The sequence below is a fragment of the Pseudomonas kilonensis genome, assembly GCF_001269885.1.
Classification (GTDB): Bacteria; Pseudomonadota; Gammaproteobacteria; order Pseudomonadales; family Pseudomonadaceae; genus Aquipseudomonas; species Aquipseudomonas kilonensis.
Genome location: NZ_LHVH01000006.1, coordinates 57,672 through 115,342 on the forward strand (window position 1 = coordinate 57,672; position 57,671 = coordinate 115,342).

At 62.0% G+C, this 57,671-nt stretch carries 49 protein-coding genes and 2 pseudogenes; 33 read left to right on the forward strand and 18 right to left on the reverse strand.

The genetic code is table 11. The annotated features are described in order from the left end of the window. Window positions 1-19 precede the first annotated feature (19 nt). The 5 genes and pseudogenes from AD662_RS02070 to ubiE form a co-directional block, all read right to left on the reverse strand. Window positions 20-352, reverse strand: a complete 333-nt coding sequence (locus AD662_RS02070) for a phosphoribosyl-ATP diphosphatase (RefSeq protein ID WP_003186671.1) — start codon at window positions 350-352, stop codon at window positions 20-22. Continuing rightward, window positions 345-743, reverse strand: coding sequence for a phosphoribosyl-AMP cyclohydrolase (hisI, locus tag AD662_RS02075; protein WP_003196931.1), 399 nt, complete (start codon window positions 741-743; stop codon window positions 345-347). The genes AD662_RS02070 and hisI overlap by 8 nt, the downstream gene beginning before the upstream one ends. A gap of 81 nt (window positions 744-824) precedes the next feature. Further along, on the reverse strand, window positions 825-2,429 hold the full coding sequence (gene ubiB, locus AD662_RS02080) for a ubiquinone biosynthesis regulatory protein kinase UbiB (RefSeq protein WP_014336148.1): 1,605 nt from the start codon (window positions 2,427-2,429) through the stop codon (window positions 825-827). Then, window positions 2,426-3,050 (reverse strand): annotated as a pseudogene (locus AD662_RS02085) (ubiquinone biosynthesis accessory factor UbiJ). The gene ubiB and the pseudogene AD662_RS02085 overlap by 4 nt, the downstream one beginning before the upstream one ends. Then, the gene (ubiE, locus tag AD662_RS02090) at window positions 3,050-3,820 is read right to left on the reverse strand and encodes a bifunctional demethylmenaquinone methyltransferase/2-methoxy-6-polyprenyl-1,4-benzoquinol methylase UbiE (RefSeq protein WP_003196937.1); all 771 of its coding nucleotides are present in this window, start codon (window positions 3,818-3,820) and stop codon (window positions 3,050-3,052) included. The pseudogene AD662_RS02085 and the gene ubiE overlap by 1 nt, the downstream one beginning before the upstream one ends. Before the next feature lie 155 nt (window positions 3,821-3,975). Here ubiE and AD662_RS02095 point away from each other — a divergent pair, with 155 nt between their 5' ends. From AD662_RS02095 to AD662_RS02105, 4 genes and pseudogenes are all read left to right on the forward strand, one after another. Further along, window positions 3,976-4,251, forward strand: a complete 276-nt coding sequence (locus AD662_RS02095) for a polyhydroxyalkanoic acid system family protein (RefSeq protein ID WP_018611231.1) — start codon at window positions 3,976-3,978, stop codon at window positions 4,249-4,251. Between the two features lie 49 nt (window positions 4,252-4,300). Then, window positions 4,301-4,387: pseudogene (locus AD662_RS29985) on the forward strand (metal ABC transporter ATP-binding protein); the annotation flags it as partial. A 129-nt stretch (window positions 4,388-4,516) separates the two neighbouring features. Beyond that, entirely contained in the window at window positions 4,517-4,939 is a 423-nt protein-coding gene (locus AD662_RS02100) for a phasin family protein (protein WP_046064121.1), read from the forward strand. Window positions 4,940-4,949: 10 nt separating this feature from the next. Further along, entirely contained in the window at window positions 4,950-5,858 is a 909-nt protein-coding gene (locus tag AD662_RS02105; protein WP_053185218.1) for a phasin family protein, read from the forward strand. 207 nt (window positions 5,859-6,065) lie between these two features. Here AD662_RS02105 and AD662_RS02110 read toward each other — a convergent pair whose 3' ends face one another. The 10 genes from AD662_RS02110 to AD662_RS02155 form a co-directional block, all read right to left on the reverse strand. Continuing rightward, window positions 6,066-6,686, reverse strand: coding sequence for a TetR/AcrR family transcriptional regulator (locus AD662_RS02110; RefSeq protein WP_018606676.1), 621 nt, complete (start codon window positions 6,684-6,686; stop codon window positions 6,066-6,068). Window positions 6,687-6,746: 60 nt separating this feature from the next. Further along, window positions 6,747-8,429 (reverse strand): class II poly(R)-hydroxyalkanoic acid synthase, encoded by a 1,683-nt coding sequence (gene phaC, locus AD662_RS02115; protein WP_053177802.1) that lies wholly within the window; start codon window positions 8,427-8,429, stop codon window positions 6,747-6,749. A gap of 112 nt (window positions 8,430-8,541) precedes the next feature. Beyond that, window positions 8,542-9,399 carry a poly(3-hydroxyalkanoate) depolymerase gene (gene phaZ / locus AD662_RS02120; protein ID WP_053177804.1) on the reverse strand — a complete coding sequence of 286 codons (858 nt, stop codon included), beginning with the start codon at window positions 9,397-9,399 and terminating at the stop codon, window positions 8,542-8,544. 243 nt (window positions 9,400-9,642) lie between these two features. Next, window positions 9,643-11,322, reverse strand: coding sequence for a class II poly(R)-hydroxyalkanoic acid synthase (phaC, locus tag AD662_RS02125; protein WP_024619669.1), 1,680 nt, complete (start codon window positions 11,320-11,322; stop codon window positions 9,643-9,645). Window positions 11,323-11,600: 278 nt separating this feature from the next. Next, window positions 11,601-11,978: a gamma-butyrobetaine hydroxylase family protein gene (locus AD662_RS02130; protein ID WP_018606686.1), complete on the reverse strand. Its 378-nt coding sequence runs from the start codon at window positions 11,976-11,978 to the stop codon at window positions 11,601-11,603. 187 nt (window positions 11,979-12,165) lie between these two features. After that, complete coding sequence (gene hslU / locus AD662_RS02135; RefSeq protein WP_003196955.1) at window positions 12,166-13,503, reverse strand: ATP-dependent protease ATPase subunit HslU; 1,338 nt, start codon at window positions 13,501-13,503, stop codon at window positions 12,166-12,168. A gap of 56 nt (window positions 13,504-13,559) precedes the next feature. After that, window positions 13,560-14,090, reverse strand: a complete 531-nt coding sequence (gene hslV, locus AD662_RS02140; RefSeq protein ID WP_003196958.1) for an ATP-dependent protease subunit HslV — start codon at window positions 14,088-14,090, stop codon at window positions 13,560-13,562. Window positions 14,091-14,353: 263 nt separating this feature from the next. Then, the gene (locus AD662_RS02145; RefSeq protein WP_053177806.1) at window positions 14,354-15,049 is read right to left on the reverse strand and encodes an SPOR domain-containing protein; all 696 of its coding nucleotides are present in this window, start codon (window positions 15,047-15,049) and stop codon (window positions 14,354-14,356) included. A 1-nt stretch (window position 15,050) separates the two neighbouring features. Next, window positions 15,051-16,787: an arginine--tRNA ligase gene (argS, locus tag AD662_RS02150; protein WP_053177808.1), complete on the reverse strand. Its 1,737-nt coding sequence runs from the start codon at window positions 16,785-16,787 to the stop codon at window positions 15,051-15,053. Window positions 16,788-17,029: 242 nt separating this feature from the next. Then, entirely contained in the window at window positions 17,030-19,249 is a 2,220-nt protein-coding gene (locus AD662_RS02155; RefSeq protein WP_053185221.1) for a primosomal protein N', read from the reverse strand. A 291-nt stretch (window positions 19,250-19,540) separates the two neighbouring features. On the opposite strand from AD662_RS02155, the gene rpmE reads away from it, so the two are divergent. Both rpmE and AD662_RS02165 read left to right on the forward strand, forming a co-directional pair. After that, on the forward strand, window positions 19,541-19,765 hold the full coding sequence (gene rpmE, locus AD662_RS02160; protein ID WP_014336159.1) for a 50S ribosomal protein L31: 225 nt from the start codon (window positions 19,541-19,543) through the stop codon (window positions 19,763-19,765). Between the two features lie 322 nt (window positions 19,766-20,087). Next, the gene (locus AD662_RS02165; protein WP_014336160.1) at window positions 20,088-21,356 is read left to right on the forward strand and encodes a malic enzyme-like NAD(P)-binding protein; all 1,269 of its coding nucleotides are present in this window, start codon (window positions 20,088-20,090) and stop codon (window positions 21,354-21,356) included. Window positions 21,357-21,952: 596 nt separating this feature from the next. Here the strand turns inward: AD662_RS02165 and AD662_RS02170 are convergent. After that, complete coding sequence (locus tag AD662_RS02170) at window positions 21,953-24,397, reverse strand: penicillin-binding protein 1A (protein WP_371915897.1); 2,445 nt, start codon at window positions 24,395-24,397, stop codon at window positions 21,953-21,955. 208 nt (window positions 24,398-24,605) lie between these two features. Here AD662_RS02170 and AD662_RS02175 point away from each other — a divergent pair, with 208 nt between their 5' ends. The 24 genes from AD662_RS02175 (at window position 24,606) to gspM (ending at window position 52,196) form a co-directional block, all read left to right on the forward strand. Beyond that, entirely contained in the window at window positions 24,606-25,670 is a 1,065-nt protein-coding gene (locus tag AD662_RS02175; RefSeq protein ID WP_053177813.1) for a pilus assembly protein PilM, read from the forward strand. Continuing rightward, complete coding sequence (locus AD662_RS02180) at window positions 25,670-26,236, forward strand: PilN domain-containing protein (RefSeq protein ID WP_053177815.1); 567 nt, start codon at window positions 25,670-25,672, stop codon at window positions 26,234-26,236. Before AD662_RS02175 ends, AD662_RS02180 begins: the two co-directional genes overlap by 1 nt. Continuing rightward, window positions 26,233-26,856, forward strand: a complete 624-nt coding sequence (gene pilO, locus AD662_RS02185) for a type 4a pilus biogenesis protein PilO (protein WP_003196977.1) — start codon at window positions 26,233-26,235, stop codon at window positions 26,854-26,856. The genes AD662_RS02180 and pilO overlap by 4 nt, the downstream gene beginning before the upstream one ends. After that, on the forward strand, window positions 26,853-27,380 hold the full coding sequence (locus tag AD662_RS02190; RefSeq protein WP_024616290.1) for a pilus assembly protein PilP: 528 nt from the start codon (window positions 26,853-26,855) through the stop codon (window positions 27,378-27,380). Before pilO ends, AD662_RS02190 begins: the two co-directional genes overlap by 4 nt. Window positions 27,381-27,393: 13 nt before the next feature. Continuing rightward, window positions 27,394-29,460, forward strand: coding sequence for a type IV pilus secretin PilQ (locus AD662_RS02195; RefSeq protein ID WP_053185224.1), 2,067 nt, complete (start codon window positions 27,394-27,396; stop codon window positions 29,458-29,460). A gap of 4 nt (window positions 29,461-29,464) precedes the next feature. Then, a complete protein-coding gene (gene aroK / locus AD662_RS02200; protein ID WP_024616288.1) occupies window positions 29,465-29,983 on the forward strand; it encodes a shikimate kinase AroK in 519 nt (172 codons plus the stop codon). Between the two features lie 148 nt (window positions 29,984-30,131). Then, window positions 30,132-31,232, forward strand: a complete 1,101-nt coding sequence (gene aroB, locus AD662_RS02205; protein ID WP_024616287.1) for a 3-dehydroquinate synthase — start codon at window positions 30,132-30,134, stop codon at window positions 31,230-31,232. Window positions 31,233-31,242: 10 nt separating this feature from the next. Further along, window positions 31,243-32,826 carry an AAA family ATPase gene (locus AD662_RS02210; protein ID WP_053185227.1) on the forward strand — a complete coding sequence of 528 codons (1,584 nt, stop codon included), beginning with the start codon at window positions 31,243-31,245 and terminating at the stop codon, window positions 32,824-32,826. 350 nt (window positions 32,827-33,176) lie between these two features. Further along, on the forward strand, window positions 33,177-37,625 hold the full coding sequence (gltB, locus tag AD662_RS02215) for a glutamate synthase large subunit (protein WP_014336171.1): 4,449 nt from the start codon (window positions 33,177-33,179) through the stop codon (window positions 37,623-37,625). A gap of 33 nt (window positions 37,626-37,658) precedes the next feature. After that, window positions 37,659-39,077: an FAD-dependent oxidoreductase gene (locus tag AD662_RS02220; RefSeq protein ID WP_003196992.1), complete on the forward strand. Its 1,419-nt coding sequence runs from the start codon at window positions 37,659-37,661 to the stop codon at window positions 39,075-39,077. A 265-nt stretch (window positions 39,078-39,342) separates the two neighbouring features. After that, on the forward strand, window positions 39,343-40,410 hold the full coding sequence (gene hemE, locus AD662_RS02225) for a uroporphyrinogen decarboxylase (protein WP_018603491.1): 1,068 nt from the start codon (window positions 39,343-39,345) through the stop codon (window positions 40,408-40,410). Between the two features lie 341 nt (window positions 40,411-40,751). Then, window positions 40,752-42,218, forward strand: coding sequence for an N-acetylglucosamine-binding protein GbpA (gene gbpA, locus AD662_RS02230; RefSeq protein ID WP_053177823.1), 1,467 nt, complete (start codon window positions 40,752-40,754; stop codon window positions 42,216-42,218). Between the two features lie 67 nt (window positions 42,219-42,285). Continuing rightward, window positions 42,286-42,828 (forward strand): cytochrome b, encoded by a 543-nt coding sequence (locus tag AD662_RS02235; RefSeq protein ID WP_018603486.1) that lies wholly within the window; start codon window positions 42,286-42,288, stop codon window positions 42,826-42,828. Continuing rightward, entirely contained in the window at window positions 42,825-43,352 is a 528-nt protein-coding gene (locus AD662_RS02240) for a type II secretion system protein N (RefSeq protein ID WP_053177825.1), read from the forward strand. Before AD662_RS02235 ends, AD662_RS02240 begins: the two co-directional genes overlap by 4 nt. An 8-nt stretch (window positions 43,353-43,360) precedes the next feature. Further along, a complete protein-coding gene (gspD, locus tag AD662_RS02245; RefSeq protein WP_053185252.1) occupies window positions 43,361-45,289 on the forward strand; it encodes a type II secretion system secretin GspD in 1,929 nt (642 codons plus the stop codon). Next, the gene (gene gspE / locus AD662_RS02250; RefSeq protein ID WP_053185229.1) at window positions 45,286-46,749 is read left to right on the forward strand and encodes a type II secretion system ATPase GspE; all 1,464 of its coding nucleotides are present in this window, start codon (window positions 45,286-45,288) and stop codon (window positions 46,747-46,749) included. Before gspD ends, gspE begins: the two co-directional genes overlap by 4 nt. Window positions 46,750-46,753: 4 nt before the next feature. Then, window positions 46,754-47,962, forward strand: a complete 1,209-nt coding sequence (gene gspF, locus AD662_RS02255; protein ID WP_053185232.1) for a type II secretion system inner membrane protein GspF — start codon at window positions 46,754-46,756, stop codon at window positions 47,960-47,962. Window positions 47,963-47,965: 3 nt separating this feature from the next. After that, window positions 47,966-48,421: a type II secretion system major pseudopilin GspG gene (gene gspG / locus AD662_RS02260; protein ID WP_053185235.1), complete on the forward strand. Its 456-nt coding sequence runs from the start codon at window positions 47,966-47,968 to the stop codon at window positions 48,419-48,421. A gap of 2 nt (window positions 48,422-48,423) precedes the next feature. Next, window positions 48,424-48,891 carry a type II secretion system minor pseudopilin GspH gene (gene gspH, locus AD662_RS02265; protein ID WP_018603475.1) on the forward strand — a complete coding sequence of 156 codons (468 nt, stop codon included), beginning with the start codon at window positions 48,424-48,426 and terminating at the stop codon, window positions 48,889-48,891. Beyond that, window positions 48,884-49,270 carry a type II secretion system minor pseudopilin GspI gene (gspI, locus tag AD662_RS02270; protein ID WP_053185236.1) on the forward strand — a complete coding sequence of 129 codons (387 nt, stop codon included), beginning with the start codon at window positions 48,884-48,886 and terminating at the stop codon, window positions 49,268-49,270. The genes gspH and gspI overlap by 8 nt, the downstream gene beginning before the upstream one ends. Continuing rightward, complete coding sequence (locus AD662_RS02275; RefSeq protein WP_053185239.1) at window positions 49,263-49,796, forward strand: type II secretion system protein GspJ; 534 nt, start codon at window positions 49,263-49,265, stop codon at window positions 49,794-49,796. Before gspI ends, AD662_RS02275 begins: the two co-directional genes overlap by 8 nt. Beyond that, on the forward strand, window positions 49,793-50,638 hold the full coding sequence (locus AD662_RS02280) for a type II secretion system protein GspK (RefSeq protein ID WP_053185242.1): 846 nt from the start codon (window positions 49,793-49,795) through the stop codon (window positions 50,636-50,638). Before AD662_RS02275 ends, AD662_RS02280 begins: the two co-directional genes overlap by 4 nt. Then, window positions 50,638-51,741, forward strand: coding sequence for a type II secretion system protein GspL (gene gspL, locus AD662_RS02285; protein WP_053185245.1), 1,104 nt, complete (start codon window positions 50,638-50,640; stop codon window positions 51,739-51,741). The genes AD662_RS02280 and gspL overlap by 1 nt, the downstream gene beginning before the upstream one ends. Next, the gene (gene gspM, locus AD662_RS02290; RefSeq protein ID WP_053185247.1) at window positions 51,741-52,196 is read left to right on the forward strand and encodes a type II secretion system protein GspM; all 456 of its coding nucleotides are present in this window, start codon (window positions 51,741-51,743) and stop codon (window positions 52,194-52,196) included. The genes gspL and gspM overlap by 1 nt, the downstream gene beginning before the upstream one ends. Before the next feature lie 214 nt (window positions 52,197-52,410). On the opposite strand, the gene AD662_RS02295 is transcribed toward gspM, so the two are convergent. Then, window positions 52,411-53,667, reverse strand: coding sequence for an MFS transporter (locus tag AD662_RS02295; protein WP_235862362.1), 1,257 nt, complete (start codon window positions 53,665-53,667; stop codon window positions 52,411-52,413). 140 nt (window positions 53,668-53,807) lie between these two features. Between AD662_RS02295 and AD662_RS02300 the strand changes: the two genes are divergently transcribed. Continuing rightward, window positions 53,808-54,707, forward strand: a complete 900-nt coding sequence (locus AD662_RS02300) for a LysR family transcriptional regulator (RefSeq protein ID WP_018603460.1) — start codon at window positions 53,808-53,810, stop codon at window positions 54,705-54,707. 287 nt (window positions 54,708-54,994) lie between these two features. Here AD662_RS02300 and AD662_RS02305 read toward each other — a convergent pair whose 3' ends face one another. Further along, window positions 54,995-55,981 (reverse strand): alpha/beta fold hydrolase, encoded by a 987-nt coding sequence (locus AD662_RS02305; protein WP_235862359.1) that lies wholly within the window; start codon window positions 55,979-55,981, stop codon window positions 54,995-54,997. A gap of 393 nt (window positions 55,982-56,374) precedes the next feature. Here AD662_RS02305 and AD662_RS02310 point away from each other — a divergent pair, with 393 nt between their 5' ends. Together AD662_RS02310 and AD662_RS02315 are read left to right on the forward strand one after the other, a co-directional pair. Next, window positions 56,375-56,911 carry a PAAR domain-containing protein gene (locus AD662_RS02310; protein ID WP_018603457.1) on the forward strand — a complete coding sequence of 179 codons (537 nt, stop codon included), beginning with the start codon at window positions 56,375-56,377 and terminating at the stop codon, window positions 56,909-56,911. Next, window positions 56,908-57,228 (forward strand): PAAR domain-containing protein, encoded by a 321-nt coding sequence (locus AD662_RS02315; protein WP_053177839.1) that lies wholly within the window; start codon window positions 56,908-56,910, stop codon window positions 57,226-57,228. The genes AD662_RS02310 and AD662_RS02315 overlap by 4 nt, the downstream gene beginning before the upstream one ends. Window positions 57,229-57,671 lie beyond the last annotated feature (443 nt).

Here is a 57,671-nt window from a genome sequence, read left to right on the forward strand (position 1 = left end):
TATTCCTCTCAAAAGTTGATCAGGCGGACGGGCGCGAGGCTTTCTCGACGTGCCCGGACAGACCGAAGCGACGGTCCAGTTCATCCAGTACGGCCTGCGGATGCTGCCCCAGTTGGGCCAGCATGACCAGGCTGTGGAACCACAGGTCGGCGGTCTCGTAGATCACGTCGCTGCAATCGCCACTGATGGCGGCGTCCTTGGCGGCGATGATGGTCTCGACCGACTCTTCGCCGACTTTCTCCAGAATCTTGTTCAAGCCCTTGTGGTACAGGCTGGCGACATAGGAGCTGTCGGCCGCGGCGCCCTTGCGCTCTTCCAGCACCTGGGCCAGGCGGGTCAGGGTGTCACTCATGGGTATGTCCTGAATAAATGGCGTGCGGGTCCTTGAGCACCGGGTCGACGGTTTTCCAGTCGCCGTTCTCGAAGACGCGATAGAAGCAGCTTTGACGGCCGGTGTGGCAGGCAATCTCACCGACTTGCTCGACCATCAGGATGATGACGTCGCCGTCGCAGTCCAGGCGCATCTCATGCAGGTGCTGCACGTGCCCGGACTCTTCACCTTTGCGCCACAGCTTGCCACGGGAACGTGACCAATAGATGGCGCGGTTCTCGGCGGCGGTCAAGGCCAGCGCTTCGCGGTTCATCCAGGCCATCATCAATACGCGCCCGGTCTTGTGGTCCTGGGCGATGGCCGGCACCAGGCCGTCAGCGTCCCATTTGATCTCGTCCTGCCAGTTTTTCATCTTTGACTCCGACCATGGGCCGCGCACCTGACGTCGGCGGGCCCAGCGTTGAAACAGTGTGCCAGCGCGAACCGGTGCTGGCTATCGGCGAACGACCAGATACAAACCAACGATCACCATGATTCCGGCGGGCCAATGGCCCAATTCGCTCAACGGTCCACCAGCCGCCAGCATTGCGCCACCTCCCAGGTGAGCCGCGCCAAGCAGCCGCAGAAACCAGTCATCCTTGCGTCGGTGCCACGGCGGCGCCGGGTCGTGTGCGTGGGGTTGGGACATGCGTTCGAGCAGGTCGCGGGTCATGTTGGCCAGGTGCGGGAGCTGCTCGAACTGGCTTTGCACGTTGCCCAGCAAGGTCTTGGGGCTGACGCGCTCGCGCATCCAGCGTTCGAGGAACGGCTGGGCGGTGTTCCACAGGTCGAGGTCCGGGTACAACTGACGGCCGAGGCCTTCGATGTTCAGCAGGGTTTTCTGCAACAGCACCAACTGTGGCTGGACTTCCATGTTGAAGCGTCGCGCGGTCTGGAACAGGCGCATCAGCACCTGGCCGAAGGAAATATCTTTTAACGGTTTTTCGAAGATCGGTTCGCACACGGTACGGATCGCCGCTTCGAATTCGTTGAGCTTGGTCTCGGCCGGCACCCAGCCCGAATCGATGTGCAACTGGGCGACGCGACGGTAGTCACGCTTGAAGAAGGCGAACAGGTTGCGCGCCAGATAGTCCTGGTCTTCGGGGGTCAGGCTGCCGACGATGCCGCAGTCGATGGCAATGTATTGCGGGCTCCACGGCTGCACCGTGCTGACGAAGATGTTGCCCGGGTGCATGTCGGCGTGGAAGAAGCTGTCGCGAAACACCTGGGTGAAGAAGATTTCCACGCCGCGTTCGGCGAGCATCTTCATGTCGGTGCGCTGGTCGGCCAGGGTCGCCAGGTCAGTCACCTGGATGCCGTAGATGCGCTCCATCACCAGTACTTTCGGCCGGCACCAGTCCCAATAGACTTGCGGCACATAGAGCAGCGGCGAGCCTTCGAAGTTGCGACGCAGTTGGCTGGCGTTGGCCGCCTCGCGCAGCAGGTCGAGTTCGTCGTAGATGGTTTTTTCGTAGTCCTGGACCACGTCCACCGGGTGCAGCAGGCGGGCATCGGCCGACAACCGTTCGGCGGCGCGAGCGAGGATGAACAGCCACGCCAGATCCTGGGCGATGATCGGCTTGAGGCCCGGGCGAATGACCTTGACCACCACTTCTTCGCCGCTCTTGAGCTGGGCGGCGTGAACCTGGGCGACGGAGGCCGAGGCCAGGGGCTCGACGTCGAAGCGGCTGAAGACTTCGCTGATCTTCTTGCCCAGTTGTTCCTCGATCAGCGCCACCGACACCTTGGAATCGAACGGCGGCACGCGGTCTTGCAGGCGCATCAGTTCATCGGCGATGTCTTCGGGCAACAGGTCGCGCCGGGTCGAAAGGATCTGCCCGAACTTGATGAAAATCGGCCCCAGGTCCTGCAAGGCCAGGCGCAAGCGCGCACCGCGACTCAGGTCCAGCGTTCGCCGGGGAAACCAGCGCCACGGCAGCACGAAGCGCAGGGCCAGGAGAAACCAGGGCAGCGGCAGGGCGAACAGCAGGTCATCGAGGCGGTAGCGGATCACGACGCGCTGGATGCGCAACAAACGGCGGACGGCAAGCAGCTTCATGCGTTATCGCTTGGTTTCAAGGGATCGGGAAAGGCGCTCGAAACGCGCCTCGAGACGTTCCAGGTCAAGTTTGATCTGGTCCAGTTCATTAAAACGGGCTTGTGCTTCGCGTTGGCCTACGAGGGTACGCGATTCTTCGGCCAGGTATTCACTCAGATTCTGTCCCAGGCTGGCGAAGCCCTGGCGATACCAGCGGCTGCGGCTGCGCAAATGGCCGCTGAGCAATTGGGTCGCCACCGGGCCGATCCAGCGGGACACTTCGTATTCCCAGTCCAGCTCCAGGTCCTGGAGAATCCCTGCCAGCTCCAGCAGTACGCCGCTGTCGCCGTCGAGCTCCACGTCGGGGCTGTGCAGCACCGCGGTCTTGTCCTTGCCCAGGGCCAGGTTCAGCAGGCTCGACGCCGGGGCGCGCAGCGTGCAATCCGCTTCGGCCTCCCAGTGCGCGGCGAGCAGCAGGCCTTCGTCGCTGGGCAGGATGAACAACCGCAACGCCGGGCTGCGGCAGTCCACCGCAATCACCTTGCCGCTCAAGTGTGCCAGGCGCGCGAGCGCCGTGCTGTCCAGGCGCAGCACCCGGTTGAGGCCCAGTTCGACGCTGGCGAGCAGGCCGGTGAGCAGCATCAGGGTTTGATGCCGCGATGCAGGGCAACGATGCCTGCGGTCATGTTGTGGTAGGTCACGCGGTCGAAACCGGCCTCGACCATCATCGACTTCAGGGTTTCCTGGTTCGGGTGCATGCGGATCGATTCGGCCAGGTAGCGATAGCTTTCCGAGTCGTTGGTGATCAGCTTGCCCATCAGCGGCATGAAGGCGAACGAGTAGGCGTCATAGGCCTTGGACATCAGCGCGTTGGTCGGCTTGGAGAACTCCAGCACCAGCAGGCGGCCACCGGGCTTGAGCACGCGCAGCATCGAACGCAGGGCATCTTCCTTGTGGGTGACGTTGCGCAGGCCGAAGGCGATGGTCACGCAGTCGAAATGGTTGTCGGGGAACGGCAGCTTTTCAGCGTCGGCCTGGACGAACTCGACATTGCCGGCCACACCCAGGTCCAGCAGGCGGTCGCGACCGACCTTGAGCATGGATTCGTTGATGTCGGCCAGGACCACCTGGCCGGTCGGCCCGACAATGTGGGAAAACTTCTTCGTCAGGTCACCCGTGCCACCGGCGATGTCCAGCACGCGATTGCCGCTGCGCACGCCCGACAGCTCGATCGCGAAACGCTTCCACAGGCGGTGCATGCCGCCCGAGAGCAGGTCGTTCATCAAGTCATACTTGGCGGCTACGGAGTGGAACACCTCAGCGACTTTTTCCGCTTTCTGGCTTTCCGGCACGTTCTTGAAGCCGAAGTGAGTGGTGGGTTCGGCATCGCTGCCTTTGCGCTGATCAGTCATATCGCGGTCACCAAAAAAGAATGCGGGACATTCTAATCCCGGTAGAGGGCTTTGTCTTGGCAAGGCTGAAGGTAAGATGGGCTACCGCCGGGACGTTTTGACGCAGCCAGGGTTTGAAACGTTCAGGCAAGTCCCGATAAAACAGGAGTCACCCGATGGCCCGTATAACTGTTGAGCGTGCCCATGGCCTGGGCAAGGAAGCGGCGCGAGAGAAAGCCGACAAGCTGGCGCAGAAGTTGTCCGACAGCTATGGCCTGGAGCCGCAGTGGGTGGGCGACACCCTGAAACTCAAGCGTTCCGGGGTCAAGGGCGAAGTGCATGTGGGCGAGGACTCGATCCGCGTCGACGTGGAACTGGGCATGTTGATGTCGGCCATGAGCGGCACGATCAAGAGCGAAATCGAAAAAGCACTGGATAAGGCGTTGGCCTGATTGATCGAAAGGGGGGTGAACACAGAATCAAAGTTCACCACCAAACTCTGTGGGAGCGGGCTTGCTCGCGAAAGCGGTGGATCAGTCAACATCAATAGTGAATGACACACCGCATTCGCGAGCAAGCCCGCTCCCACATGAGGCCACTCACCGTCCAGTTTGTGTCAGTTGTTAGGGTGCCCTTTCTAATTATTGTCACTACTTTGTGCCTGAGCCCGACCGTGTGCGGGCAGTTCCTCAAACCTTTTTTCGAGTGAGGTGCACCATGGCCAAAGTTATTTTGAAGAAAAAAACCGACGTTGAATCTTCCACGCTCAGCGACGTGAAAACGTACGCGCGCAAGATCTGGCTGGCGGGCCTGGGCGCCTACACGAAGGTCGGCCAGGAAGGCAGCGAGTACTTTCAGGAGTTGGTAAAGGCTGGCGAAGTTATTGAAACCAAAGGCAAAAAGAAAATTGCCGGAAAACTTGAAGCGGCCAACAGTGAATTGATTGAAGCCAAGAGCGAGGTCAATACTTTCAAGGCCCGGGTTGAAGTACAACTCGATAAAGTCGAGAAGGTATTCGATGCCCGCGTTGCAAGTGCCTTGAATCGTATCGGCATTCCGTCTAAACATGACGTTGAGACACTCTCTGCTAAGCTCGATGAGCTGACAGCATTGCTCGAACGTGTCGCGCGTAAACATTAAGGAGAACGGGATGGCTGGCAAAAAAATCACAGAAAAAGAGGGCAGCTCGTGGGCCGGGAAGATTGAAAAGTATTCCCGCAAAATCTGGCTTGCTGGTTTAGGCGTGTACTCGAAGATCGACACTGACGGCAGCAAGCTCTTCGAGTCCCTGGTTAAGGACGGCGAAAAGGCCGAAAAACTCACCAAGACGGCAGTCGGCAAACAAGTCGATGCAGCCAAAGACTCTGCCGAGTCCGCCAAGTCGCGAATCGGCGGCGTGAAGGATCGTGCACTGGGCAAATGGGACGAACTGGAAGGGGCTTTCGACAAGCGCCTGAACAGTGCGATCTCGCGTCTGGGGGTGCCGAGCCGTAATGAAGTCAAGGCACTGCACAGCAAGGTCGACACCTTGACCAAGCAGATCGAAAAACTCACCGGCGCCAAAGTCGCACCTGTGGCGACCAAGACTGCGGCGGCCAAGCCGGCCGCTAAAACGGCGGCCAAGCCACTGGTCAAGGCTGCGGCAAAACCCGCCGCCAAACCTGCGGCGAAAGCAGCGGCCAAGCCCGCGGCTAAAACTGCTGCGGCCAAGCCCGCGGCTAAAACTGCTGCGGCCAAACCTGCTGCCAAGGCGGCGGCCAAACCGGTAGCGGCCAAACCTGCGACCAAAGCGGCAGCCAAGCCTGCGGCCAAACCCGCGGCTAAAACGGCAGCGGCCAAACCGGCAGCGAAACCCGCCGCCAAGCCTGCGGCAAAAGCGGCGGCCAAACCTGCTGCGGCGAAAAAACCGGCCGCGCCGAAAGCCGCTGCACCGAAGGCGCCGACTGCGGTCGCCAAACCGGCAACCCCGACGAGCCCGGCGAACTCCGCCGCCGCTCCAACCCCGGTCGCCACTCCAGCATCGGCGCCGGCTCCAACGACGCCTTCCACCCAGTCCTGATTCTGCAGGACATGCAAAAACGCCCGGCCTGTGAAGGTCGGGCGTTTTTGTTTGTACGCAGGTCAACCTGTGGGAGCGAGCTTTGTGGGAGCAAGGCTTGCCCGCGATGAAAACGCCGCGGTCTCTTGAGGACCGCAGCGCCTGGATCGCGAGCAAGCTTTGCTCCCACAAAGCTCGCTCCCACAATGGATCTGTCACAGCCGGTGGTTAGTCGTGTTCTTCCAGGTAACGCAACGCCAGTTGCTCGGTCGCCACCTTGGTCGCGGGCGGCAGGTGCGGGGCCACCAGCATCATGATCTGGTAGACCACCAGTCGCACCTCGCCCTCGCGGTCCAGGATCCGCTGGTAGTCCAGGGAGAACAGCAAGGTCATGGTGATCTGCTCCACCAACTGCCCCAGGGCCTGGGTATCGCTGACCAGCAATCCCTGGGCCTTGAGTTGCGCCAGCAATGAGGCGAGGGTGCGCTTCAAGGCATTGAGCAACTGGCGGATGCCCTTGGCCAGCTTCGGCAGGCGTCCGGCCAGGTTCGACAGGTCCTGGAACAGAAACCGGTACTGAGCCAGGCGCTCGACGATCAAGTGCAGGAACAGCCAGTAATCTTCCGGCGCCAACTGCACGTCCGCCGGCGGGTCCAGCAGCGGTGCCAGTTCGCCCTGGAATCGCTCGAACAGCCCGAGGATCAGCGGTTCCTTGCCATGGAAGTGGTAGTAGAGGTTGCCCGGGCTGATGCCCATTTCGTTGGCAACTTCCAGGGTGGAGACGTTCGGTTCGCCCTTTTCGTTGAACAATTGCAGGGCACATTCAAGGATGCGGTCGCGGGTTTTCATCCGGTCTTCTTAATGATCAAGTCATGCCACGGCCAATCGCCTGGCCGTGGGGTAAGGCCTTCAGCGCACGCGAACATAGGTGCCGGGAGCGGCGTCCAGAGGCGGGTAGTTCGCATTGCCCAAGGTCATCTGGGTTTCGTGTTGGGCACCGGAGCGTTCCTGGATCCAGCCCAGCCATGGGGTCCACCAACTGCCTTCGACGTGCTTGGCGTCGTAGTACCAGGCCCGTGGGTCGCTGCTCAATTTTGCGCTTTCGATGAAGTTGGCCTTGGGGTTGCCCGGCGGGTTGAGGATGCTCTGGACATGGCCGCTGTTGGAAAGCACGAAGCGTTTTTCGCCACCGAGCAACAGGGTCGAGCGATACACCGCGTCCCAGGGCGTGATGTGGTCATTGATGCCGCCTACACTGAAGCTGTCCACCGTCACTTTCTGCAGGTCGATGGGCGTGCCGCACACTTCCAGGCCGCCGGGATGGGTCAGTGGGTTGTGCTTGAAGAAGTCCAGCAGGTCGCCGTGGTAAGCCGCCGGCAGCCGGGTGCAGTCGTTGTTCCAATAGAGGATGTCGAAGGCCGGTGGCTCCTTGCCCAGCAGGTAGTTGTTGATGAAGTAGGTCCAGATCAGATCGTTGGGGCGCATCCAGGCAAACACCCGGGCCAGGTCGCGGCCATCGAGGATGCCTTTCTGGTAGGAACGGCGCTTGGCGGCTTCGAGAGTCTGCTCGTCGATGAACAACGTGGCCTGGCTGTCGATCTGGCTGTCCAGCAGGCTCACCAGGTAGGTGGCACTGGCGACCCGGCGCAACTGGCGCTTGGCTTGCAAGTGACCTTGCAGGGCCGCGATGGTCAGGCCCCCGGCGCAGGCGCCCATCAGGTTGACCTCGCGGGCACCGGTGATCGCCCGGCAGACGTTCATGGCCTCTTCCACGGCCTCGACGTAGCTGGACAGACCCCATTCGCGGTGGCGTACGTCAGGGTTGCGCCAACTGATGATGAAGACCTGCAAACCGTTTTTCAGGGCGTACTGGACGAAGCTGTTGGAAGGACTCAGGTCGAAAATGTAGAACTTGTTGATCTGCGGCGGCACGATCAGCAACGGTTTGGCGTATTGCTTTTCGCTCATGGACCGGTACTGGATCAGCTCGAGCAATTCGTTGCGAAACACCACCGCGCCAGGGGTGGTCGCCAGGGTCTTGCCGACTTCAAAGGCATGGGGCGTGACTTGTCGCGGCAACCCGTCGTTGTGCAGCAGGTCATCCACCAGGTGGCTGAGGCCTCGGACCAGGCTGGTACCGCCGGAGTTGAACAGTTCCTTGACCGCCAGTGGGTTGAGCAAGGTATTGGACGGCGATACGGCGTCGTTGAGCAGGGCGAAGGCGAAGTGGGCGCGGGCGCGGTCATCCTGGCTCATGGTGCTTTCGTCGATCCAGCTCGTGACCTGCTTCTGCCAGCTCAGGTAAGCCTGCAGGCTGCGGCGGTAGAACGGATTGAGCTGCCAGGTGGGATCGGCAAAACGCGGGTCGTTGGGGTTGGTGGGGTGCAGGGTCTCGCCCAGCAGCACGCGGCCCAGTTGGCCGCCCAGTTTCAACGCGTGCCGGGCACTGTGCACCGGGTTGCGCAAGCCGTGTGCGGCGACGCTGCGCAAGGTCGACAGCAAGTCCCTGCCACGCAGGCCGGTGACCGCACTTTGTGCGTTGATGAAGTTGGCAGGGGCGGGTATGGAACCCTTCGCCGGTTTGTCGCGCATGAGTCAACTCCTTCGTCATCAGGCTAAAAACAAACACACCGAACCAGACAACATAGTCGCTGTTTCGGGTCGCTGCGCGGTCCGGCGTCCTGCCAGGCGCTAATGGGCGGTTTTAGCCGCCGCCCAACGGCGAGGGATGCGGATGCATCACGGCACGCTGACGTTCTTCCTCGAGGAATTTCATGATGATCGGCGCCACCGCCTCGGCCCGGGTGATCAGGAACAGGTGGCCATCATCGATGATGTGCAATTGAGCGTTGGGAATGCGCCAGGCCAGCATGCGCATGTTGATCAGCGGGATCAGCGGATCGTCGTCGCCGGCCAGCACCAGGGTCGGCTGGTGGATCTTGTGCAGCCAGTGGATGCTGGTCCAGCCCAGGCCGGCGAACAGTTGCCAGTAATAACCGAGCTTGCCCGCCGAACGAACCTTGGCCGCATGGCTGGCCGCCAGGCTCGGGTCGCGACGGAACGAACCGCCGTAGATCAGTGGGGCGATACGCATCACATGGGACGGTTGAACGTAGCGCCGGGGGCTGGCCATCATCCACAGTACCTTCGGTTTGCCCGGTATCATCACCGCCCCGGCCGCCGTGGCCGCCAGGACCAGCTTCTTGCAGCGCTCGGGGTAGTCATAGGCGAACTGCTGGGCCAGGGCGCCCCCCCAGGACACGCCGATCACGTTGACCTGCCCGTAGTCGAGGTAATCGAGCATCCGCGCGGTGAGTTTGGCCAGGCCAGGAAAGCGATACGGCCGGTTGGGCGTCGATGAACCGCCGACACCGGGTACGTCAAAGGCGATGACTTCCAGGTCCGGGTCCAAGGCCTGGATGAACGGGAACACCAGCTCGAGGTTGGCGCCGATGCCGTTGAAAATCAGCAGGGGCGTCAAGTGAGGCTTGCCGGGACGTACCGCGGTGCGCAAGGTCTGGCCATCCAGATCGACGGTACGGAAGATGTACGGTTGCGGCATGCTTCAAGCCCTGTGGGTCATGTCTCGGTTTACCTGTGTTCGGTCTGTCAGACCGAGTCGCGGCCTTCGCGAGCAAGCCCGCTCCCACGTTGGGTTCTGCTGTGAACATGAGTTTCAGGTTCGCAACCGATCAAATGTGGGAGCGGGCTTGCTCGCGAAGACGGCCTTGTATTCACCAGTAATGTCGGCTGTCGAAGTGCATTCGTGAGCAAGCCCACTCCCGCAGCAGACGAGTTGCATCCATTACCGCTCATGCACATAGGTGCCGGGCGCCGCTTCACCGGCCGGGTAGGCCTTGTTACCCAGCACGGTCGGGGCTTTCTTCAGTTTGCCCGAGCGTTCGGCCTGCCAGGCCTGCCAGTGCAGCCACCAGGAATCGGTGTGCTTGGTGGAGTTTTCCTGCCAGTCCTCGGCCTTGGCCGGCATGTCCTCGCTGGTCATGTAGCGCGACTTGGGGTTGCCTGGCGGGTTGAGGATGCTCTGGATATGGCCACTGCTCGACAGCACGAACTCCACCTTGCCGCCAAACAACTGCGCCGATTTGTAGCAGGACTTCCACGGCGTGATGTGGTCGTTGGTGCCAGCCAGGGAGTAGATGTCGGCGGTGACCTGCTTGAGGTCGATGGGCGTGCCGCACACTTCCAGTGCATTGGGACGGATCAGTGGATTGTTCTTGAACATTTCGATGAGGTCGCCGTGGAACGCCGCCGGCAGCCGCGTGGTGTCGTTGTTCCAGAACAGGATGTCGAACACGGGCGGCTCGTTGCCCAACAGGTAGTTGTTGACCCAGTAGTTCCAGATCAGGTCGTTGGGGCGCATCCAGGCGAACACCTTGGCCATGTCGCGGCCTTCGAGTACACCGGCCTGGTAGGAGTGACGCTTGGCCGCCTCAAGGGTCTGTTCGTCGACGAATAGTGCCACGTCGGTGTCCAGGGTGGTGTCGAGCACACTCACCAGCAGGGTCAGCGCATTGACCTTTTTCTCGCCGAGGGCGGCGTAATGGCCCAGCAGCGCGGTGCAGGTGATGCCGCCCGAGCAGGCGCCGAGCATGTTTATGTCCTTGCTGCCGGTGATGGCCGTGACCACGTCCACCGCTTCCTTGAGCGCCTCGATGTAAGTCGACAGGCCCCACTCGCGCTGCTCCTTGGTGGGGTTGCGCCAACTGATGACGAAGGTCTGCACGTTGCTGCGCAGGCAGAAGCGCGCCAGGCTCTTGTCCGGGCTCAGGTCGAATACGTAGAACTTGTTGATCTGTGGCGGCACCACCAGCAGCGGTCGCTCGTGGACCTGCTCGGTGATGGGCCGGTAGTGGATCAGCTCCAGCACGTCGTTGCGAAACACCACGGCGCCTTCGGTCACGCCCAGGCTCTTGCCGACCTCGAACGCGCCCATGTTGACCTGGCTCGGCATCCCGCCGTTGTGCACCAGGTCCTTGGCCAGGTGGGACAGGCCGTCCAGCAGGCTCTTGCCGCCGGTTTCGAAGAAGCGCTTGACCGCCGCCGGGTTGGCCGCCGAGTTGGTCGGGGCCATGGCTTCGGTCATCAGGTTGATCACGAAATGCCCGCGGCTGATGTCCGCGGGCGAGAGGTTGCTGTCGTCGATCCAGGCGTGCAGCTCCTTGCGCCACGCCAGGTAGGTTTGCAGGTAGCGCTTGTAGAGCGGGTTCTGGCTCCACGCCGGGTCGGCGAAGCGGCGGTCGTCGCCGGCCGGTTGCAGTTCGGATTTGCCGAACAGGACATTCTTGAGTTCGACGCCGAAATGGGCGACGTGCTTGACGCTGTGCAGCGGTTGTTTGATGGCCTGGGTCAGCACCATGCGGGCAGAGGCCAGCAGATCTTTTCTGCGCAAGCCGACGACGGGATTCAACCCCAGGGTATTTTCCGAGGCTTGATACTTCAGGTCATCGTTGTTCTTGTTGCTCATCTACGACGCTCCATTGTCCTTCAGACGAGTACCCGGATCGTGCCATGAAGACACACAGCCGATACCAGGTACGCTGCTCGGGTGACCATTAATTCCGCATCGAGGTCCAATGAGGAAACGTATGCCAGGAACTCGCCGGTTCCTTTGCAGGTAACTTGCCAGCTCCATTGGTTACCCGAGTTTAATTTTTTTCGCAAGCAGGCCAGTCATTGACGTTGCCGCGCGGGCATTCAAGCAGATGAGTCTAGAAAATTCGCCCTAAAGCGCCAGCCCTTGAGTTAGAGCATCAGCTTGACGACGGACTCGTTCGGATCGCGGGTTTTCCCGGCAGCCTTGAGTTCGCCAAGATAATCGTTCCACAAGTCTTCCTGACGCACCGCCAACTGATAGAGATAGTCCCACGTGAACAGTCCGCTGTCGTGGCCGTCGTCGAAGGTCAGTTTCAGTGCGTATTGGCCGGCCGGTTCGACCTTGGTCAGGGCAACGTTGAGCTTGCCGTATTGCAGGATGGGTTTGCCGTGGCCCTGGACCTCGGCGGAAGGCGAGTGCACCCGCAGGAATTCGGCGGGCAGGTGATACTCCTCGTCCGGCGCGTATTTGAGCGTCAGGGTCCTGGAGGCTTTGTGCAGGTTAATGGCGGTGGGGAGTTTGGTCATGGCCTGTGATCCGTCTCTGAAGGATGCCTTGATCTGCAAAAACGACACGGTCCATGTGGGAGCGAGCTGTGTGGGAGCAAGGCTTGCCCGCGATGAAAACGCCGCGGTCTCCGCAGCGCCTGGATCGCGAGCAAGCTTTGCTCCCACACAGCTCGCTCCCACAGGTCCCGGGAAACCTGTCAGTGATTTACAGGATATACCGCGACAGGTCTTCGTTCTGCGCCAGCTCACCCAGGTGGCTGTTGACGTACTCGGCGTCGATGAGGATCGGCGCTTCGTTGTGGGCGCTCGCCAGGTCGCCGGCGCTGAACGAGACTTCCTCGAGCAAGCGTTCGAGCAGCGTGTGCAGGCGACGGGCACCGATGTTCTCGGTCTTCTCGTTGACCTGCCAGGCGATCTGGGCCAGGCGCTTGATGCCTTCTGGCGTGAACTCGATGTTCAGGCCTTCGGTCTTGAGCAGCGCGCAATACTGTTCGGTCAGGGACGCGTGGGGCTCGCTGAGGATGCGTTCGAAGTCTTCGGGCGTCAGCGCCTTGAGTTCGACACGGATCGGCAGGCGACCCTGCAGCTCCGGCACCAGGTCGCTCGGCTTGCTCAGGTGGAACGCGCCGGAAGCGATGAACAGGATGTGGTCGGTCTTGACCATGCCCAGCTTGGTGTTGACCGTGCAGCCTTCGATCAGCGGCAGCAGGTCGCGTTGTACACCTTCGCGGGACACATCGGCACCGCCGACATTGCCGCGCTTGGCGACCTTGTCGATTTCGTCGATGAACACGATGCCATGCTGCTCGACCGCCTCCAGCGCCTTGGCCTTCAACTCTTCTTCGTTGACCAGGCGACCGGCTTCCTCATCGCGCACCAGCTTCAGCGCTTCCTTGACCTTGAGCTTGCGGTTTTTCTTCTTGCCCTTGCCCATGTTGGCGAACAGGCTCTGCAACTGGTTGGTCATCTCCTCCATGCCGGGCGGCGCGGAAATATCGACGCCGGCCATTTCGGCCACTTCGATCTCGATTTCCTTGTCGTCCAGCTGGCCTTCGCGCAGGCGCTTGCGGAACAGCTGGCGGGTGTTGGAGTCCTGGGTCGCCGCGGCGTCGGCGTTGAAGCCCATGCGCGCCGGTGGCAGCAGGGCGTCAAGGATGCGCTCTTCGGCGGCGTCTTCGGCGCGGTGGCGGACCTTGGTGATTTCCTGTTCGCGCAGCAGCTTGATGGCGGCATCGGCCAGGTCACGGATGATCGACTCGACGTCGCGACCGACATAGCCGACTTCGGTGAACTTGGTGGCTTCGACCTTGATGAACGGCGCGTTGGCGAGTTTGGCCAGGCGCCGGGCGATTTCGGTTTTACCGACACCGGTCGGGCCGATCATCAGGATGTTCTTGGGGGTCACTTCGACGCGCAGTTCTTCGGGCAGTTGCATCCGGCGCCAGCGGTTACGCAGGGCGATGGCGACGGCGCGCTTGGCATCGTCCTGGCCGATGATATGGCGGTTGAGTTCGTGGACGATTTCGCGGGGAGTCATGGACATAATAATGGGTGGTCCTCAAGCAGGAATGGGCCGTGGCGTGGGTCGCCTGGACAGGCTTATTCCGCGAGGTCCTGCTCCTCAATGGTCTGGGTGTGGTTGGTGAATACACAGATGTCGCCGGCAATGCCCAAGGCAGTCTCGACGATCTCACGGGCCGACAGGTCGGTTTTTTTCAGCAGGGCGCTGGCCGCAGCCTGGGCATAGGCTCCGCCGGAACCCATGGCGATCAGGCCGTCTTCGGGCTCAACGACGTCGCCGTTGCCAGTGATGATCAGGGAGGCGTCCTTGTTGGCGACCGCGAGCATGGCTTCGAGGCGGCTCAGGGAGCGGTCGGTGCGCCATTCCTTGGCCAGTTCCACGGCGGCACGGACCAGGTGGCCCTGGTGTTTCTCAAGCTGGCCTTCGAAACGTTCGAACAAGGTGAAGGCGTCGGCAGTGGCCCCGGCGAAACCGGCGATGACTTCGCCGTGATACAGGCGGCGGACTTTCTTCGCGTTGCCTTTCATCACGGTGTTGCCCAGTGAAACCTGGCCGTCGCCGCCCATGACGACTTTGCCATGACGGCGGACTGAAACGATGGTGGTCAAGGGAGAGTCTCCACGCAGCGGGGCGAAAATGCCCGGATGGAACTCATATGGGGGTGGCGTGGGGTTTTTCAACTGCGGGGTGGGGGAGGGGACGAGTGGTGTCTGGCTGTTTTGACAGAGAGCTTTTCTGTGGCGAGGGAGCTTGCTCCCGCTGGAGCGCGCAGCGGTCCCAAGCTTTTGGGGCTGCTACGCAGCCCAGCGGGAGCAAGCTCCCTCGCCACAAAAGACCGTCGCCACCACTCAGTACCGCAGGGATGCGGAGATCAGCGGCTTTGGCGTTGTTGTAACAACAGATTGCTAAAACCGCTGCCAGCCAGTTGCTTCTGGGCCTTGGTCAGTTCCTCGCGGTTGCTGAACGGCCCGACCAGTACCCGGTACCAGGTTTCGTCCTTCACGGTGCCGGACTCCACCGACACGGACTGGCCTAGCAGAATGATCTGCGCCCGGACCTTGTCGGCGTCGGCTTCCTTGCGGAACGAACCGGCCTGCAGGAAGAACTTCGTCACCGGCGCGGCTTTCTGCACCGGAGGGGGCGGTGGCGGCGTGATGCCGGCCAGGGCCGCCTGGGCGCGAGCGGTGTCGATCTTCGCCGCTTCGGCTGGGGTCACCGGCGTGGTGGGCACTTGCGGCGTCGGCAGGGTTTTCTCCGGCACGGCCTCGGGCGGCACGATGACTTCCGATTCCGGCAGCAAGGTGTAGAAGTCGTACTTCGGCTTCACCGGTTGCGTCGGGCTTGGCGGGGTCTTGTTGGCCTCGGCGATGCGCGTGGCTTTCTGCTGCTCTTGCCGGACGCGCTTGACGTCATCGCCCTGGCCCGGATCCAGCTTCATCAGAAACACAATGAACGCGCCGACGGTCAGGCCGATGGCCATCCACAACCAGCCCGGAATCGGCTGTTTGGCCGGGGGCTGGTAACGACTGGCGCCGCGCTTGGGTGCAGGTTTTTTCTTGGCGGCCAACTTACATGCGCTCCAGGGTTTCCAGGCCCAGCAGTTCCAGGCCTTGCTTGAGCGTACGCCCGGTCAGCGCGGCGAGGCGCAGGCGGCTCTGCATTTGCTCTGGGGTTTGCGCGTTGAGGATCGGGCAGTTCTCGTAGAAGCTGGAGAACAGGCCGGCGACATCGTACAGGTAGGCGCACAGGGTGTGCGGCGTGCCCTTGTCGGCGACGTTATTCAACACTTCACCGAACTGCGCCAGCTTCGCCGCCAGCTCCTGTTCATGAGGGGCCTCGAGCACAATCTGGCCGTCCACTTCATTGAAGCTTTTGCCGAGCTTGCGGAACACCCCCGCCACGCGGGTGTAGGCGTACAGCAGGTACGGCGCGGTGTTGCCTTCGAAATTGAGCATCAGGTCGAAGTTGAAGCTGTAGTCGCTGGTGCGGTGCTTGGACAGGTCGGCGTATTTCACCGCGTCGATGCCCACGACCTTGGCGATCTTGCGCAGTTCGTCTTCGGCCAGCTCGGGGTTCTTGCCCTTGACCAGGGTGTAGGCGCGGTCCTGGGCTTCGGTCAGCAGGTCGATCAGCTTCACCGTGCCGCCATCGCGGGTCTTGAACGGGCGGCCGTCGGCGCCGTTCATGGTGCCGAAGCCCATGTGCTCCATCTCCATTGGATGGGTCACGAAACCGGCCAGGCGTGCGACTTCGAACACTTGCTGGAAGTGCAGGGCCTGGCGCTGGTCGACGAAGTACAGCACCCGATCGGCCTTGAGCACGCTGTTACGGTAGCGCACAGCTGCCAGGTCGGTGGTGGCGTAGAGGTAGCCACCGTCGGCCTTGACGATGATCACCGGCAGCGGCTCGCCATCGGCGGTCTTGAACTGGTCGAGGAACACGCACTGGGCGCCGTTGCTTTCCACCAGCATGCCCTTGGCCTTGAGGTCGTTGACCACGTTGATCAGGTCGTCGTTGTAGGCGCTTTCGCCCATCACGTCGGCCATGGTCAATTTGACGTTCAGCAACTCGTAGATTTTCTGGCAGTGGGACAGGGAGATGTCCTTGAACTTGCTCCACAGTGCCAGGCACTCGGCATCGCCGGCCTGCAGCTTGACCACCAGGCCCCGGGCACGGTCGGCGAACTCGGGCGACTCGTCGAAGCGTTGCTTGGCGGCGCGGTAGAAGTTCTCCAGGTCCGACAGCTCGTCACTGGTGATTGGGTTTTCCTGCAGGTAGGCCATCAGCATGCCGAACTGGGTGCCCCAGTCGCCCACGTGGTTCTGACGGATCACGGTGTCGCCGAGAAACTCCAGGACCCGGGCCACGCCGTCGCCGATGATGGTCGAGCGCAGGTGGCCGACGTGCATTTCCTTGGCCAGGTTGGGGGCCGAGAGGTCGACCACGGTGCGCTGCAACGGGCCGGCCTTGCGCACGCCAATGCGTTCGTCAGCCAGGGCCGCGTCAAGGCGCGAAGCCAGGGCCTGGGTGTTCTGGAAGAAATTGATGAACCCGGGCCCGGCAATGTCGGCCTTGCTGACGTTCTCGTCGGCCGGCAGCGCATTGATGATTTTCTCCGCCAGGTCCCGTGGCTTCATGCCAGCCGGCTTGGCGAGCATCATCGCGATATTGCTGGCGAAGTCGCCGTGGGTCTTGTCGCGGGTGTTTTCGACCTGAATCGCCGGCGACAGGCCTTCTGGCAGCACACCTTCAGTGACGAGTTGGGCGATGGCTTGCTGGATGAGCTGGCGAATGGTGTCTTTCATGGTCTTCTCTTTCAACCGCAGGCGCGGCGGCGCTTCGATGCGCTGGTGGAAAAACTGGGCATTATCCGTGGCGAAGACGGGCTTGCCAACTGTAGCGGGTCGGTTAGTAACTATTCCAGATGGTCAGGATGTACTCGGACCCTGTGGGAGCGGGCTTGCTCGCGAAAGCGGCGGCACAGCCAACATCATCGCAGCTGATCCACCGTCTTCGCGAGCAAGCCCGCTCCCGCAGGGGACAGTGGTCAGTACAAATCCACCGGATCCACATCCAGCGACCAGCGCACCGCCCGCCCGCTGGGCATCTGTTCCAGCACCAGCAGCCAGGCGCTCAGCAGTCGATGCAGCGGTGCCCGGGCATTGGCCTGTAATAAAAGCTGCGCGCGATAGCGCCCGGCCCGCCGTTCCATTGGCGCCGGCACCGGGCCCAAGAGTTCGATGCCGGTGAGGTTCTGCTCCGCCAGCAAGCGCTCTGCCTCGCAGCAGGCCTCATCGAGAAAGCCTTCGGCCTGCCCCGGCTTGTGGGCTTCGGCCCGCAACAGCGCCAGGTGGGCAAAAGGCGGCAGGCCGGCACTGCGGCGTTCGCTCAAGGCCTGTTCGGCGAAGGCGAAATAACCTTGCTCGGTCAGTTGGATCAACAGTGGATGATCGGCCAGGTGGGTCTGGATGATCACTTTGCCCGGCTCCTCGGCCCGCCCGGCCCGGCCTGCGACCTGGACGATCAACTGCGCCATGCGCTCGCTGGCGCGGAAATCACCGGAGAACAGTCCGCCATCGGCGTCGAGGATCGACACCAGCGTGACCCGTGGGAAGTGGTGCCCCTTGGCGAGCATCTGCGTGCCCACCAGGATGCACGGCTGGCCCTTCTGGATCGTGGCGAACAACTGGTTCATCGCGTCCTTGCGCGAAGTGCTGTCGCGATCCACCCGCAGTACCGGGTAATCGGGGAACAGGATGCCCAGCCGTTCTTCGGCACGCTCGGTGCCGGCACCGACCGGGCGCAAGTCCACTTTGCCGCACTGCGGGCAATGCCTTGGCACGCGCTCGACGTGGCCGCAATGGTGGCAACGCAGCTCGCCATGGCGTTGATGCACGGTCATCCGTGCGTCGCAACGTTCGCAGCCCGACATCCAGCCGCAGTCGTGGCACAGCAGGGTCGGGGCAAAACCGCGGCGATTGAGGAACACCAGGACCTGTTGCCCGGCAGCCAGGGTCTGGCCGATGGCTTGCTGCATCGGCCCGGAAATGCCGCTGTCCAGCGGGCGACTTTTCACGTCCAGGCGCAGGAAGCGCGGTTGCTTGGCGCCGCCGGCCCGCTCATTGAGGCGCAGCAGGCCGTAGCGGCCGGTGTAGGCGTTGTGCAGGCTTTCCAGCGATGGCGTGGCCGAGCCGAGGACGATCGGAATGTTTTCCTGGCGGGCGCGCACCAGCGCCAGGTCGCGGGCGTGATAACGCAGGCCTTCCTGCTGTTTATAAGAGCCGTCGTGTTCTTCGTCGATGATGATCAGGCCAGGGTTCTTCATCGGTGTGAACAGGGCTGAACGGGTGCCGATGATGATGTCGGCCTCGCCGTCACGGGCGGCGAGCCAGGCCTCCAGGCGTTCGCGGTCGTTGACCGCCGAGTGCACCAGGGCGATCCGGGCGTTGAAGCGCTGTTCGAAGCGCGCCAGGGTTTGTGGGCCGAGGTTGATTTCCGGAATCAGCACCAGGGCCTGCTTGCCAGCCTCCAGGGTCTGGCGGATCAGTTGCAGGTAGACCTCGGTCTTGCCGCTGCCAGTGACGCCGGCCAGCAGAAAGGCGTGATAGCTGTCGAGACCTGCGCGAATCGCTTCGCAAGCAGCCCGCTGTTCGGCGTTGAGCGGCAGTTCCGGCTGGGCCAGCCAATGTTCATGGCGGACACCGGGGGCGTGCCTGCGCACTTCCACCTGCACCAGGTCCTTGGCCAGCAGCAGATCGAGACTGTCTTTGCTGAGCATCAGTTTGCTCAGCAATTGATGCGCCACGCCGTGGGGATGCTGGGCCAGGGTCGTCAAGGCCTCACGCTGGCGCGGGGCACGGGCGATGCGCGGGTCGTCCAGCGAGGCGCCGGGGGCCACCGACCAGAACCGCTCCTGGCGCGCCTCGGCCGGTTCGCCCTGGCGCAGCAGCACCGGCAGCGCCCAACTCAGGGTATCGCCGAGGCTGTGCTGGTAATACTGGGAGGTCCACAGGCACAACTTGAACAGCGCCGCGGGCAGCGGTGGCGTGGCATCGAGCAGGGCCAGGGCTGGTTTGAGCTTGTCGACCGGAACCTCGCTGTGGTCGGTGACCTCCACCAGGATGCCGATCATTTCCCGCCGGCCGAACGGCACCCGCAGCCGCATGCCCGGCTGCAACTGGGCGCGCAGGACCCCGGCCGGGGCGCGGTAGTCGAACAGGCGGCGCAGGGGCGAAGGCAAGGCGAGGCGCAGGATGGCGTCGGGCACGCGGGAGGGTCTCGATAAACGGATGAATTCAGAAAGCTGGAACAACCCCTGTGGGAGCGAGCCTGCTCGCGATAGCGGTAGATCAGCCACATGGAGATAGGTTGACACTCCGCCATCGCGAGCAGGCTCGCTCCCACAAAAGAGCTTGCGCATGAGGCCGGGAGCCTAGCAGACGGTTGGTACAAGTCATAGCTTGCGTGATTGATGTTGTCTGGTAGAATCCGCGGCCTAATTACGTGCGGTATTCAACAATAGTGTTGGATGGCGGCACGCTAGCCTGAGGAAAACAGCATGAAAACCGATATCCATCCGGAATACCCAGCAATTGCCGTAACCTGCAGCTGCGGCAACAAGTTCGAAACGCGTTCGACCTACGGCAAAGCCCTGGCGATCGACGTTTGCAACGAATGCCACCCGTTCTACACCGGTAAGCAAAAGACTCTGGATACCGGCGGCCGTGTTCAGAAGTTCGCCGATCGTTTCGGTGCTTTCGGCAAGGTTACTCCAAAAGCCTGAGGCTGATCATTCTGGAGGGTCGTCTCGACTGCTCCAGATTGATAAAGAAGGCGTCCCTTGTGGACGCCTTTTTTGTGTCTGCGATAAATCGAGGTGTCGAGTTTCGTCGCGTTCAATGGGCGGAGCGGGATGTCTCGACGAAAAATTGTAGACATTTCTCTGTCTGATTGTATTCACATAGGCCTTGTGTTTCGCGGCCCTTGGCCCAAAGTCGTAGGGCTGGGCGCTTGACAGTAGTGACTGGTCAGTCTTGTGGGGACTTTACGAGGCGCGTATCCTCGGCGGTCCGTCTGTCCAACACAGTAAAAAGCGGAATGCCCACATGTCTGATCTGAAAACTGCCGCTCTCGAATATCACGCTCATCCTCGTCCAGGAAAGCTGAGTGTCGAGCTCACCAAGGCCACCGCTACTGCTCGCGACTTGTCGCTGGCCTACAGCCCCGGCGTAGCCGAACCAGTCCGCGAAATCGCTCGCGACCCTGAACTGGCCTACAGATACACCGGTAAAGGCAACCTGGTTGCAGTCATTTCCGATGGCACCGCGATTCTCGGCCTGGGTAACCTCGGCCCATTGGCTTCCAAGCCGGTCATGGAAGGCAAGGGCGTGCTGTTCAAGCGCTTCGCCGGTATCGACGTATTCGACATCGAAGTCGACTCCGAGAGCCCGCAAGCCTTCATCGACACCGTCAAGCGCATCTCCATCACCTTCGGTGGCATCAACCTGGAAGACATCAAGGCACCTGAGTGCTTCGAGATCGAGCGCGCCCTGATCGAACAGTGCGACATTCCGGTATTCCACGATGACCAGCACGGCACCGCGATCGTTACCGCGGCCGGCATGATCAACGCCCTGGAAATCGCCGGCAAGACCCTGCCGGAAGCCAAGATCGTCTGCCTCGGCGCTGGCGCTGCGGCCATCTCCTGCATGAAGTTGCTGGTGAGCATGGGCGCCAATATCGAAAACATCTTCATGGTCGACCGTACCGGTGTGATCCACTCCGGCCGTGACGACCTGAACCAGTACAAGGCTGTGTTCGCCCACGCGACCGAGAAGCGCTCCCTGGCGGACGCGCTGGACGGTGCCGACGTGTTCGTCGGCCTGTCGGGCCCGAACCTGCTGAGCGCGGAAAACCTGCTGCGCATGGCGCCGAACCCAATCGTGTTCGCGTGCTCGAACCCGGATCCGGAAATCGCCCCGGAACTGGCTCACGCGACCCGTAACGACGTGATCATGGCCACCGGCCGTTCGGACTACCCGAACCAGGTCAACAACGTACTGGGCTTCCCGTTCATCTTCCGTGGTGCCCTGGACGTTCGCGCCAAGCGCATCAACGAAGAAATGAAAGTCGCGGCCGCCAACGCCCTGCGCGAACTGGCCAAGCTGCCGGTGCCTCAGGAAGTGTGCGACGCCTACGGCGGCATCAAGCTGGAATTCGGTCGTGAGTACATCATCCCGAAACCAATGGACGCCCGCCTGATCACCTTGATCTCCGATGCCGTGGCCAAGGCCGCCATCGAGACTGGCGTGGCCACCCTGCCGTATCCGAAGAACTACCCGCTCAAGAGCGTGGATGACGTGTTCAACGGCTAAGCCGTTGTAGCGCTTCAACAAAAAGCCCCGGCTCCTGTGAGTCGGGGCTTTTTTGTGCCTGCCGGTTTTGTGTGGCCACCACAAATCCCTGTGGGAGCCGAGCTTGCTCGCGATTGCAGTTTGGCATTCAGCATCGATGCAAGCTGACCTGCCGCCATTGCGAGCAAGCTCTGCTCCCACATTTGATCGGTGATGGACTTTGATTGTGGCCACCGCAAATCCCTGTGGGAGTGAGCTTGCTCGCGATTGCAGTCTGGCATTCAACATTGATGCAAGCTGACCTGCCGCCATCGCGAGCAAGCTCGGCTCCCACATTTGATCGGTGATGGACTTTGATTGTGTCCACCGCAAATCCCTGTGGGAGTGAGCTTGCTCGCGATTGCAGTTTGGCATTCAACATCGATGCAAGCTGACCTGCCGCCATCGCGAGCAAGCTCGGCTCCCACATTTGATCGGTGATGGACTTTGATTGTGTCCACCGCAAATCCCTGTGGGAGCCGAGCTTGCTCGCGATTGCAGTTTGGCATTCAACATCGATGCAAGCTGACCCGCCGCCATCGCGAGCAAGCTCTGCTCCCACAGGGGTGTGGGGCCGGTCAGAACAGATCGATCGGCGCTGCTTCGTCCGCCGGCAGCGGGCTGCCCGGCGCTACACCGTTGCCCAGCTCATTGGCCGAGGGAGGGGTGTCTTCGCTCTTGAACAGTTCGAAGTACGCCCCCGGGGTGCCCGGTGTGGCGGCGCGGCCGCTGACCGGGTCGACCCGCAGGCTGAGGATGCCTTCCGGTTCCGGCTGGGTGTGCGGCGGCTTGTCCTTGAGGGCGGCGCCCATGTAGTTCATCCAGATCGGCAGCGCCACGGTGCCGCCGAACTCGCGGCGACCCAGGCTTTCGGGCTGGTCGAAACCGGTCCAGACGGTGGTTATGTAATCGGCGTTGTAGCCGGAGAACCAGGCATCCTTGGATTCGTTGGTGGTACCGGTCTTGCCCGCCAGGTCGGTGCGGCCCAGGGCCAGGGCGCGGCGGCCAGTGCCGAGCTTGATCACGTCCTGCAGCATGCTGTTGAGAATGTAGGTGGTACGGCCATCGACAATGCGTTCCGCGATGGCAGGCGCTTGGGGCAGGCCAGGGGGCGTGGTGGCTTCGCCCGGTGTCGCATTGACCGTGAACGTCTCGGTGGACGGTGCGGCGACGCCATCGCTGGCCTGCTCACCTGTGGGAACGCGTGGCGGGTTGGCGACGAACAGCGTTTCACCGTTGCGGCTTTCAATCTTGTCGATGATGTACGGGGTGATCTTGTACCCGCCGTTGGCGAACGCGCTCCAGCCCGTGGCGATCTCCATCGGCGTCAAGGTCGCGGTGCCCAGGGCCAGGGACAGGTTGCGCGGCAGGTCCTGCTTGTTGAAGCCGAACTTGCTGATGTAGTCGATGGTGCGGTCCACGCCCAGCGCTTGCAGCAGGCGGATCGAGACCAGGTTGCGGGACTTGTACAGCGCTTCGCGCAGGCGAATCGGGCCGAGGAACGTATTGGTGTCGTTCTTCGGGCGCCAGACCTTGTCCAGGTACTCGTCGACGAACACGATTGGCGCATCGTTGACCAGGCTGGCGGCGGTGTAGCCGTTATCCAGGGCGGCGCTGTAGACGAACGGCTTGAAGCTCGAGCCCGGCTGGCGCTTGGCCTGCAACGCTCGGTTGTAATTGCTTTGCTCGAAGGCGAAGCCACCCACCAGCGAACGAATGGCGCCGTTCTGCGGGTCGAGGGACACCAGTGCGCCCTGGGCGGCCGGGATCTGGCTGAACTTCAGGGTGTTGTCCGCCTGGCGCTGGACGCGGATCAGGTCGCCGACCTGGGCGACGTCCGACGGCTGCCGTGGGTTGGCACCCATGCTGTTGGTATTGAGGAACGGGCGGGCCCACTTCATGGTGTCCCAGGCCACGTGTTCTTCCTGTTCGGCGTTGCGGGTCAGCACCTTGATGCCGTCCTTGTCCACCGACGTGACGATCGCCGGCTCCAGGCTGCTGATGGTGCGCTGCTTGGTCAGCTCCAGTGCCCAGGCTTCCTTGGTCTTGCCCGGCAGGCGCGATTCAGGGCCGCGGTAGCCGTGGCGCTGGTCGTAGGTCATCAGGCCTTCGTGCAGCGCGGTGTTGGCCATTTCCTGCAAGTTGCTCGGCACCGTGGTGGTCACGCGAAAACCTTCGGTATAAGCATCGCTGCCATAGCGCCCGACCATCTCGGCGCGGGCCATCTCGGCGATGTACGGTGCGTTCACTTCCGGGGTCGGTACGTGATAGCTGGCGTTCAGCGGCTCATTGATCGCGGTGGTGTAGTCGGCCTCGCTGATCTTGCCGAGCTTGTACATGCGCCCCAGGATCCAGTCGCGACGCTCCTTGCTGCGCGCCGGGTTGGCCAGCGGGTTGAAGCGCGATGGTGCCTTGGGCAGGCCGGCGATCATCGCCATCTGCGCCAGGCTCACATCGCGGATCGACTTGCCGTAATACACCTGCGCCGCGGCCTCGATGCCGTAGGCACGGTTGCCCAGGTAAATCTTGTTCACGTACAGCTCGAGGATTTCATCCTTGGTCAGCTGCCGCTCGATCTGCAGGGCCAGGAGGATCTCGGTGGTCTTGCGCGAGAAGCTGCGTTCGCTGGTCAGGAAGAAGTTCTTGGCCACCTGCATGGTGATGGTGCTGCCGCCGGACTGGATGTGCCCGCTCTTGACCAACTGGCTGGCGGCGCGCATCAGGCTACCTGGATCGACGCCATAGTGATTGGCGAAGTTATCGTCTTCAGCACTTAGTAACGCATTGATGAAATTGGGGGGAATGTCGGCGAAACGGATTGGTGTGCGGCGCATTTCGCCAAATTCGGCGATCAACTTGTTGTCGCTGCTGTACACCCGCAAAGGAATCTGCAACTGAATACTTCTCAGCGCCTCCACGGACGGCAATCCCGGACTAAGGTAAAGAAAAGCACCGCTCAGGCCCAAGAGCAGTCCGCAGAAAACGGCGACGATGGACCATCCGAAAAATTTCAGCAGACGAATCAAGGCTTTTGGATATCCAGGCAAAGAATGAAAAAGGCGCCAGGTGCAGGGATGGACCCGTGCTTGCAACAAAGCGAAAAAAAACGCTGGGCATTATAAGCATTTTTTTTCATCGGGAATGCCATCCGGGCTTCCGTCGGACGGCCGTGATTGAACGCAATGCGTATTCGAGAGTCCGTAACTCACGGATAGTCATAGGGAATTGGTAGTGCTACGACTCTTCAATAAAAAAGCCCATGCGCTTCTGGGGATCGACATCAGTTCGACGTCGGTGAAGCTGCTCGAGTTGAGCCGCCAGGGTGAACGCTACCGCGTCGAGTCCTACGCGGTCGAACCGTTGCCAGCCAACGCCGTGGTCGAGAAGAACATCGCCGAGCTCGAAGGGGTGGGCCAGGCGTTGTCGCGTCTGTTGGCCAAGGCCAAGACGCCCTTGCGTAGCGTGGCCGTGGCCGTGGCCGGTTCGGCGGTGATCACCAAGATCATCGAGATGGACGCCGGCCTGTCCGACGACGACATGGAGAACCAGCTCAAGATCGAGGCCGATCAATACATTCCCTATCCCCTGGATGAGGTGGCCATTGATTTCGAAGTGGTGGGTGTTTCGCCACGCAGTGCCGAGCGCGTCGAAGTGCTGTTGGCGGCCTGTCGCAAGGAAAACGTCGAGGTCCGCGAGGCCGCGTTGGCGCTCGCCGGGCTGACGGCCCGGGTGGTCGATGTGGAGGCTTATGCGCTGGAGCGTGCGTTCGGCCTGCTCGCCACGCAATTGGCTGCCTCCCAGGAGCGGCTGACCGTGGCGGTTGTCGACATCGGCGCCACCATGACCACCCTCAGCGTGCTGCATAACGGGCGCATCATCTATACCCGCGAACAATTGTTCGGCGGCCGCCAGCTGACCGAGGAAATTCAGCGCCGCTATGGCCTGACACCCGAACAGGCCGGTCTGGCAAAGAAGCAGGGTGGCCTGCCCGACGATTATCTCGGCGAAGTGCTGCAACCTTTTCGCGAGGCCCTGGTACAGCAGGTGTCGCGGTCCCTGCAATTTTTCTTCGCCTCGGGCCAGTACAGTGCGGTGGACCACATTCTGCTGGCCGGGGGCACGGCTTCGGTCGCCGGCCTGGATCGGTTGATCGAGCAGCGCCTGGGCACGCCGACCCAGGTGGCCAACCCGTTTACCAACATGGCCCTGAGCAGCAAGGTCAATGCCGGCGCCCTGGCTGGTGATGCGCCGGCACTGATGATTGCCTGTGGGCTGGCCCTCAGGAGTTTCGACTGATGGCGCGGATCAACCTGCTCCCCTGGCGCGAAGAGCTGCGTGAAGAACGGCGCAAACGCTTTTTGCTGGCCTTGGTGGGGGCGCTGGTCGGCGCGGTCGGCGTGGTCCTGGTCGCGGTCCGGTACATCGACAGCGCCATCGACCAACAGGTCGCTCGCAATAGCCATCTTTCCGAGCAGATCGCCGTGCTGGACGGGCGCATCAAGCAGATCAGCGAATTGAAAGCCCGGCGCCAGCAATTGCTGGAGCGCATGCGCATCATCCAGGACTTGCAAGGTAACCGGCCGGTCAGCGGGCGCATCTTCGACCAGTTGGTGCGGACCTTGCCGGAGGGGGTGTATTTCACCGAAGTGAAGATGGAAGAGCGAATGCTCTCGATCAAGGGGGCTGCGGAGTCGAACAACCGGGTCTCGGACCTGATGCGCAACCTGGACTCGTCGGACCTGTTCGACACGCCCAGTCTGACGGAGGTCAAGGCCACCACCGCAGGGCAGCTCGACCAGGCCAACGTCTTCCAGCTGACGGTTCGCCAGACCCGCCCGGCCGATGCGGAGGACGCCCAATGAAACCAGGGGAGTGGTTCGACGCACTGCGCAAGATCGATCTCAGTGACCTGGACACCAACAACATCGGTTCCTGGCCGGCGCCGATCAAATGGCTGGCCGGGGTCCTGCTGGTGGTCCTGGTGCTGGGGCTGGGCTATAACTTTGCCTTGAGTGACCTGGAGAACCAGTTGCAGCAGGTGCGCGAGGAAGAAAACACCCTCAAGGCGCAATTCGCGGGCAAGGCCCACATGGCCGCGAACCTGGAGCGCTACACCGAGCAGATGAAGCAGATGGAAACGTCTTTTGGTGTGCTGTTGCGGCAATTGCCCAGCGATACCGAAGTACCGGGCCTGCTGGAGGACATTACTCGCACCGGCCTGGGCAGTGGCCTGGAGTTCGAGGAAATCAAGCTGCTGCCGGAGGTCACCCAGCCGTTCTACATCGAGTTGCCGATCCAGATCACCGTCACCGGTGGCTACCACGACCTGGCGACGTTCGTCAGTGGGGTGGCGGGGCTGCCCCGTATTGTCACGCTGCACGATTTCGAGATCGCACCGATGGAGCCCGAGGCCGGCGCGAAGCTGCGCATGAGCATCCAGGCCAAGACCTACCGGTACAACGAGCAGGAGGCGCAGCCATGAGGCCGGTGTGTCGCATCTGCCTGCTGGCAGGCCTGGTCACGCTGGCGGGCTGCGGGAACGACAACGGTTTCAGCGACCTGGACGCCTACATGAATGAAGTGCGCCTGCGGCCGCCCGGCAAGATCGAGCCGACGCCGACGTTCAGGCCCTACGAAACCTTTACCTACAGTGCCGCCAACCTGCGCAGCCCGTTTTCCCGGCAGGTCCGCGTGGACCAGGCCGAGCGTCAGCGGGGCTCGCGCAACGTCCGGCCCGACCCCAACCGAGTCAAGCAGTACCTGGAAGGCTTCAACATCGAGCAGTTTGAAATGGTCGGTACGATCTCCAACGTCAGTGGCTCCTTCGCGCTCCTGCGGGGCGCGGGCGGGGTGCATCGGCTCAAGGTCGGTGACTATCTGGGGCGCAACGACGGGCGGATCGTCAACATCAGTGCCACCCAGGTCGATGTGGTCGAAATCGTTCCCGATGGCGAGGGTGCCTGGCTGGAGCGACCACGGACCATTCCTTTGAAAGAGCATTCATAGTGGAACTCGAACAATGAACAGGTTTTTTTCAGCCCTCGGTATCTCGCTATGGATAGCGCTGTTGTCGCCGATGGTTCATGGGGCCAGTCTGAAGACGCTGGATGTGGCGGCGTTGCCGGGGGACCGTGTCGAGTTGAAGCTCACCTTCGACGGGCCGCCGCCGACACCCCGGGGCTACACCACCGAACAACCGGCGCGGATTGCACTGGACCTGCCGGGCGTGACCAATCAACTGTCCAGCAAGCGCCGCGACCTGGGCGGGGGCAATGCACGCAGCGCCACCGTGGTCGAGGCGGGGGATCGCACCCGGTTGATCATCGGCCTTACCCAACTGGCGCCGTATGACACCCGGGTCGAAGGTAACAACCTGTTCGTGGTGGTTGGCAAGGGCGCTGCCCCGAAGGCTGCCGCCCAGGCCCCGCGCGCGGCGGTTGCCGCGCCTGCGAGGGCCAGTGCGCCGGTGGGCAAGGCGATCCGTGGGGTGGACTTCCAGCGCGGGACCCAGGGCGAAGGCAACGTGGTGATCGATCTGTCTGATCCGTCCATCGCCCCGGACATCCAGGAGCGCGAAGGCAAGATCATCCTCAATTTCGCCAGGACCCAGTTGCCAGAACCGCTGCGGGTGCGCCTGGACGTCAAGGACTTCGCCACCCCGGTGCAATTCGTCAATGCCAGCGCCGGCAGCGACCGGGCGACCATCAGTATCGAACCCAGTGGCACCTTCGACTACTCGACCTACCAGACCGACAACAAGCTCACCGTCAGCGTCCGGCCCATGACCGTCGACGACCTGCAGAAACGCAACGCCGACCGCGCGGCCTACAGTGGCGAGAAGCTCTCGCTCAACTTCCAGGACATCGAGGTGCGTTCGGTCCTGCAACTGATTGCCGATTTTACCAACCTGAACCTCGTGGCCAGCGATACGGTGCAGGGTGGTATCACCCTGCGGCTGCAGAATGTGCCTTGGGACCAGGCGCTCGACCTGGTGCTCAAGACCAAGGGATTGGACAAGCGCAAGGTTGGCAACGTGCTGTTGGTGGCTCCGGCCGATGAAATTGCCGCCCGTGAGCGCCAGGAGTTGGAGTCGCAGAAGCAGATTGCCGACCTGGCGCCGCTGCGGCGTGAGCTGTTGCAGGTCAACTATGCGAAGGCGGCGGACATCGCCAAGCTCTTCCAGTCGGTGACCAGTGCCGAGGCAAAAGCCGATGAGCGCGGCACGATCACGGTCGATGAGCGAACCAACAACATCATTGCCTACCAGACCCAGGACCGCCTCGACGAACTGCGCCGGATCGTGGCGCAGCTGGATATTCCGGTGCGCCAGGTGATGATCGAGGCGCGGATTGTCGAGGCTAACGTCGACTACGACAAAAGCCTGGGCGTACGCTGGGGCGGTTCGATTCAAAACAAAGGCAACTGGAGTTCCTCGGGGGTCACCACGGGCGACTCCACCACCATCGGCACGCCGGGCAGCACCAGCACCAACCAGCCGTTCGTCGACCTGGGCGCCACGGGCAATACCTCGGGCATCGGCATAGCCTTCATTACCGACAACGTATTGCTGGACCTTGAGTTGACGGCCATGGAGAAAACCGGCAACGGGGAAATCGTCTCCCAGCCCAAGGTGGTGACGTCCGACAAGGAGACGGCAAAGATCCTCAAGGGTACGGAAATTCCTTATCAGGAAGCCAGTTCCAGCGGTGCTACGTCGGTGTCGTTCAAGGAGGCTTCGCTGTCGCTGGAGGTGACCCCGCAGATCACTCCAGACAACCGGATCATCATGGAGGTCAAGGTCACCAAGGATGAGCCGGACTACCTGAACAAGGTGAATGATGTGCCGCCGATCAAGAAAAACGAGGTCAATGCCAAGGTCCTGGTCAATGATGGCGAGACCATTGTGATTGGTGGGGTTTTCTCAAATACTCAGAGCAAGGTTGTAGATAAGGTGCCATTTCTTGGCGATGTGCCGTATCTTGGCCGCCTTTTCCGGCGTGATGTGGTTTCGGATAGCAAATCCGAGCTGCTGGTGTTCCTCACTCCGCGTATCATGAATAACCAGGCGATTGCTGTGAGTCGTTGATTCTGTGCGAAATTTGATTCTTGTTGGGCCGATGGGCGCTGGAAAAAGCACCATCGGCCGTTTGCTGGCCAAAGAGCTGCGCCTGCCGTTCAAAGATTCCGACAAGGAAATTGAATTGCGCACGGGCGCCAATATCCCATGGATTTTCGACAAGGAAGGCGAACCGGGCTTTCGTGACCGTGAGCAGGCGATGATCGCCGAGCTGTGCGCGTTCGATGGCGTGGTGCTTGCCACCGGTGGCGGCGCGGTGATGCGCGAAGCCAATCGTCGGGCGCTGCATGCCGGCGGACGAGTGGTCTATCTGCATGCTTCTGTCGAGCAGCAGGTCGGTCGCACCGCCCGGGATCGCAACCGCCCGCTGTTGCGCACCGCCGACCCGGCCAAGACCCTGCGGGACCTCCTGGCGCTGCGTGATCCGCTGTATCGGGAGATCGCCGACCTGGTGGTGGAAACCGACGAGCGGCCGCCGCGAATGGTGGTGCTGGACATTCTCGATCGCCTTCAGCAACTGCCTCCCCGTTAATGCGCTTGGCGAAATGCGCTATCCTCGGCGTCCCGTCATGGCCCGCCTGGGGCGTGGCGGATGGCCATTAACTGGCGTCAGAACAAGCACCGTGGACTTTCGTTAATTGCAGGCAGGACGCCTGATTCCATCTTCACTGTGGGGACACATGCAGACACTTAAGGTCGACCTGGGCGAGCGCAGCTACCCGATTCATATTGGCGAAGGCTTGCTGGACCAGCCCGAACTGCTGGCGCCGCATATCGCCGGGCGGCAAGTGGCGATCATTTCCAATGAAACCGTCGCACCCCTGTATCTGGAACGTCTGACCCGCAGCCTGTCGGCCTTCTCGGTCATTTCCGTGGTATTGCCCGACGGCGAAGCCTTCAAGAACTGGGAAACCCTGCAACTTATTTTCGACGGCCTGCTGACTGCGCGCCACGATCGTCGCACCACGGTGGTTGCCTTGGGTGGCGGTGTGATCGGCGACATGGCCGGCTTTGCAGCCGCCTGCTATCAGCGTGGCGTCGATTTCATCCAGATCCCCACCACGCTGCTGTCGCAGGTCGACTCGTCGGTGGGCGGCAAGACCGGGATCAACCATCCGCTGGGCAAGAACATGGTCGGTGCTTTCTATCAGCCCAATGTGGTGCTGATCGACACCGCCACCCTCAATACCTTGCCGGCCCGCGAACTGTCTGCGGGGCTGGCGGAAGTCATCAAGTACGGGCTGATCTGCGACGAGCCATTCCTGGGCTGGCTCGAGGAGAACGTCGACCGCCTGCGTGCGCTGGATCAAGCGGCCCTGACCTACGCCATCGAGCGCTCCTGCGCCGCCAAGGCTGCCGTGGTCGGTGCCGATGAGCGTGAGTCGGGGGTGCGCGCCACCCTCAACCTGGGTCACACCTTTGGCCATGCCATCGAAACCCACATGGGCTATGGTGTCTGGCTGCACGGTGAAGCGGTTGCGGCCGGTACGGTCATGGCCCTGGAGATGTCTACGCGCCTGGGCTGGATCAGCGAACAGGAGCGTGATCGCGGTATTCGTCTGTTCCAGCGCGCCGGGCTGCCGGTGGTTCCGCCCGAGGAAATGAGCGAGGCGGATTTTCTTGAACACATGGCAATCGACAAAAAAGTGATCGACGGTCGTCTGCGCCTGGTGCTGCTGCGCCACATGGGCGAAGCGGTGGTGACCGACGATTATCCGAAAGAAGTTCTACAGGCCACGCTGGGAGCGGACTACCGCGCCCTGGCTCAGCTTAAAGGTTAATAAGATTCCGATGACTAGTTTGCATGCCGACGAGGCTTTCCTCGGCCATTTCCAATTGAGTCATGACCCTTTCGCACCGCGGGTCCCGGGCTTCAAGTTCTTCCCTGCCCAGCGCAAACCAGTACTGGGCCAGTTGCATCACCTGGCGCGCTACAGCCAGTTGCTGCTGGTGGTCACCGGTCCCCAGGGCAGCGGCAAGACCTTGCTGCGCCAGGCCCTGGTGGCCAGCACCAACAAGCAGTCCGTGCAAAGCGTGGTGGTGTCGGCCCGTGGCGCTGGCGATGCCGCCGGTGTATTGCGTCAGGTGGCCCAGGCGCTGAACGTCGCGCAGGCCGAAGTCGGTGCAATTCTCGATCAGATCGTGCAACTGGCGCTGACCGGGCAGGAAGTCTATCTGCTGGTGGACGATGCCGAGCAACTCGACGAGTCGGCTCTTGAGGCCCTGCTGGCCCTGGCAGCCGGTGCGCCGGAGGGTCGCCCTCATGTGTTCCTGTTTGGTGAGTCGTCGCTGATCGCCGACCTGGACCAATTGAGCCTTGAGGAAGAGCGCTTCCACGTCATCGAGCTGGCGCCCTATACCGAGGAAGAAACGCGTGAATACCTGGCCCAGCGTCTTGAGGGTGCGGGCCGGGGTATCGAACTTTTTACCGCCGATCAGATCTCTGAGATTCACGAAAGCGCCGACGGTTGGCCTGGCAACATCAACCAGGTCGCCCGCGATGCTCTGATCGAAGTCATGATTGCTAGCCGCTCAGCGGTGAAGCGTCCAAGTATGGGGTTCAACATGCCGAAGAAACACGTATTGGCAATTTCCGCCGTCGTCGTGGTCGCGGTTGCCGCCGCCTGGCTGATGCCGGGTCGCACCAAGGCACCCACCACGGGTGCCCCTGCCAACGAACAGGCGCAACTGCCCCTCGGCCAAGGGACGCCGCAACCCAACGGTGGTGCGCCGGCAGTGGAATTCGCCGGCAACACCCAGCCGATGCCACTGCCGCTGGTCGGCCAGTCGCAACCGGTCATGCGCGGCCCGCTGGCTGAAGCGGCCGGCGGCATCACCGAAGGCGACGACGGTGCGGCGCCACCGATCGACGACAGCAGCGACGTGCCTCCGACCGTGACCACCACTGCGCCGCCTGTGGGCGTGCCGGCGGGTCCTGCACCGACGCCAACGCCTGCTCCGGCCGCCAAGCCGACCCCGGCGCCCACCCAGGTGGCCACCGCCAAGCCAGTCCCGGTTCCAGCGCCTGCCGCCAAGCCCGCGGCGCCAGCACCCGCAGCCAAGCCTGCTGCTCCGGCCAAGGCCACGGGCGGTAGCTGGTACGCTGGCCAGGCACCGGGCAACTACGTAGTGCAGATCCTCGGCACCAGCTCCGAAGCCGCGGCACAGAGCTTCGTCAAGGAGCAGGGCGGCGAGTACCGCTATTTCAAGAAAGTCCTCAATGGCAAGCCGCTGTATGTCATCACCTACGGCAGCTTTGCCAACCGTGATGCAGCCGTTTCCGCCATCAAGGCCTTGCCAGCGAAGGTTCAGGCTGGTAAACCTTGGCCTCGCACTGTCGCCAGCGTCCAACAGGAACTGGCAGCAACTCGCTGAAGATTCGGCGGCCTTACCCAGGCCGCCTCTCCCGGCAACCTCAAAATTTCCGCAGGGGCGGGCGACCTTTCAGGTCGCGCGCCTTGTGGTGTCTGCGTCACAGTAGCGTTTGAGTCGTAGCGGTCGAACCCAAAAAAGTTTTGACTAGCACAGCATATAGCTTTAAACCTTTCACAAATGCGACATGGATTTGCGACAGTTCGTCGTCAAATTTGTGAGCCTCTGTGTCGGTGTGTACAATGACCTCCCTTTTGCCCCCGCAAAGCTGGCGTACGTTCGGCGCGGTATGCAACTGGTTGAATTGAAAAGAAATTTGCCTCGATTAGAGGCAGCCTGGTGAGAAAGTGTCTATGAAAGCAGGTCTGTACCAACCAGATGAATTCAAGGATAACTGCGGTTTCGGCCTGATAGCTCATATGCAGGGCGAGCCCAGCCACACCCTTTTGCAAACGGCCATTGAGGCCCTGACCTGCATGACCCACCGTGGTGGGATCAACGCCGACGGCAAGACCGGCGACGGTTGTGGCTTGCTGATTCAAAAGCCCGACGAGTTCCTGCGTGCCGTAGCCCAGGAAACGTTTGGCGTGACCCTGCCCAAGCAGTACGCCGTGGGCATGGTGTTCTTCAATCAGGACCCGGTGAAGGCGCAAGCGGCTCGCGAAAACATGAATCGCGAAATCCTGGCTGCCGGCCTGCAACTGGTCGGCTGGCGCAAAGTGCCGATCGACACCAGTGTCCTCGGCCGCCTGGCGCTTGAGCGCCTGCCGCAGATCGAACAGGTGTTCATCGCCGGCGAAGGCTTGAGCGACCAGGACATGTCGATCAAGCTGTTCAGCTCCCGTCGTCGTTCGTCCGTGGCCAATGCCGCCGACACCGATCACTACATCTGCAGCTTTTCCCACAAGACCATTATCTACAAAGGCCTGATGATGCCGGCGGACCTCACCGCCTTCTATCCAGACCTGAGCGACGAGCGCCTGAAAACCGCGATCTGCGTGTTCCACCAGCGCTTCTCCACCAACACCCTGCCGAAATGGCCGCTGGCCCAGCCATTCCGCTTCCTCGCCCACAACGGCGAGATCAACACCATCACCGGCAACCGCAACTGGGCCGTGGCCCGTCGCACCAAGTTCGCCAACGACCTGATGCCGGACCTCGAAGAGCTCGGCCCACTGGTCAACCGCGTGGGCTCGGACTCCTCGAGCATGGACAACATGCTGGAACTGATGGTGACCGGTGGCATCGACCTGTTCCGTGGCGTGCGCATGCTCGTGCCGCCGGCGTGGCAGAACGTCGAGACCATGGACCCGGACCTGCGCGCTTTCTACGAATACAACTCCATGCACATGGAGCCGTGGGACGGCCCGGCCGGTATCGTCATGACCGACGGTCGCTACGCTGTGTGCCTGCTGGACCGTAACGGTCTGCGTCCGGCGCGTTGGGTCACCACCACCAACGGGTTCATCACCCTGGCGTCGGAAATCGGCGTCTGGAACTATCAGCCCGAAGACGTCATCGCCAAGGGCCGCGTAGGCCCGGGCCAGATCTTTGCCGTGGACACCGAGACCGGCCAGATCCTCGACACCGACGCCATCGACAACCGCCTCAAGTCCCGTCATCCGTACAAGCAATGGCTGCGCAAGAATGCCCTGCGCATCCAGGCGACCATGGAAGACAACGACCATGGCTCGGCTTTCTATGATGTTGACCAGCTCAAGCAGTACATGAAGATGTACCAGGTGACGTTCGAAGAGCGTGACCAGGTGCTGCGCCCGCTGGGCGAGCAGGGCTACGAAGCGGTCGGCTCCATGGGTGACGACACGCCGATGGCCGTGCTGTCGCAGCGCGTGCGTACGCCGTACGACTATTTCCGCCAGCAGTTCGCCCAGGTGACCAACCCACCGATCGACCCGCTGCGCGAAGCGATCGTGATGTCCCTGGAAATCTGCCTCGGTGCCGAGCGCAACATTTTCCAGGAGTCGCCGGAACACGCCTCGCGGGTGATCCTCAGCTCGCCGGTCATTTCCCCGGCCAAGTGGCGCTCGTTGACCAACCTCGACCGCCCGGGCTTTGCGCGCCAGGTCATCGACCTGAACTACGACGAAAGCGTCGGCCTGGAAGCGGCGATCCGCAACGTGGCCGATCAGGCTGAAGAAGCCGCGCGCGCCGGTCGTACCCAGATCGTCCTCAGCGACCGTCATATCGCGCCGGGCAAGCTGCCGATCCATGCCTCGCTGGCCACCGGTGCGGTGCACCATCGCCTGACCGAAAAAGGCCTGCGCTGCGACTCCAACATCCTGGTAGAGACCGCCACCGCCCGCGATCCGCATCACTTCGCGGTGCTGATCGGTTTCGGTGCCTCGGCGGTGTATCCGTTCCTGGCCTATGAAGTGCTGGGCGACCTGATCCGTACCGGTGAAGTGCTGGGCGACCTCTATGAGGTGTTCAAGAACTACCGCAAGGGCATCACCAAGGGCCTGCTCAAGATCCTGTCGAAGATGGGTATCTCGACCATCGCCTCGTACCGTGGCGCGCAACTGTTCGAGGCCATCGGCCTGTCCGAAGAAGTCTGCGAGCTGAGCTTCCGTGGCGTGCCGAGCCGCATCAAAGGTGCGCGTTTCGTCGACATCGAAGCCGAACAGAAAGCCCTGGCGGCCGAAGCCTGGAGCCCGCGTAAGCCGATCCAGCAAGGCGGTCTGTTGAAGTTCGTCCATGGTGGCGAGTACCACGCCTACAACCCGGACGTGGTCAGCACCTTGCAAGCCGCCGTGCAGCAGGGCGACTACAGCAAGTTCAAGGAATACACCTCGTTGGTGGACAACCGTCCGGTGTCGATGATTCGCGACCTGCTCAAGGTCAAGACCCTCGACACGCCGCTGGACATCAGTGAAATAGAGCCGCTGGAATCGGTGCTCAAGCGCTTCGATTCGGCCGGTATTTCCCTGGGCGCCTTGTCCCCGGAAGCCCACGAAGCCCTGGCCGAAGCCATGAACCGCCTCGGTGCGCGTTCCAACTCCGGTGAAGGCGGCGAAGACCCGGCGCGCTACGGCACCATCAAGAGTTCGAAAATCAAGCAGGTGGCGACCGGCCGCTTCGGTGTGACGCCGGAATATCTGGTCAACGCTGAAGTGCTGCAGATCAAGGTTGCCCAGGGCGCCAAGCCCGGCGAAGGCGGCCAGTTGCCCGGCGGCAAGGTCAACGGCCTGATCGCCAAGCTGCGCTACGCGGTACCCGGCGTGACCCTGATCTCGCCGCCGCCGCACCACGACATCTACTCGATCGAAGACTTGTCGCAACTGATCTTCGACCTCAAGCAGGTGAACCCCAAGGCGCTGGTCTCGGTGAAACTGGTGGCGGAAGCCGGCGTTGGCACCATCGCGGCCGGCGTGGCCAAGGCCTATGCCGACCTGATCACCATCTCCGGCTACGACGGCGGCACCGGCGCATCGCCGCTGACTTCGATCAAGTACGCTGGCGCACCGTGGGAACTGGGCCTGGCTGAAACCCACCAGACCCTGCGCGGCAACGATTTGCGCGGCAAGGTCCGGGTGCAGACCGACGGTGGCCTGAAAACCGGCCTGGACGTGATCAAGGCCGCCATCCTCGGCGCCGAGAGCTTCGGCTTCGGCACCGCGCCGATGATCGCCCTGGGCTGCAAATACCTGCGCATCTGCCACCTGAACAACTGCGCCACCGGCGTCGCGACCCAGAACGACAAGCTGCGCAAGGACCACTACATTGGTACCGTCGACATGGTGGTGAATTTCTTCACCTACGTGGCCGAAGAGACCCGTGAGTGGCTGGCGAAGCTGGGCGTGCGCTCGCTTGAAGAGCTGATCGGCCGTACCGATCTGCTGGAAGTGATCGAAGGCCAGACCGCCAAGCAGCATCACCTGGACCTGACCCCATTGCTGGGCAGCGATTACATTCCGGCAGACAAGCCACAGTTCTGCCAGGTTGATCGCAACCCGCCATTCGACAAGGGTGAGCTGGCCGAGAAGATGGTCGACATGGCCGCTGCGGCGATCAACGACCTGAGCGGTGCCGAGTTCGACCTGGATATCTGCAACTGCGACCGTTCCATCGGCGCACGGATCTCCGGCGAAATCGCGCGCAAGCACGGCAACCAGGGCATGGCCAAGGCGCCGGTGACCTTCCGCTTCAAGGGCACCGCAGGCCAGAGCTTCGGCGTCTGGAACGCCGGTGGCCTGAACATGTACCTGGAAGGCGATGCCAACGACTACGTGGGCAAGGGCATGACCGGCGGCAAGCTGGTCATCGTTCCGCCCAAGGGCAGCGTCTACAAGACTCAGGACAGTGCCATCATCGGCAACACCTGCCTCTACGGCGCCACAGGCGGCAAGCTGTTCGCCGCCGGCACCGCGGGCGAGCGTTTTGCCGTGCGTAACTCCGGGGCCCACACTGTGGTGGAAGGCACCGGCGATCACTGCTGCGAGTACATGACCGGTGGTTTTGTCTGCGTGCTGGGCAAGACCGGTTATAACTTCGGCTCAGGCATGACCGGCGGTTTCGCCTACGTGCTCGACCAGGACAACACCTTCGTTGACCGGGTCAACCACGAACTGGTGGAAATCCAGCGGATCAGCGGCGAGGCGATGGAAGCCTATCGCAGCCACCTGCAAAACGTGCTGAACGAGTACGTCGCGGAAACCGACAGCGAGTGGGGTCGTGAACTCGCCGAGAACCTCGATGACTACTTGCGCCGTTTCTGGCTGGTCAAGCCCAAGGCTGCCAACCTGAAGTCGTTGCTTTCCAGCACTCGTGCCAACCCGCAGTGATATGCGCCTGAAGAGTTTGATGAGGTTTTAACAATGGCTGAACGTCTGAATAACGACTTCCAGTTCATCGATGTCGGGCGCAAGGATCCGAAGAAGAAACTGTTGCGTCAACGCAAGAAAGAGTTCGTGGAAATCTACGAGCCTTTCAAACCCCAGCAGTCGGCCGACCAGGCCCACCGCTGCCTGGGCTGCGGTAACCCGTATTGCGAATGGAAGTGCCCGGTGCACAACTTCATTCCCAACTGGCTGAAACTGGTGGCCGAGGGCAACATCCTCCAGGCCGCCGAGCTGTCCCACCAGACCAACACCCTGCCGGAAGTCTGCGGCCGGGTGTGCCCGCAGGATCGCCTGTGCGAAGGTGCGTGCACCCTCAACGACGGTTTTGGCGCGGTGACCATTGGTTCGGTGGAGAAGTACATCACCGACACCGCGTTCGCCATGGGCTGGCGCCCGGACATGTCCAAGGTCAAGCCGACCGGCAAGCGCGTGGCGATCATCGGTGCCGGCCCGGCGGGCCTGGGCTGTGCCGATGTGCTGGTGCGTGGTGGCGTGACCCCGGTGGTGTTCGACAAGAACCCGGAAATCGGCGGTCTGCTGACCTTCGGCATCCCCGAGTTCAAGCTGGAAAAGACCGTGCTGAGCAATCGTCGCGAAGTCTTCACCGGCATGGGCATCGAGTTCCGCTTGAACACCGAGGTGGGCAAGGACGTGACCATGGAGCAACTGCTCGAAGAATACGATGCGGTATTCATGGGCATGGGCACCTACACCTACATGAAGGGCGGCTTTGCCGGTGAGGACCTGCCAGGCGTCTATGACGCACTCGACTTCCTGATCGCCAACGTCAACCGCAACCTGGGCTTTGAAAAGTCGCCGGAAGATTTCGTCGACATGAAGGGCAAGAAGGTCGTGGTGCTCGGCGGTGGCGACACGGCGATGGACTGCAACCGTACGTCGATTCGCCAGGGCGCCAAGTCGGTGACCTGTGCCTACCGTCGTGACGAAGCCAACATGCCCGGCTCGCGCAAAGAGGTGAAGAACGCCAAGGAAGAAGGCGTGAAGTTCCTCTATAACCGCCAGCCGATCGCCATTGTCGGTGAAGACAAGGTCGAAGGCGTGAAAGTGGTCGAGACCCGTCTCGGCGAACCGGACGCCCGTGGCCGCCGCAGCCCCGAGCCGATTCCCGGTTCCGAAGAGATCATCCCGGCCGACGCCGTGGTCATCGCCTTCGGTTTCCGTCCAAGCCCGGCGCCGTGGTTCGAGCAGTTCAGCATCCAGACCGACAGCCAGGGCCGCGTCGTGGCGCCGGAGCAGGGTCAGTACAAGCACCAGACCAGCAACCCGAAGATCTTCGCCGGTGGCGACATGGTCCGTGGTTCCGACCTGGTGGTGACGGCGATCTTCGAAGGCCGCAATGCGGCGGAAGGGATCCTGGATTACCTGCAAGTCTGACCGAACGACACCAAACCCTGTGTGTGAGCTTTGTGGGAGCAAAGCTTGCTCGCGATCCAGGCGCCTCGGTACTCAAGAGACCGCGGTGTTTTCATCGCGGGCAAGCCTTGCTCCCACAAAAAAAGTTCCCACAGGTGTTTTGTGGGGTTGCGAAAGTTGTGCTGCCCCGCGACAAATTGCCCCGATAGATAAAAGGCACGGCTCTTGCCGTGCCTTTTGCGTCGCGCTCTGAGAAAATGCCCGCACTTTTTTTCCGGATGCCGACATGACTGCCCTGAAGAACGACCGTTTCCTTCGCGCCCTGCTCAAGCAACCCGTAGACGTCACCCCGGTGTGGATGATGCGCCAGGCCGGTCGCTACCTGCCGGAATACCGCGCCAGCCGCGCCAAGGCCGGTGACTTCATGAGCCTGTGCATGAACCCACAGTTCGCCTGCGAAGTGACGATGCAGCCGCTGGATCGGTATCCGCAGCTGGACGCGGCCATCCTGTTCTCCGACATCCTGACCATTCCCGATGCCATGGGCCAAGGCCTGTACTTCGAGACCGGCGAAGGTCCGCGCTTCAAGAAAGTCATCAGCACCCTGGCCGACATCGAGGCCCTGCCGATTCCCGATCCACAGAAAGACCTGGGCTACGTCATGGACGCGGTCAGCACCATCCGCCGCGAGCTCAATGGTCGTGTGCCGCTGATCGGTTTCTCTGGCAGCCCATGGACCCTGGCCACCTACATGGTCGAAGGCGGCTCGTCGAAGGACTTCCGCAAGACCAAGGCAATGCTCTACGACAACCCGCAAGCCATGCACCTGTTGCTGGACAAGCTGGCCCAGTCGGTCACGTCCTACCTCAACGGCCAGATCCTGGCCGGTGCGCAAGCGGTACAGATCTTCGACACCTGGGGCGGCAACCTGTCGGCGGCGGCGTACCAGGAATTCTCCCTGGCCTACATGCGCAAGATCGTCAGCGGCCTGATCCGCGAGCACGAGGGTCGCAAAGTCCCGGTGATCCTGTTCACCAAGAACGGCGGCCTGTGGCTGGAAAGCATCGCCGATGTCGGCGCCGACGCCCTGGGCCTGGATTGGACCTGCGACATTGGCAACGCTCGTGAGCGCGTCGGTCACAAGGTCGCGCTGCAAGGCAACATGGACCCGACCGTGCTCTACGCCAAGCCTGAAGCCATTCGTGCTGAAGTCGGGCGCATCCTGGCCAGCTACGGCAGTGGCAGCGGCCATGTGTTCAACCTCGGCCATGGCATCACCCCGGAAGTCGACCCCGAACACGCTGGCGCCTTCCTACGGGCGGTGCATGAATTGTCGGCGCAATATCACGTCTGATTGCGGTCCCTGTCACCCAGCCTGTCCGGACCTGCGCCGGACAGGCTTTTTTATGCGCGCTTGTTTAACGATCCGACCTAAAGCAGCCAATGGCTTCTTTTGGGTGTGTTTGTTTGTCTTTGGTTGAGAGTTATTTCTGTTCGTAAGATGTTTCTCTAGTTATGTAGGGGAAATCGATTCAGAGATCATTCCTTCTATGTTGAGAGATTTTTCCTACATAGGGAGTGTTCGACTTTCTATAAGGTTCCGGTCACTTGCAAGGGTGTGCGCTGAGCGGTCTGGCGCACCTTTCAAGAGGACGGTGATCCGTCTTTCATTTTGATGACTAGTCTGGAACTTATATGAAGAATAACTTCAACAAGAGCAATCTATTAACGGGGTGTGCGTCCTCATTAGTTCTGTTGTCGGCCATGGCGGCATCCCAAAGTGTACTGGCCCATGGTTACCTCGACGTGCCACCTTCGCGTGCATTGCTGTGCCAGAAAGGCGAAAACAAAAATTGCGGGCAAGCGCAATACGAGCCACAAAGTACCGGTGAAACCTTTAAAGGTTTCCCCAATGGAGTGGGCGGTGCCCCGCTGCAAGGTCCCATTGACGGTAAAATCGCCAGCGGCGGCCACGCCATGTTTTCCGCCCTCGATGCCCAGTCGGCCACGCGCTGGCACCTGACTGAAATCAATGACCGCAATATTGCCTTTAAATGGCACTACACCGCGGCGCACCCAGCGACCAAGCACGAATACTTCATCACTCGCGACGGTTGGAATCCCAACGAAGCGCTCAAGCGAGCCTCGTTCGACCGCACGCCGTTCTGTACGGTGGATGGCGGTAATCAACTCCCGGTAGCAGGTACCCCGCATAACTGCGTCATTCCCGACAGCAAGACGGGTCATCACGTCATCCTGGCGGTCTGGACGGTAGGTGACACCGCCAATGCGTTCTATGATCCGGCGGATGTGAACATTCTCGCCGAAGCCGCATTGCCGGGCGGCTGGCAGCCGGTGGGCAGCATTGCGCCATCGACCCCATTGCTGGTGGGTGACAAGGTCAAGGCCCGGGCGTTCTCCGCGACCGGCGAAAGTGCCGAATACAGCGTAGAAATCAGCATCGACAACGCCGAGGAAGGCAAGCCTGAGAACTGGTCGTTCAAACTGGCCGAAGCCATCAACAACGCTCACCCCCTGATTCGTGCCGGTATTCGTGACGAAGACGGCAACATCACGCCGATCAAGGGCGCCAACAGCCTGTACGCCCAGGACGAAAGTGGCGTTAAGCGCTATGAAGTGCAACTGGACATGAAGGAAGACGCTGGCGCCAGCATGGAAATTTCTTCCCTGCAGCCAGAGTACGTACTCGACAAAGGTCGGGTCAGCATGGCCTTCACCGCGCAGACGAACCGCAGGATGAACCTTGAAGCCACGCTGTTCGATGAGAAGAACAAGCAGGTCGGTGTCGTTAGTCAGACCGTGGGTGAAGGCAGCACCGGCCTGAACCTGGACGTGCGCAGCGCGCCTGGCGCTCACACCCTGACACTGGTGGGGACCACCGAAGACGGGCGCACCAATCGCCAGGACACCCAGGCGGTCACCTTGACCGGCGAGGGCGCGGGCATCGAGTACGACTTCGTGTTCCCTGAAGGCCTCAGCGACTACACCGCCGGCACGAAAGTGCTGCAACCCAAGACTGACGAAGTCTTCGAGTGCAAGCCGTTCCCGGCGTCCGGCTACTGCAAGCAGTACAGCCCGACGTCGAACGGTTTCGAGCCGGGAGTCGGTGCGTCCTGGCAGAGCGCCTGGGACAAGCTGTAAGTCCTGACAGGCATGGCCCCAGGCGATCCGCACGGGTTGCCTGGGGCCTTCATACGAGCGCGCAGTGATGTCTATCAATTACTCCAGGCGACGGGTGCTGCTGCACTGGGTGTCGGCGGCCATTATCTTATGGGCGTTGGTGTCCGGTTTTTATGTGGCGTTCAACCCGGTGTCAGCTTCGACCGAACAGTGGATCGGCTCACTCAATGTGTCGCTGACCACGCTGTTCATTCCATTTTTCGTGTGGCGGGCCTGCCTGTTTTTCGGCGCGCTGGAAGCCCGTGGAACCGCGTCTTCATTTACACAGTGGCTAGCCCTGGCGGTACACACGCTGATCTACCTGGTCATTGGCATCGTGCTGGTGACTGGTGTGCTGATGATGAAAAGCGCCATCAGTGTCTTCGGCATTGTTCACATCCCCCAGCCACTGGGCGATCCGGCACTGATCGAACTGGCCAACACCGTCCACACCCTGTCTTGCGTGGTGCTTGCGATGCTGGTCGCGCTGCATCTGTGCGCTGTGCTCTGGCATGAGTTTTCCGGACGCCGGGTGGTGCGGCGAATGTCCTTCGCCAAGCCCGCGGGCACGATCCAGAGCGCACAACGGTGAGCCTGTCTTTTCGGGTCGGCAGCCGTCTGCCGAAGCTGCTGCTGGTGCTCCTGCCGCTGCTGTACGGGATCTTCCTGGCCGGGCAAGAGTGGCGCTTTCGCCAGGTATTGGGCCGTGATGTACCGGTGCTGACCAACCCGCCGGTGGCTCCTGTCCGCGACCTGCCCAACGTCCAGGCCGTGGCCACGGTGCTTGGCCTGGCGCCTGAAGGTGCCCACGCCCCGAGCGCCGAACCGATTACGTTGCAAGCCAGTTTTGTCGCCGACCAAGGCTTGTCCCGGGCATTGCTCGCGGACGCTGCCGGCCCGCGCATTTATCAGGTGGGTGAGCGCTTGCCCGGTGGCAGCGTGCTGCGCCGGGTCGAGGCCAGCCATGTGACGTTGTGGCGCAACGGACGTGAAGAACGGTTGGCCCTGCAACACGCGGTCAAGCCCTTGCTACGCCGGTTGGAGCTCGAAGACGGGCGCCATGCGGCGCTGCATTCCTCGCAATACCTACGCCCGGTGGCCGGGCAATCAGAGTGATCGAATTCATGAACAGCTTTATCCGGGGCCGTGTTTCGCGGGTCCTGCTCTGCCTCGCCACGTCGTGCCTACTGACGCCCGCCGGTTTGCTACAGGCCGAAGAGACCCAGTGGCAACTGGCGATGAACAACGCGGAACTGCGCGATGTGGTCGAGGAGTTCTCCGCGATCCTGGGCAAGACCGTGGTGCTCGATCCCCGGGTGTCGGGGCGCATCACCGTCATGTCCCGTGAGGCGCTGGACCGCGAAGGCGTGCGGCGGTTGTTCTATTCGGTACTCGATGCGCATAACTTCACCGTGATCGACGAAGGCGAGCGGATCCTGATCACCCCGGTCAGCGAGGCCAAGACGCGCGCCGGAATCACTGATGCGAAAAGCGCCACGCCGTCGCAGTTCGTCACCCGGGTCATCGACCTGCAATCGAGCATCGCTGCCGACGTCGCCGGGCTGGTCCGGCCCTTGGTGTCGGCCAATGGTTACGTCGGCCCTTCGGTATCGTCCAACGCGCTGGTGGTCACCGACACGGCTGCCAATGCCCAGCGCATTGCCGACGTGGTTCGGCAGTTGGACTCAGGGCGCAACCGCAATCATGTGGTGGTGCGGTTGCGGCATGCCCAGGCCGGCGATATCGCACCGCTGATGGAAGCCTCCGGTGGCAAGCGCGAGGGCGATATGGCGGGCCTGGTGATCGCCGATGCCCGCAGCAATCGCCTGGTGATCATCGGCGCACCGGTGGTGCGTCAGCGCTTGGTCAACCTGGCTCGGACCCTCGACGTCCCTGCCGTCGTCTCCCAGGACAACGCCCGGGTCATCCGTCTGCGCCATAGCGATGCCAAGCAATTGGCCGAGGTGCTGGAAGGCGTCGGGCAGGATAAAAAAACCACGCCGACCCTGGCCGGCCAGCGGGACATTGCCGCCACCCGCCCGTTCATGATCAAGGCCGATGAAAGCCAGAATGCCCTGGTGTTGATCGCCGATCCGGCCCAGGTCCGCATCATCGAAAACATCGTCCGTGAACTGGATCAACCTCGGGCCCAGGTGCTTATCCACGCGGCCATCGTGGAGGTTTCCGGGGACATTACCGAAGCCTTGGGCGTGCAGTGGGGCCTCGACAGAGGCAGCGCGACCGGGTTCATCAACTTCCCGGGAACCGACATCCCGATCATCGGCAACCTGAACCTCAGCGAACTGGATAAAGGACCGGAAGGCGCGATCCTGCGGCTGGGCGGCGACCGCTTCAGTGCGCTGATCTCGGCGCTGGCGAGCAATACCCACAGCAACCTGCTGTCCACACCCAGCCTGCTGACCCTGGATAATCAGGAAGCGGAAATCATCGTGGGCCAGAACGTCCCGTTCAAGACCGGCTCCTACGCCACCAGCGGTAACGGTGCGGACAATCCGTTCACCACCGTCGAACGCAAGGACGTCGGCATCAGCCTCAAGGTCAAGCCGTACATCAACGAAGGCTCGACCTTGCGCCTTGAGGTCGAGCAGGAAGTCTCGGACATCGCGCCGTCGGTCTCCGGTGTGGACTCCTCGGACCTGATCACCAACAAGCGGGCCTTGAAGAGCACGATCCTGGCGGACGATGGCGAGATCATCGTGATCGGCGGCTTGATCCGCGACAGTGTTCGCACCCAGCAAAGCGGTGTGCCGTTGCTGCGCAGTATTCCGTACCTGGGCGCGCTGTTTCGCTGGAACCGCGACACCCAGACCAAAAGCAACCTGATGGTATTCCTGCGCCCGACCATCGTGCGCAGCAACGAAGACCTCGCCGAGGTGAGCCGTCAGCGTTATGACGCGCTCCGGGACCTGAGCAAGCGGGGCTCGCGGAAGAACAATTCGCTGCTGCTGCCGCGGGACGCTCGCCAGTTGTTCGAATCCTCCCCGCAAGCGCCGTCGGCCGACCCGCGCCCACAGCGCTCCGGTGACCTGTGAGCGAGCCGTTGCCCTTTGGTTTCGCCAGGCGCCTGGGCGTGTTGCTGGAAGGCGAGGGGCCGACCTTGAGCTTGGTCATGCGCCGCGATACGCCCTTGACCGCCGTGGCCGAAGTGCAACGTCTGTGCGGTCGAGATTTGCCTATCCTGGTGCTGGAGCCGGCGCCGTTCGCCGCGCGCCTGGCCAGCGTCTATCGCCAGGGCCAGAGCGCCGCCGAACAGGTCGCCCAAGGTCTGGACGAGGAACTGGACCTGCTCAGCCTGGCCGACCAGATGCCGCAGACCACCGACCTGCTGGAGCAGCAAGGCGATGCGCCGATCATCCGGCTGATCAATGCCTTGCTCAGCGAGGCGGTCCGCGAACACGCCTCGGACGTGCACCTGGAAACGTTCGAACAGTACCTGTCGGTGCGCATGCGCATCGACGGTCAGTTGCAGGAAATGCTCCGTCCGCGTCGGGAACTGGCGAGTCTGCTGGTGTCGCGAATCAAGGTCATGGCGCGCCTGGACATCGCCGAGAAACGCGTGCCCCAGGACGGTCGAATGGCCTTGCGCCTGGCCGGGCACGAAGTCGATGTGCGGGTCTCGACCCTGCCTTCGGCCCATGGCGAGCGCGTGGTGTTGCGCCTGCTCGACAAGCAGGCCGGGCGCCTGGAGCTGCAGCGCCTGGGCCTGCCCGACGACACTCTGGCCGGCCTGCGCCAGTTGCTCGGCAAGCCCCACGGCATCGTGTTGGTCACCGGGCCCACGGGGTCGGGGAAAACCACCAGCCTGTACGCGGCGCTGAGCAGCATCAACGACCAGAGCCGCAACATCCTCACCGTCGAAGACCCGATCGAATATCACCTGCCGGGCATCGGCCAGATGCCGGTCAACCCGAAAGTCGACATGACCTTCGCCCGTGGTTTGCGGGCCATTTTGCGCCAGGATCCGGACGTGGTGATGGTCGGCGAAATACGCGACCGCGAAACCGCCGAAATCGCCGTCCAGGCGTCGCTGACCGGGCACCTGGTGCTCTCGACCCTGCACACCAACACCGCCGTCGGCGCGGTCACGCGGCTGGTGGACATGGGCGTGGATGCGTATCTGTTGGCGTCGTCCCTGGCCGGCATCGTCGCCCAGCGCTTGTTGCGCAGCTTGTGCCCGTCCTGCAAGACGCCTTATGTGGCCGACGCTGCTACGAGTCGGCGTCTGGGCCTCGACGCCGATGCCGCGCCGCGGTTGTTCAAGGCCCAGGGCTGCGAGCACTGCCAGAAGGGTTATCGCGGACGCTTCGGTATCTATGAACTGGTGAATGTCAGCGCCGCCCTGTCGCAACTGATTCATCAGGGCGCCACCGAGCAGGCGCTGGCCGTCGAGGCGCGCAAGACCTCCCGCAGCCTGTTTCAGGACGGTCGCCAGCGGGTGCTGGAAGGCCTGACCAGCGTCGACGAACTGCTGCGCATCACCCAGGAGGATTAGCACCGTGCCGACCTTCGACTATCGGGCCGAAGACGCCCAGGGCCGCCGCTGCAAGGGCCGTGTGGAAGCCGACAGCCCGCGCCATGCTCGCCAGTTGCTGCGCGAGCGCGGCTTGCTGCCCAGCGAACTGGCTGAAGCCAAGGAACCGCGAACCCTGGGCGGGCGACATGCCGGGGCGCGTTTGAGCCCGGCAGATCTGGCGTTGCTGACATTGCAGCTGTCCACCTTGATCCAGGCCGGCCTGCCCCTCGAAGAGTCCCTGGGAGCGGTGGCGCAACAGAGCCAGAAGCGCCGCGTCGCCCACCTGCTGGCGGCGGTGCGCAGCCGGGTGATGGAAGGCCATGCGTTGGCGACGGCACTGAGGGCCTTTCCCCAGGCGTTCCCCGAGCTGTTCTGCGCCACGGTCGCGGCGGGCGAGCAATCCGGGCACCTGGGGCAAGTCTTGGAGCAACTGGCGAGCTACACCCAGGCGCGCCAGGCGTCACGCCAGCGCATTCAACTGGCGTTGGTGTACCCGCTGATCCTGATGCTGGCCTGTGTCGCGATTGTTGGTTTCCTGCTGGGTTACGTGGTGCCGGATGTGGTGAAGATTTTCATCGACAGCGGCCAGCCGTTGCCCTGGCTGACCCAGGCGCTGATCGCCGTGAGCGATGGCTTGCGCCGCTATGGCCTGCTGCTGCTCGGTGCGCTGGCCGGGCTGCTCGGGTTGTGGCGTTGGAGCCTGCGCCAACCGGCGTGGCGCCTGCGCTGGCACCGTGTGTTGCTGCGGCTGCCGGTGTTGAGCGAAGTGCTGCGGGCGATGGAGGCGGCCCGATTCGCCAGCACCCTGGCGATCCTGAGCAAAAGCGCCGTGCCTCTAGTGGATGCCTTGCACATCGCCGCGCAGGTGATCGGCAACCTGACGATCCGCGCCCGCATGGCCGACGTCGCTCGTTCGGTCCGCGAAGGCGGGACCCTGACCCGCGGCCTGGAGCAGGGCGGCGATATCCCGCCGCTGATGCTGCATATGATCGCCAGCGGCGAACGGGCCGGCGAGCTCGACAGCATGCTGGCCCGGGCCGCCGAACAACAGGAAGCCAGCCTCGCGGCGCGTATCGCGCTGGTGGTGAGCCTGTTCGAACCGGCCATGTTGGTGGTGATGGGCGGCGTCGTGCTGCTGATCGTCATGGCCATCCTCCTACCGATCCTGAGCCTCAACCAATTGGTGAATTGACCGATGAAATTTCAAAGCAAGCGACCTGCACGCCCTCAACGCGGCTTCACCCTGATCGAAATCATGGTGGTGGTGGTCATCATTGGCGTGCTGGGCGCCATCGTGGTACCGCAGTTCATGAGCCGACCCGACCAGGCCAAGGTCACGGCCGCCCGCACCGATATCCAGGCGATCGCCACGGCCCTGGAAATGTACCGCCTCGATAACTTCCAGTACCCGTCGACCCAACAAGGCCTGGAGGCGCTGAGCAAACGCCCGTCCGGTACGCCAGCAGCCAGGAACTGGAACCCCCAGGGCTATCTGAAAAGCCTGCCGATCGACCCTTGGGGCACGCCCTACCAGTACCTCAATCCGGGGCACAAATCCGTCGATGGCAGCTATGACCTGTACTCGCTGGGCGCCGATGGCGTACTGGGCGGCGAAGGCATGGCGGCTGACATCGGCAATTGGGCCGAGTGAACGTGGGTCGTCATTGCCGGGGCTTCACCTTGCTGGAACTGATGGTTGTCATCGTGCTGATCGGGGTACTGGCGGGCATGGTCAGCTTCGCCACGGGTTCGAGCCCGGCACGTGAGGCCCGGCAGCAAGCCCAAGATTTCGTCCGTGTGGTCCAGCAGTTGCGCGAGCGGGCGGTACTGGACGGGCAGGAATACGGTGTGCGCGTGCAGCCTCTTAGTTACCAGGCGTTGCGCCTTGAAGCCCAGGGCTGGACGGCGGTGTCGGCGTTGCATCGATTGCCTGAGGGGCTGACGCTCGGGTTGGAGCAGGACGGTCATGTCCTCAGGCTCGATGATGTTCAAGGTCCACCGCAGTTGTTGATGCTCAGCAGTGACGAGATCAGCCCCTTCAGGCTGCTCATCAAAGTCGCCGGGCAGACGATTTCCCGGGTGTCGAGCGATGGATTGGCGGAGCCGCTGATCGATGACTGACCCTCGCAGGCCGGCTGCCGGTTGCCGCGGCTTCACGCTGTTGGAAGTCGTGATCGCCCTGGCGATTTTCGCGACGCTGGCGGCCGCCGTGCTCTCGGCCAGTCAGTTCGTGCTCAAGCAAAGCGCGGGGCTCGAGGAGCGTCTGTTCGGCGCCTGGCTGGCGGACAATCAGTTGAACGAACTGCGCCTGCAAGCCACTACGCCACCGGGGCAACAGTGGCTGAGCCGGCACCTGGATCGTCGCGACTGGCTCTTGCAACAACGTATCGCCCCGGCCGCTGATGGGCGCTTGCTGCAGGTCGAGATTCAGGTCAGCCGTGTCGACAGCGCGACGGTCGTGCACCGCACCACCGGATGGATCCGCAGCCGTGATGAATAAGCAGTCGGGTTTCACCTTGTTGGAACTGGTCATCGCCATCGGCATTTTTGCCCTGCTCGGCCTGGCCAGTTGGCGGCTGTTCGACGGCGTCGTGCGCACCCAGCAGGGGACCGGTCAGCATGAGCGCGACATCCGGGCCTTGCAGCGTGCCGTCGGTGTGATCGAGCGGGATGTGTGGCAGGCGGTTGCCGGCTCGCTCGTGCTCGCGCCGGGGCGTTTGCAACTGCAGCGCAGCCATTGGCGCAATCCACTGGACCAGCCGCGCAGCGAACGGCAGACGGTGAGCTATCGGCTCGAGGGTGCCGTGTTGTGGCGCGACAGTGCCGGCGAAGGCACGTCCCTTGTGCAGCAGCAGAAGCTGCTCGACGACGTACACGGCCTGAGCTGGCGTGTGTTCGACCCACAACGGGGCTGGCACAGCGAAACCGTGAGTGACACTGCGCCGCTGGCGTTGGAGTTGATCGTGTCGGCGGGGCGTTTCGAACAGGTCCGTCGGGTGTTGCTGTTGCCGGGGGCGTTGCCATGAGCCGACAACGTGGTGTGGCGCTGATCAGCGTGCTGCTGGTGCTGAGCCTGGCCTTGCTGCTGATCGGTGGCCTGTTGCGCAGTCATCGCCTGTTGTTGCACAGCAGCGCGCAGCAGCTGCAACAGGTCCAGTTGCGGCAATTGGGATTGGCAGGGGAAGACTGGGCGCGGGTGGTGTTGGAAAACAGTGGGATAACGCCGTCCGGGCCTGTTGACCTGAGCCAGGGTTGGGCTCGGCTCGAGCCCGTCTTGGAAGTTGACGGCGCCGAGCTGCACATCGATATCGAGGATTTGTCCGGGCGCCTGAATCTCAACGCGCTGCTGGCCCTGGGGAAAATCGATCAGGTCACCCTCGGCCGCTGGACTCGCTTGCTGGCCTTGCTGGATTTACCGCCGCTGTCGTTGCCCCAGGTCGGGCCGGTGCAGGAGCTGAGTCAACTGCGTCTGTTGCCGGGCATCGACGGCCAGACACTGCGGCGCCTGGAGCCTTGGGTGGTGCTGCTGCCCAAGGACGCGCGGCTGAATATCAATACCGCACCGTGGCAATTACTGATGACCCTGGACGGCATGGAGGACGGGCCGGCCAACGCGTTGGTCAACCAGCGTCGCCACGCGCCCTACGCCAGCGTGCAGGCGTTTACCAACGACCCGGTGTTGTCCGGGCTGGGCCTCAACAGCCACGGTCTGGGGGTGGGCAGTCGCTGGTTCCGGATCACCGTGAGTGTGACCCACGCCGGCAGCCGTCTGCGCCTGGCCTCGGATGTTGAGCGCGATTCCGTTAGCGGGCGCTGGACTGTTCGTCAGCGTCGTTTCCTACCCTTGAGCACCAGCGAGCTTCCCTGATGAAAACCTGGCTTTACCTGACGGCCGAAGGCCTGGGCGCGCCTTGCGCCAACTGGCCATGCTGCGTGTGGTCGCCCACCGGCGAGCGTCGTCGCCTGCCTCTGCATGAGGCGGCCGGCGAGTTGAGCGGACGGCCCGTCGATGTGCTGTTGCCGATGGAAATGTGCAGCTGGTTGCGCAGCGATCCATGGCCCTCTCGACGCCAGCCCCGGCCTCAGGCCCTGGCATTCGCCGTCGAAGAGCAACTGAGTGAAAACCTGGAGGCGCTGCACATCAGCATCGGCCCGCGCGACCGTCAGCACCGCTATCCGCTGATGGTGACGGAGCGAGCCCGGTTCCAGGCGCTGCTGGCGTTGCTGGCGGCACAAGGCATTGAGGTGCGTGCGGTGCATGTCGATGCCGATCTGCTTGCCGATGACCAGGCATTTGGCGTGCACTGGTTTGGGCGTTGGTTGTTGGGAGGAGGGCTGCCGGCGCGGATGTCGTTGTCGGCCCGAGGCTTGGCGACGCTCAAGCCTGGCCTGCCTGAAGACATCCACTGGCTGGACGAGGAACGTGATCGCCAGGGCATCGATGAGTGGTTGTTGAGCGCTGGCGGACAGCCCATCGACCTGTTGCAGGGCGAGTTTCGTCGGCGCCGCCAACCGCTGCCATGGCGCGGCGCTTCGGCGGCTGTGCTGGGCGCGTTGGTGCTCACCTGGGCCTTCAGTGAAGCCCGCCTACGTTTTCTTGAAAACGAAACCCGGCTTCTCTATGCCCAAAGCGAACAGCGATTCAGGTCGTTGTATCCCGGGCAGGCGCGGATCGTCGACCTGGCGGCGCAGTTCCAGGCATTGCAGAGTCGTCGTGGACAACGTCAGGACACCCAGGTCGCGCGTCTGGCGCGTCTGACCGAGCAGGTCATTGGCGCCAGCAGCGTCGAGGTGCAGCGCATCGATTTTCGTGAAGGCGAGGGTTGGAAGATCCAACTGACGGCCAACAGCTTCGTCGAACTTGAGCAACTGCGTGAGCGCGGGCAGCAGAACGGATTGCCCGTCACCCTGGGCAGCGCGAGCAAACAGAACAATCGCGTGCAGGCCATTCTCACGCTGGAGAACAGTTGATGAACGTCATGGGATGGCTGGCTTTGAAACAGGCCTGGGGGAGAACATCGCGCCGCGAGCAAGGGCTGTTGCTGGGACTTGCCGGGCTGGTGCTGGTGGCGCTGGCCTATACCGCGATCTGGCAACCGACTCGGCAACGGCTGGAGGTTGCCGAACGACAGCATCGCCAACAGGCCGAACTGATGGCCCGGATCCAGCGCGCCGAACCCACCCGGGATGCGACTGCCGCCACGCGGCCCTTGTCGGTGCGCGTCAACGAGGATGCGACAGCGGCGGGGTTGGACATAGCGGAAATGGAGGTCGACGGCGATTCGTTGCGACTCGCCGTCGGTGGCGAGGCCAATTCGTTGCTTCGTTGGCTGGATCAACAAGAGCGGGAGGGGGCGGTGCTGCAATCGCTGACTCTGGAAGCTGAGAATGGTGTGCTGGGTGCGCGGGTGGTGTTGCGTCAATGACCGACCGCAACAATTTTGACCAGGAGTATGGGCTCTTGTGGCGAGGGGATTTATCCCCGCTCGGCTGCGCAGCAGTCGTAAACCGCTTTGCAGGGTTCATCTGTTGCGCAGCGGTGTCGGGTTTTTGGGGCGGCTGCGCCACCCAGCGGGGATAAATCCCCTCGCCACAAAGTGTCTGTTTGCCCCTGGTTTTTGGGACGTGAAGTCGCTATGGCTAAACCTGCACATTCCCCGGCAGCAACGGCAATTTCGCCAGCTTCACCGCCACCCACAATGCGACCACCAGCAAGCCACCGATGAACAAGCCGACACCATTCCACCCACCCAGGTGCCAGGCCACGCCGCCGGCCGTACCCGCAACGCTGGATCCGGCGTAATAGCTGAACAGATAGAGTGACGAAGCCTGGCCCTTGGCCTTGAGGGCGCGGCGGCCGATCCAACTGCTGGCGACCGAGTGGGCGCCGAAGAAACCGAAGGTGAACACCAGCATGCCCAGCACGACCAGCCACAGCGGCGTGGCCATGGTCAACGCGAGGCCGGCCAGCATCAGCGCAATGGTTGCCCAGAGCATTTTGCGCCGGCCGAGTCTGTCCGCCAGTGCACCGATTTTTGCCGAGCTGTAGATGCCCGACAGGTACACCACCGACAGCAACCCGACAAAGGCCTGGTCCAAGTGATAAGGCTCGGCCAGCAGGCGGTAGCCGATGTAGTTGAACAGCGTCACGAACGCGCCCATCAACACGAAGGCTTCGAGAAACAGCAGCGGCAACCCGGCGTCGCGAAAGTGCATGGTAAAGCCGTCCAGCAAACTGCGCGGGTGCAGCGAACGGGGACGGAAGTTGCGTGACTCGGGGAGGATTCTCCAGAACACCGCCGCCGCGATCAGCGCCAGGCCGCCAATCACCAGCATCGCGGTGTGCCAGCTGACAAAATCGATCAAGACCCCGGTGATCAGGCGTCCGCACATGCCGCCGATAGCGTTGCCGGCGATGTACAGCCCCATCGCCAGGCCGATGTGTTTGGGATGAATTTCCTCGCTCAAATACGTCATCGCGACCGCTGCCAACCCGCTCAACGACAGCCCCACCAAGGCGCGCAGCAGCAATACACCCTGCCAGGTCGGCATCATGGCGCTGGCAATCGTGCACACCGAGGCGGCGAACAGCGCCGCGACCATCACCGGCTTGCGGCCGATGCGGTCGGAAATCGGGCCGGTGATCAACAGGCCGATGGCGAGCAGGCCGGTCGCCACCGACAGGATCAGGCTGCTCTGCGCCGCGTTGATGGAAAATTCCTTGGACAACAGCGGCATCATCGGTTGCACGCAATACAGCAGGGCAAAGGTCGCAAAGCCACCACTGAACAGCGCCAGCACCGTGCGCATGAACATCGGCGTGCCTTTCTCGATGTAGATGTCCTTGAGTTCGGCGACGACATCATCCTGCACACGCGGTGGGATTTCATGGGCCAGTGGAGCGACAGCAGTTTTCACGGTGGACCTCGCAAGGGCACGATCAGGCAGGCAATGAAAAAAGCATATAGCCGGCTAATGTTTCTATCCAATATATTGTTCGACCTGTTTAAGACGTTTTGCGACCTATTGGATTGCCCATGGAATTGCGTCACCTGCGTTACTTCATCGCCGTTGCCGAAGAACTGCATTTCGGCCGTGCCGCGCTGGCCCTGGGCATCTCCCAGCCGCCCTTGAGCCAGCAGATCCAGGCGCTGGAGCAGGAGATTGGCGCGCGGCTGTTCGAGCGCACCAATCGTCGGGTCGAATTGAGCGAGGCCGGACGGTTGTTCCTTGAAGAAGCGCGACGGGTATTGGTCCAGGTCGACAAAGCCGCCGACGTCGCCCGCCGCGCCCAACTGGGGGAATTGGGCGAACTGAAGATCGGCTTCACCTCCTCGGCGCCGTTCAATTCCACCATCCCCCAGGCGATTTTTTCATTTCGGCAACGCTTCCCGGCGGTGCACCTGAACCTGCGGGAAATGAGCAGTACCCAAGTGGCCGACGCACTGGTGGACGAAGAGATCGAGGTGGGCATCATGCGACCGTTGCCGTTGCCTGACTCCCTGGCGGAAATCGAGCTCAGCCGCGAACCGCTGGTAGCCGTGCTCAGTGCCAAGCACCCCCTGGCCCAAGGCAATGAAGACGGCCTGTTCCTCTCGGCCTTGGCCCAGGAGCCGTTCGTGTTCTTCCCCCGCAGCTACGGCAGCGGCCTCTACGCCCAACTCCTGAACCTGGCTCGCGACGCCGGCTTCAGCCCGCACTTCGCCCAGGAAGCCGGCGAAGCCATGACCATCATCGGCTTGGTGGCGGCGGGGCTGGGTGTTTCGGTATTACCGGCGTCTTACCAGCGCATGCGTATCGATGGGGTGGTCTATCGACCGCTGCTCGATCCAGCGGCGGTGTCGGCGGTGTGGCTGGTACAGCGCAAGGACCAGCGTTCGCCGATGGCGAAGGCGTTTGTGGCGTTGTTGACCGATGGTGATCAAGGCGTTGCCTGAGCTTCCCAGGACCACCGAAGAAGGAGGGCAACATGAAAAGCGACCAGCCGACTCGATTAAGAAGGGCGCCCAAAGGGGTAAGGTCAGTCAGTTAAGCAGCAAACCTGTGGGAGCAAAGCTTGCTCGCGAGGCGGCGGCACATCCAGCGCTGATGCAAGCTGCTCCACCGCTATCGCGAGCAAGCTTTGCTCCCACAGGACTTATGCCGTTTGCGCCTAACTGATAGGCATTAGCCCAAAGGAGGCGTCCTTCTTCGTTCATACCCCACCATCAGATCTGATGATGGCCTATTGCCCGACATTTTTTATCGTCAGAAATGCCAGGATTGCATCGCGGGTAGCCTGAGTTTGTTCCTCAAGCACCCAATGGCCGGTATTGATCAATATCAATGAATGCGGTTGCGTTGCGATGTGCAGAGCCTGTTCGGCCAGGTTTTTTCCTCTCGAATGGTCCCCGCCGATGGTGAGCAGCGGAATAGTCAGTTTATTCTTGGCAAACTCCAGGTTGTCATTCGCGTCATTTTCTACCCAGGCTGCATAAAGCTTGAATGCCGCTTCCATGCGATCGGGTCGAGAGTAGTCTTCTATCAATGCCTGTCGCACCATATCTGGCACTTTGTCGTTTCCCTCGAATACAAAGTCATCAAAAAACATATCCAGGTAGGTTTTTTCATGCCCTTTGATCATGCCAATGGCCGTTTTGCCAAAGAAGCGAAAATGCCATTTGCTGGTAGTGCCCACAGCAGGGTTTCCGTTATAAGCGGTTTCCCACCCGGGGATGCCTGGAATGAATCCATCCATCAATACGATGTGTTTGGTTTCATCCGGATAAAGTGCCGCGTAGGCGTAGGCAATGATCAAGCCGATGTCATGGCCAATGATATCGACCTGCTTGATGTTCAAGAGGGTGACCAGTTCGTGCAGATCATGGGCCATGCTTTTTTTGTCGTAGCCACCGACTGCAATATCCGTTTCGCCAGCGCCGCGGTAATCAGGAACGATGGGTGTATAGCCGGCACGCACCAATGCGCCCATCAACGGCTCCCAGCTACGCCAACTGCCCGGAAACCCATGCACCAGCAAAATTGGGCGTTCACCATCACCGCCCATGAGGTAGTGAAGGCGAATACCGTTCACACATGCATAGGCATGGGTAAATGTCGCGCCGTCGACAACGACGCTGTCTTGTTCCGTAGAAGGTGATGTGGCGGGGTGTTTGCGAGATATGGCTGTGCGGCCCGACCAGGCTATTGTGCTCATCAATTTTTTATCCATGTTTGGACCAGATTAATTATCTTGAGATGCGAGTTGCAGCTCATGAGGTCGAACAGTTTTATCGAGCGTCGACCTGGATAACGGCTAAAGCCTGAAGCTATTGCGAAGCCCATCGAACTGTCAGAGTTGACAGTTCCGACAGGCGGCAAAGAGCGCTGCTTCGATCGTCATCAGCAGGACAGGGGGGACGAAAAGTTGTGTCAAATACCCTTCGACTGTAGGAAAACGCGCATTTCTAGTTACGACACTTCCGATTCGTTGCACAGACCACTTCGCAGGGGTTGCGACTCGCCTGCGCTGCAACGTCTTATTCATCATTCCGAAGCCGCCGGCTTAGCGCTCCTTCCCAGTGCAAGGGATGCAGCCTGAAGCCCATGAATGAGGTCCCTGGAAATGCACTCATCTTTGGATGCCCCCTACACCAACGAAATCTCCCATGAAGCTCTTCGTCATTTGGATGACTTGTACTTGGAGCCCCGGCAACTGGAGGGTTACGGCGAAGAAGTCGCGGCGTTCATGAGTCGACAAAAAGCCTTCGTCGAAGCTCATCCGCCAATTGCCATCTACCGAGTGGCCACCGAGGGCAGCCAGACGCGAAACGGCGGAACGATCCAGCAAGTAGTGTCATCGTCGTTGACGTTCACCTTGGACAATGGCTGGAAGGTACGCGCCGCGCAAAAAGGCGATGAGGTGGTGTATGCCGATGGCAGCACGGCACGGATCATCACTGGTGCTGGGAAAAACAATAGCAACATTGCATTGGTGGGCAGTCGCCTGAGCAATGGCGATGAGATCATTAATACGCTTCAGAGGCGTTTCATGATTATCGTGCGGGAGGGTGTGCCGATGGCGGAGGATTTTTTGCCTGGGCTTAGGTTGGCGGAGGTTCATCGCCTGCACTCGAATGCGGTGAAGGAGAACATCCAATGAACGAGGGTTACTTCATTGGTCAGGGTGACAAGACCACGTGCGGTGGGAAAGTGCTGGATGGCGACGGCAAGGTGAACATGTTTGGCCTGCAGCATGCCCGCGAAGGTGACCGCGTCTCTTGTGGAAAGGACGGGAACACCTATCAGATCAGGGGCGGTATCGGGCACATGGTCAGCCATGGCAGGCATATGGCCGGCACCCTGGATAGCCACAGTACCTGCCCCTGCAAAGCGCGACTGATCCCCTCGGTATTCTGGGTCACCTACAAAAATGCAGACCCCGCACCGCAAGCCAGCCGAGCCGCTCAACTGGCTTAATGACCCTGTGGGAGCGAGCTTGCTCGCGATGACGGTGGCACAGCCGACATCACCGGCGCTGACCCACCGCTATCGCGAGCAAGCTCGCTCCCACATTGGATCTTTGGTGTTCGCAATATCTGGGTACACCACCCAACCCTGTGGGAGCCGAGCTTGCTCGCGATGACGGCGGCACAGTCAACATCAGCGGCACTGACCCACCGCTATCGCGAGCAAGCCCGCTCCCACAGTGGATCTGGGGTGTCCGGAATATCTGGGTACACCACCCAACCCTGTGGGAGCCGAGCTTGCTCGCGATGACGGTGGCACAGTCAACATCAGCGGCACTGACCCACCGCTATCGCGAGCAGGCTCGCTCCCACAGTGGATCTTTGGTGTTCGCAATATCTGGGTACACCACCCAACCCTGTGGGAGCCGAGCTTGCTCGCGATGACGGCGGCAC

Excerpts from the sequence above, each read along its gene's own strand:
- AD662_RS02180 (WP_053177815.1), top strand. The coding sequence starts at position 25,670 with ATGGCGCGGATCAACCTGCTCCCCTGGCGCGAAGAGCTGCGTGAAGAA.
- hemE (WP_018603491.1), top strand. The coding sequence starts at position 39,343 with ATGACTGCCCTGAAGAACGACCGTTTCCTTCGCGCCCTGCTCAAGCAA.
- AD662_RS02305 (WP_235862359.1), bottom strand. The coding sequence starts at position 55,981 with ATGGATAAAAAATTGATGAGCACAATAGCCTGGTCGGGCCGCACAGCC.
- hisI (WP_003196931.1), bottom strand. The coding sequence starts at position 743 with ATGAAAAACTGGCAGGACGAGATCAAATGGGACGCTGACGGCCTGGTG.
- gltB (WP_014336171.1), top strand. The coding sequence starts at position 33,177 with ATGAAAGCAGGTCTGTACCAACCAGATGAATTCAAGGATAACTGCGGT.
- ubiE (WP_003196937.1), bottom strand. The coding sequence starts at position 3,820 with ATGACTGATCAGCGCAAAGGCAGCGATGCCGAACCCACCACTCACTTC.
- AD662_RS02110 (WP_018606676.1), bottom strand. The coding sequence starts at position 6,686 with ATGAAAACCCGCGACCGCATCCTTGAATGTGCCCTGCAATTGTTCAAC.
- AD662_RS02165 (WP_014336160.1), top strand. The coding sequence starts at position 20,088 with ATGTCTGATCTGAAAACTGCCGCTCTCGAATATCACGCTCATCCTCGT.
- argS (WP_053177808.1), bottom strand. The coding sequence starts at position 16,787 with ATGAAAGACACCATTCGCCAGCTCATCCAGCAAGCCATCGCCCAACTC.
- AD662_RS02235 (WP_018603486.1), top strand. The coding sequence starts at position 42,286 with ATGTCTATCAATTACTCCAGGCGACGGGTGCTGCTGCACTGGGTGTCG.
- gspM (WP_053185247.1), top strand. The coding sequence starts at position 51,741 with ATGAACGTCATGGGATGGCTGGCTTTGAAACAGGCCTGGGGGAGAACA.
- AD662_RS02310 (WP_018603457.1), top strand. The coding sequence starts at position 56,375 with ATGCACTCATCTTTGGATGCCCCCTACACCAACGAAATCTCCCATGAA.
- AD662_RS02100 (WP_046064121.1), top strand. The coding sequence starts at position 4,517 with ATGGCCAAAGTTATTTTGAAGAAAAAAACCGACGTTGAATCTTCCACG.
- AD662_RS02105 (WP_053185218.1), top strand. The coding sequence starts at position 4,950 with ATGGCTGGCAAAAAAATCACAGAAAAAGAGGGCAGCTCGTGGGCCGGG.
- AD662_RS02190 (WP_024616290.1), top strand. The coding sequence starts at position 26,853 with ATGAGGCCGGTGTGTCGCATCTGCCTGCTGGCAGGCCTGGTCACGCTG.
- AD662_RS02315 (WP_053177839.1), top strand. The coding sequence starts at position 56,908 with ATGAACGAGGGTTACTTCATTGGTCAGGGTGACAAGACCACGTGCGGT.
- phaC (WP_024619669.1), bottom strand. The coding sequence starts at position 11,322 with ATGAGCAACAAGAACAACGATGACCTGAAGTATCAAGCCTCGGAAAAT.
- aroB (WP_024616287.1), top strand. The coding sequence starts at position 30,132 with ATGCAGACACTTAAGGTCGACCTGGGCGAGCGCAGCTACCCGATTCAT.
- AD662_RS02275 (WP_053185239.1), top strand. The coding sequence starts at position 49,263 with ATGAATAAGCAGTCGGGTTTCACCTTGTTGGAACTGGTCATCGCCATC.
- phaZ (WP_053177804.1), bottom strand. The coding sequence starts at position 9,399 with ATGCCGCAACCGTACATCTTCCGTACCGTCGATCTGGATGGCCAGACC.
- phaC (WP_053177802.1), bottom strand. The coding sequence starts at position 8,429 with ATGCGCGACAAACCGGCGAAGGGTTCCATACCCGCCCCTGCCAACTTC.
- AD662_RS02130 (WP_018606686.1), bottom strand. The coding sequence starts at position 11,978 with ATGACCAAACTCCCCACCGCCATTAACCTGCACAAAGCCTCCAGGACC.
- gspD (WP_053185252.1), top strand. The coding sequence starts at position 43,361 with ATGAACAGCTTTATCCGGGGCCGTGTTTCGCGGGTCCTGCTCTGCCTC.
- AD662_RS02195 (WP_053185224.1), top strand. The coding sequence starts at position 27,394 with ATGAACAGGTTTTTTTCAGCCCTCGGTATCTCGCTATGGATAGCGCTG.
- gspL (WP_053185245.1), top strand. The coding sequence starts at position 50,638 with ATGAAAACCTGGCTTTACCTGACGGCCGAAGGCCTGGGCGCGCCTTGC.
- ubiB (WP_014336148.1), bottom strand. The coding sequence starts at position 2,429 with ATGAAGCTGCTTGCCGTCCGCCGTTTGTTGCGCATCCAGCGCGTCGTG.
- AD662_RS02300 (WP_018603460.1), top strand. The coding sequence starts at position 53,808 with ATGGAATTGCGTCACCTGCGTTACTTCATCGCCGTTGCCGAAGAACTG.
- rpmE (WP_014336159.1), top strand. The coding sequence starts at position 19,541 with ATGAAAACCGATATCCATCCGGAATACCCAGCAATTGCCGTAACCTGC.
- AD662_RS02220 (WP_003196992.1), top strand. The coding sequence starts at position 37,659 with ATGGCTGAACGTCTGAATAACGACTTCCAGTTCATCGATGTCGGGCGC.
- gbpA (WP_053177823.1), top strand. The coding sequence starts at position 40,752 with ATGAAGAATAACTTCAACAAGAGCAATCTATTAACGGGGTGTGCGTCC.
- AD662_RS02210 (WP_053185227.1), top strand. The coding sequence starts at position 31,243 with ATGACTAGTTTGCATGCCGACGAGGCTTTCCTCGGCCATTTCCAATTG.
- AD662_RS02095 (WP_018611231.1), top strand. The coding sequence starts at position 3,976 with ATGGCCCGTATAACTGTTGAGCGTGCCCATGGCCTGGGCAAGGAAGCG.
- gspG (WP_053185235.1), top strand. The coding sequence starts at position 47,966 with ATGAAATTTCAAAGCAAGCGACCTGCACGCCCTCAACGCGGCTTCACC.
- gspI (WP_053185236.1), top strand. The coding sequence starts at position 48,884 with ATGACTGACCCTCGCAGGCCGGCTGCCGGTTGCCGCGGCTTCACGCTG.
- hslU (WP_003196955.1), bottom strand. The coding sequence starts at position 13,503 with ATGTCCATGACTCCCCGCGAAATCGTCCACGAACTCAACCGCCATATC.
- pilO (WP_003196977.1), top strand. The coding sequence starts at position 26,233 with ATGAAACCAGGGGAGTGGTTCGACGCACTGCGCAAGATCGATCTCAGT.
- AD662_RS02070 (WP_003186671.1), bottom strand. The coding sequence starts at position 352 with ATGAGTGACACCCTGACCCGCCTGGCCCAGGTGCTGGAAGAGCGCAAG.
- AD662_RS02280 (WP_053185242.1), top strand. The coding sequence starts at position 49,793 with ATGAGCCGACAACGTGGTGTGGCGCTGATCAGCGTGCTGCTGGTGCTG.